Origin of the sequence: Planotetraspora thailandica (assembly GCF_016863335.1) — a bacterium.
Taxonomy (GTDB): Bacteria; Actinomycetota; Actinomycetes; order Streptosporangiales; family Streptosporangiaceae; genus Planotetraspora; species Planotetraspora thailandica.
This window is the reverse complement of sequence record NZ_BOOR01000022.1, coordinates 1-42969: the sequence shown is the minus strand read 5'-3', so window position 1 is coordinate 42969 and position 42969 is coordinate 1. Positions and strand designations below refer to the sequence as shown.

The window sequence follows — 42969 nt, the reverse complement described above, 5'->3', positions numbered from 1 at the left end:
ACCGCGTGGCGCCCGGTTCGTCCTCCGGCTTCCGCTGACAGACAGGCGTCCGTAGCCTTCGCGGACCTCCGGCCGTCCTCGAACGGCGGCTCAGGCGTGGGTCGCCTTTGGACGACAGGACTTCACCGGAAAAAGGATCACGAAGCTTACCGTGGGGCCCGGCTCAGTCCTGCTTGCCGGCGTCCGGCCCACCCCCGGGCTTCGCTCGTTTCCGGCCCGCGAGCCAGGTCGCGTACCCCGTCACCAGGGTTCCGGCGCCCACGAGAAACCCGCCGAGCGCGGTGATGAGCCCGGTGCCTCCGTCGCCGCCGCCGCCGTCGTCGCCGTGCACGTCGATCGACAGATTCGACGGCAGGATGATCTGCACGGGCGTGCCCGCCGTCTGGGTGACGGTCACCGTCGGGTGGGCGGTCGGCGCCGGTTCACCCGCGGTGGCGGAGTGCGACGGGGTGACCGACATCGTCGGCTGGCTCTGGGGCGGGCTCCCGTTATCGCCGTTGTCGCCATCGCCTTGGCCGGCGATCCAGATCGTGATCACGGCGACGATCACGGTGGCCACGGCGGCGACGCCCGCCACGGCCAGCTGACCCCGGCCGGTCCAGCCGTCCCCGGTGCTCATCGGGCCTCGGCCCACGCCGGCGCGGACACCGCGTCGTCCCGCATGTGATCATCCTCCGGTGGCCGGCGGGTGCCCGGGCAGGAGGACTCCAGGGCCGACTCGGCACGTCGAGGAACATCCGATCATCACCGCATCCGTACGGCAAACCGGACAGGGTCTCGGAGGACTCGGGGAGTCAGCATTCACCCAGCCTGAGCAGTAATGTGCCTTTTCGCCGTGATGCCTGTTGCCGGAGAAGCAGATGACCGAATCGCATGACGTGACCCCCGTGCCGCCGGGCCTGACCCACGAGCGGGTGAGCATGTTCTCCGATGCGGTCTTCGCCATCGCCATGACCCTGCTCGTCATCGAACTCCCGCGCCCGGAGAACGGCGCCGTGCCGGACGACCCCGACCGCCTCGCGATGGCCCGGGAGCTCTGGCACTTCCTCGCCCAGAACAACGGCACCTTCCTGGCGTTCATCATCGCGTTCCTGATGTTGTGGGCGACCTGGCGGCAGCACCACCGGCTCTTCGATCAGATCACGCGGATGACGAGTCCGATGGTCTCGATCCACATCCCCCTGCTCGTCCTGGTGGTGCTGCTGCCCTACCCCACCGCTCTGATCGGCGAGTCGATGCTGAACCCGCTGACCGTCACGCTCTTCGCCGGCACGGAGGCAGGCCTGCTGTTCTGCAGCGCGGCCCTGAACATCGCGGTCGTGCGCGGCGGCGTGGCCAAGCCAGGCGCGGACCTGCTCGCCCTGCGTGTCACCGCCGCGATGCTGATCGCCGTCGGCGCCTTCTGGACGCTCACGGCCGCGCTGACCTGGGTGATGGACAACGTGGCGTATCTCTGGCTGCTGACGCCCTTCATCGTCACGGGGGCCACCCGGACGGCACGCCGCATTCTGGCCAAGCCCGCTGCCTGACCACCGCGACGCGTCAGAACGCCTGCGGCCAACCGGGCGGGGAGTCCTCCCACGGCTGCTGGCGGCCGTACGGCGTGAGGTCGAGGATGTCGTGGACCCAGAGGATGCGGTCGACGCCGCGCGCGGTGGTGTTGTACGTCCGGTAGACGTCATCGCCGTCGCGGAGGAAGACGCTGAGCATGAATCCTGCGCCGGCGCCGGAGTCGTCGGCGAACGACGTTCCACGCGACGAGAAGACCGGCACCGTCCATCCCATCCGCGCCTTGTACGCCTCGATCTGGGCGAGTGGCATGTTCGACACGGTGACCCAGGTGACTCCGCGCTTGGCCAGCAGTTCCGGCCCGGCTGCCGGGATGTTGTCCGTGAACGCGGTACAGCCCGGACAGTGGTCGTCAGGCCCGTTGTCCATGAACTGGTAGACGACGAGCTGTCCCCGGCCCTCGAACAGGTCGAGCAGGGTCTTGGCCCCGGTCGGCGTGTCGAAGGTGTACGTGGTGCCGAACTTGACCATCGGAAGGCGCCGGCGCCGCGCGGCGAGCGCGTCCAGTGCCCGGGTCGCCTCCTTTTCCGCGATGAGCAACTCGTCGCGGGCCTCCTGCCACTCCTCCATCGAGACGGTCCTCGGTTTCTGCAGCCGGCCGGTGTGCTCGACAGAGACGGCGGCGGCCTTGGTCTCCGACATCAGGCATCCCTTTCCGCACGCGCCGCTGGGACGTGCGTCTCGTGTGAAGGCTTCTCCGGCACCCGGAGAAGAGGTCAGCGGTCCGGGCTCAGAAGGGCTCCGCCACTGTGGCCGGCAGGGACGGGGCGAGGCGGTCGATGGTCCGGGTCCAGCCGTCGACCACGCCGAGGGAGAACCAGTGCCGGACGGAGTCGTCGGTGAAGCCATCGGGAAAGCCGACATGGAAGGTCATCTCGGTTGTGCCGCCGAGGTCCCTCAGAGTCACCGTGACGACAGGTCCGTCGTCGGGCTTGCCCGGATCGATCGGCGGCCATCCTCCGACCGCGCCCCACGTGAAGACGATCTTCTCTGGGGGCTCGATCTCGCGGTAGACCCCACCTGTCACGTACGACCGATGCTCGTTCTCGATCATGTGTACCCGCCAGGCGCCCCCGACCCGCAGGTCGACGGTCGCCGGCTGACGCTCGCCGGGCGCTCCCGTCTGGCCGAACCACTGCAGGTGGTCCGGGTCGGTCCACGCCCGGAAGACCAGCTCACGAGGCGCGTCCAGCCGCCGGACGATGGAGAAACACCGTTTCGGTGCGCTCATGATGACTGCTCCTCGGAGTGTCGCGGCGTCGGCTCGGAACCTGCGGGCTCATCTCGCCGCTCCTCGCCCATCATGGTTTTCAGGTGCTCTTCGAGACGGTCGAAGCGGCTTTCGAAGAAGGCGCGGTACGGCGCCATCCATTCGTCGACGTCACGCAACGGGCCCGCGTCGAGCCGGCACGGCCGCCATTGAGCCTCCCGGCCCTTGACCACCAGCCCGGCCTTCTCCAGCACCTTCAGGTGCCGTGACACGGCGGGCAGGCTCATCGCGTGCGGCGCCGCCAACTCGTTCACCGTCGCCTCTCCCCGCGCGAGCTGCGCCAGGATCGACCGCCTTGTCGGATCCGCCAACGCCGCGAACGTGGCGCTCAGCCGATCATTGATCATGTAGTTGCCTAGTTCGTTAATTAACAGGTGTGTTTAATACATCAGCAAAGGCGCCGGCTTGTCAACAGCCACCCGAAGGAAGACCGCGGCGGTGCCGTAGCGCTCAGTCCCGCCGGTGTCGCGGTCTACGAGGTGATCCGGGCGGGGTGCGCCCGGGCTACACCGCGTGTCCGCCCAGCAAGTCGGCCCACAGCTCGCGGACGATGTCGGCCGCCGTGCGGGGGTCCCGGCCTTGGGGAACATCGGATCGTTGACCCCTCGCCCGCGGGACGGCATTTACGTGTCCTGCCCGCTCTCCGATGATGGGGGCAGTTTTGTGCCCTGATTCGGAAACCGCTTCCTTCGTGGGGGTGCCGGTGCTTCCGCTCTTGCTCACAGGCCTTGCCGCCGTAATGCAACGGAATGTCCACCCCGTCGACGTGCTTGTCACCATCCTCCTGGCGATCGTGGTGTTCTCTATCGCCAAGGCCGTAATCGGAGCGATGTACAGAAACCGTGCCATCCCTCTGTTCTTCCTGGACGCATGGCAGGACGGCTGGCGGTATGCCGCCGCCTCAGCCAGGCTTCGCAAGCCGATGGCCGAGGCGGCGGCCTCCAGGCGCTCCATGGTCTTCATGGGGAAGCAGATCCGAGGGCGCCTGGTCTGGATGAGCTGGCACCAGTGGACAGAGACCCACACTGTCCGCGTCCACCGCAACGACCGATGGGAGGACAAGGAGGAGACCGTGACATTCAACTCGACCGAGTTCTTCGTCGCGCTCCCGGCCGGCACCCCCGATGTGGCCGTAACCTCCCGCACCGCGCTGGGGGGTCGGCTACGGCCCGTTCGCGGCCTTGGCACCGGGGACCCCGACTTCGACCGAGCCTTTCACGTCCACCCGCAGGACGACCCCGCAGCGCTCGGGCTACTGAGCGCACCCCTGCGCCATGCCATGCTCGCCGGGACCCTCTCCACCTGGTGGAGAATCGAGGGGGCGGCCCTGGTGCTCACCTACAACTACGAAGGCGGACCGGGGCTGGCCGGACTCGACTCGGTCAACAGCACCGCGACCACCGCGAGCATGATGGCCGCGGTGCTGGACCAGGAGGGCGCATCAAGCGGTGTCCCGCCCGGCCTGCTCGACGAGTCCAGGATGCTCAGTGCGCCGGGCTACGACTCGCCCCATCCCATGCGTCCGGTGACTGCGAAACAAAGAGCCCGCCTCCAACACCTGAAACGGTTATCCGAAGCCTTCGTCGCGCTGCGGATATTTATGATCTTCGCCTGGATCGTCTGTTTCGTGCTGACCGCGTGGTTGTACCGCTGACCACCCCCGCTGGCGTCGCGTCCAATGTCCCTGGATGTACTGGTGCTCGAGCAGGGCCTGGGGGCGGCCTCTGAGCCTGTTGGCGGCATAGCCGGGAGGGACGTAGAGCTCGCCCGTGCCGGTCTCACTGAGGACGGTGACCTAGTTGGCGCGGCCAGGGCGGCCTCGGTGGTCTGGGCGGGACGCGCCCGCTTCGCAGGTGCCGCGGAGTCCTGGCGCGGCTTTCTCGGCGGGGTGGCGACGCGTTCCTCCGCGTAAGCAACTCGCGGCCGTACGGCGCGGGCGCCCGCGGGCTGCACCTGCTCGACCGGATCCGCGACTGTTCGCCGTGGTGTTGGCCGACGGCTCCCGCCAGGCGACGCCTCGGGGGTGGCCTGCGGCGAGCTGCTCGACGCCGTCGGCGAGGATGACGGCGACGCCGTGCGCGGCAGAACAGCCACCGGCCGAGCCTGGACGGTAGGGGCCGAGTGGGCGGCCGTCGACTTGGTCGGCTCAGCGTCGGCCGACGTCGGCACCCGGGCCGACCACACTTCCCTTCACTCCGGCACCATCAAAGCCTCCGAGGTCCTACGCGTACTCGCCCCCGGCGGCAAGGGCATCACGGAGATCGGCCGCCTGGACCGCAGTGCTTATCTGTCCTCGTACTTCACCGACGAGCTGCTTCGGCGGCGTATCAACACCCAGCTCAACCGGCAGGAGTCCCGCCACAACCTCGCCCGGAAGATCTTCCACGGCCAGAAAGGCGAGCTCAGACAGTCCTACAGGGAAGGTCAGGAAGATCAACTCGGCGCACTGGGACTGATGCTCAACATCGTGATTCTCTGGAACACGGTCTACATGCAGCAGATCATCGCCGAGATGCGTGATGAGGGCATTCACGTACGCGCCGAGGACATCGCCCGCCTGTCCCTGCAGGGCGAATCCGAGGCGGTTATGGGCGCCGCGGCGTTCAGCGATCAACGCCCGGTCGGCGTCGTCGAGGAAGAAGAACCGCTCCAACTCCGGCTGTGACGGGGTGCCGGTGAACTGGCCGTAGGCGGCTGCCTCGGCGTCGCTTAGGAACTCGACTGGCATAGGCCCAGAAAGTAGGGCGGCTCCGCCGTCCGATTCAGGCTGGCGATCCAGCCGTTACGGGAGGACGCTGCTTGGCGGGACTTCTCGTTCCGATGTTCGTCGACCCCCGTCCACAAGACCCTCGCAGACACCAAGGATTCTCACGTCATCGACGGGGGCGGCACCGGTGAGATGAGCTTCGGCGTACTTGCGGAAGGCCGCCACCAGGCGGCTCCGGTCGCCCGCGCGGGTCGCCAGCACGACGTGGCTCGGCTCGACGCCCTCCAGGGGCACCGTGGTGAGGTCGGGGCGCAGGCTGTGGCCGTGGAGGCCCGGTGAGATGGCCACGGCGTGCCCGGCGGCGATGAGTTCGAACTTGTCCTCCATGGCGTCCACGATCGGACCGTCGGGCGCGGAGCGCCCGCCCGGGCGTGGCTCGAGGCGCCAGAATGCGCTCCAGGCCGGGTCGGATCCCCGCACCCGGGGCAGCGGCTCGTCGGCGATGTCGTCGACGGTGACGGATTCCTTGCCGGCCAGGCGGTGGTCCAACGGCACCACCAGCACCCGGGGCTCGTCGTAGAGGACCGTCACGTGCAGGCCGTCGGTCGGGAACGGCAGCCGGGTCACCACCGCGTCCACCCGGTGATCGAGCAGGGCCGCGCGCGGCTCGTTCCAGTCCAGATAGAGGGATTGCACGGCGGCGTCCGGGTTTCTGCGGCGCAACTCGCGCACGGCCGGGGTGACGATGAGGCCCGACGTGTAGCCGACGGTGATCCGGCTGGGCTGGGCGGCGGCCCGGGCGTGGGCCGCCGCCTGGGCGGCGGACTGCAGCAGCGCCGTGGCGCGCGGCAGGAAGACCTCCCCGGCCTCGGTGAGCCCGGTGCCGTGCGGAGTGCGATCCAGCAGGCGGGCGCCCAGCTGCTGTTCGAGCCGGCGGATCTGCCGGCTCAGGGACGGCTGCGTGATGTGGAGGGCCTCGGCGGCGCGACCGAAGTGCCGGTGCTCGGCGACGACGGTGAAATACCGCACCAACCGCAGATCGAGGTCGGCCGCGGACGCTGAGTCGGACATGCCTGAAGCGTAACCCGCATCGGCATCGCTGTACTTCTGAACTGGGGTGATGCCTGAATCGTATTGCCCGATGCGAAACAGGCTTTGGACACGGGCCGCTTCCCGCTCCGACGATGGAACCACCGTCCCAGGCGCCCTCCCCCACCGCGCCGGGCAGCACCACCACTTACTTCAGAGGGATTGCGTAATGCGCGTATTCGTCACTGGCGCGACCGGGCACATCGGGTCCGCCGTCGTCCTCGAACTCCTCGAAGCCGGGCACGAGGTCGTCGGCCTGGCCCGCTCGGATCGGTCTGCCGCCGCGTTGACGACCGCCGGCGCCAAGGTGCACCGCGGCGCCCTCGACGACCTCGACAGCCTTCGCAGCGGCGCCGCCGCGGCCGACGGCGTCGTTCACCTGGCCTTCAAGCACGACTTCTCCGACTACGCCGGCGCGGTCGCAGCCGACCTGCGCGCCGTCGAGGCGATCGGGGCGGCGCTCGAGGGCTCCGGCAAGCCCTTCGTGAACACCTCGGGAACGCTGATGCTCGCGCCCGTGCTCGGACCGGGACGCCTCGCGACGGAAGAGGACGTGATCGCCCCGGGGTCGCCCCCGGTGCCCCGGATCGAGTCGGAGAACGTGGCGGTCGCGCTGGCCGGGCGCGGGGTGCGATCGTCGGTCGTCCGTCTCGCCCCGTCCGTGCACAGCTCGGCCGACAAGCACGGCTTCATCCCGCTCCTGATCGGCATCGCCCGCGACAAGGGCCTCTCGGCCTATGTGGGAGACGGCGCCACCCGCTGGCCCGCCGTGCACACGCTCGACGCGGCGCGCCTGTTCCGGCTGGCTCTGGAAACGGCGCCGGCGGGGTCGCGGTTGCACGGAGTCGCCGACGAAGGTGTGCCGTTCCGTGACATCGCCGAAGTCATCGGCCGCCATCTCAACGTGCCGGCGGGCGCCATTTCCCGCGAAGAGGCGGACGGCCAGTTCGGCTTCCTGTCCGCCCTCGTGTCGCTCGACAACCCGACCTCGAGCAGGCGGACCCGGGAACTCCTGGGATGGCGGCCACAGCACCCCGCACTGATCCCGGACCTCGAAGAAGGTCACTACTTCCGCTGAGGCGCGGATCAGCCCGAGCGCTCCTGCCGGACCCGTTCCCGTACGGCCGGCACGACCTCTTCGGCGAAACGGCGGAGCTGGGTGTCCTGGTCGCCTTCGCCCCAGAAGACGAACGTGTCCATCCCGTAGGCGACGGCGACGTCGGTCAGCTCGTCCACCCACTGCTCGGCGGGGCCGTTGAGGAAGCCCGAGGACCGCCCGTCGGTGATCGTGCCGTTGACGTTGTACAGCCTCCGGATGTCCCGCGGCGCCCGTCCGGCCGCCGTTGCGGCCTCGTCGATGCGCGCGTTGTAGGCGGGCAGGCTCTCCGGCGGCGCCCAGCTGCTGGAGGGCAGCCAGCCGTCCGCCAGCCTGCCCGTGAGGGCGAGCGCCCGGGGGCCGCGCACGCCGAGCCAGATCTCGATGGGATGCGCGGGCTCCGGACCGCTGTGAGCCCCCTTCAACCGGTAGTGCGTGCCGTCCAGGCGCAGCGACCGCTCGCCGCTCCAGATCGCACGGATCACGCCGACGGCCTCCTCCAGCGCGTCGATGGCCTCCTTCGGCGTACGGCGAGGCCCGCCGTAGGCGTCGATCGCATCCCAGAACGCGCCTGCCCCGAGCCCGAGTTCGACCCGGCCGCCGCTCAGCAGGTCGAGGCTGGCGGCCGACTTGGCCAGCACCGCAGGGGGCCGCAGCGGCAGGCTCGCCACGTCGGGGAAGACCCTGACGCGCTCGGTCGCCGCGGCGATGACGCTCAGCAGCGTCCACGTGTCGACGTATCGCCTCTGGTACGGGTGGTCCTGCACGCCGATCAGGTCGAGCCCGAGCCGGTCGGCCGCCTGGGCGGTCTTCAGCAGCGGATCACCGGCGTTCGGCACCAGGAAGTAGCCGAACTCCACATCTCTCCCGTAGTCACCCATGCCCGCGAGAACTCCGCACGACCTGCCGTTGTTCCTCGCAGCGCCGACGGGCGTGCACCGCGGTCACCGTCCAACTGGCGAACGGATTGTCGGCGAGCTCGACCGTGCCGCCCGGGTTCTGCCGGCAGTACCAGGAGCCCAAGCACACACGGGCTGGTAGTTCCACGTCACGCGTACGCCCAGTATCGAACACAGATTCGAGCATGGCGAGGGAAAGGGGGAGGCTCAGGCATGGCCGACACTCTGACCGACGTCGCTGAGAACCGGGCTCTGAACACCGGCAGAAAGCGCGAAGCGGGCAGCGCATGGTCAAGCCCTCGCCGTAGCGAGGGCCGACCTCATCGCGGCAAGCCTGTCCTTACCGTTGGAACGGGAACCTGATGCTGGATGCGATATTCGGTGGCACGGCTTGGAAAGCCTGAATGGGTATCGCGTTGAACGCGCTCGTCGCACCCGTGAGCCCGCCCGTGCGCGGGCCCGCGCTCACCGTCAACGATGTGAAATCAGTCCTGTTTTGCTGCTGCTCGAAGTTCCTCTCGTTGGGGACGAACTGGGCGGCCCTCTTCAGCGCCTTCTCCGCGTTCGGGTTGCCCTCGGCAGACGCGGCGGACTGTGCCGCAATTGCCAGGAACGCCGCTGATAGGGCAATGGTGCCCATATGCGTGATGTGTCGCATCGCTGACCTTTCTTGACGTAGTTGGCTACCTTTTCACCGGTACCCCGACTTCTGTTCCGAATACTGCGACTCGCCCATATGTGGCAGCTTTTCTGGTCCAAGATGACCATGAGTTGAGAATGCCCGATTTGTCGGGCGGCGAAGGTAAAAACCGCCACGCCGGGACCACGCAGATGAAAGGGATCTGGCATGGCCGACAACTTGACCGACACCGCTGAGAACCGGCTGCTGGACTGGCTGAACCCGGACCTCACAGCCCCAGCCCGGCCAACCGCCCCGCTGAAGTGCCGCCTGGTGACCGCGAACGGCAACGACGCGACCGCAGGCACCGAGGTCGTCAACGGCAGGTCCGCCCACGCGCCGCAGAACGTGACGTTCGCCTCCGCAGCCGCCCTGTCCGGGCACGGTGTCCTCACCGGGGCGCCGGCGGTGACCGTCGGGGTGTCAGCGCCGGACGGGCCGCCTGTCCATGATGTTGATGGCGGCGACGTACAGGCAGACCAGCCCGATCAGCGCCAGGAACCCCGCGGCGAGTGCCGGTGTGATCTCCGTGGCGTCGTGCGGCGCCCTCCGGACGTCCGCGGGGTCGGCGGGATCGTAGGCCACCTCGATCGTGTCGCCGGGCTTCCACATCGCACACATGGTGGTCCCGGTGCAGGATCCCAGAGAGATCAGCCCGACCATCTGCCTGCCGTCCGCCACATAGCCGACCCGGCCTGTGAGCGCGATGCCGGTCTGACCGTCCGGGTCGTCGTCCGGCCCGCCGCGCAGCACCTCCTGCACGGTGCCGGTGGTGACCACGGCATTACTGCCTAAATCCGACTTGGTGCCATAGAACCACAGGGAGAGAGCGAGAAGCGAAAACGCGATGAGGAGGGGCAGCAACACGTGGCGCCGGAAGTACCCGGCGGGGAACCAGGTGCTCATGTAGGAAGAACGTCGCATCCCGCCGCTGAGTTCGGCATCGACCGTGAGAGCGCCCCGAAAGGGGGCGCTCGTCCCGACCGATATTCCATCGCTTATTCCGTCGCCGCGATGGCCGGCAACACCGTGCGGTTACTGGCCGACGCGTCCGTCGATCCGCTCACGCAGGAAGTCGGCGTGGCCGTTATGGCGGGCGTACTCCTCGATCATGTGGACGAGCACCTCACGCAGGACGGCGCCCTCCTTGCCGGCGAGGTCGAGGTCGGGAGCCTCGTCGACGAACCGTTCCGCGAAGGCGACCTCGGCCCGCCAGGTGTCCCACGCCTCCGCGACGACATTCGGGTCGGGCACCGCGCCGTTGAAGTCGGCGTCGGGATCGTCCTCGGTCCGGTAATGCCGGGGCACGTCCTGACCGGCCAATCTCTTCCTGAACCAGTACTGCTCCACCCCGGCCATGTGCCGTACCAGCCCGAGCAACGACAGGTTGGACGGCTCGACCGAGCGGCGGGCGAGGGCGTCGGCGTCGAGACCGGCGCACTTCATCTCCAGCGTCAACCGCTGGTCACGCAGGTAGCCGACGAGCGTGGCACGCTCGCCCTGGAATCCGCCATCGGTGCGCGGGTCGTCGTCGGGGTGGACGAACATGTCCCACCATCCGAACGAGCGGGCGGGTTCCTCGCCGGCGCGTAGGCCGTCGTCGGGGTCGAGTGATTGCGACATGCCCCTCAACTAACGACGGGCGCGCCCGGGATCGCAACAGGTTTTCCGCCGGATGCCGATCGGACCGTCATGCCTCGCGGAGCGGCTCGTCGCAGGAGACCTGTTCAGGCAGGTCGATCCCGTGGGCTCTGAGCTGCTCGCGCGCCCCGCGGACGCATTCCTCGGCGGAGTCGGCGTCGGTCCTGACCCACCATTTGCCGTCGCCGTGACCGCCGGTCGCGTGGAAGGTCCAGGTGCGGGTGCCGCCACGCTGAGCGCCGGCACGGAGGAGCGCGTTGACGTCGCGCTCAAGCAACCATTCCAGTACGGCGATCACGTCCATCGGGGCAAGGTACAACCACGCGGCGGACGGCAGGCGGGGAAAACCGCAGATCTCACCGCGCGTCGTGCGCCGCAGACGGCTACACGGCGGCGGAGCCGACCTTGTTGACGGTCGTGTCGCCGGGATCGAGCCGTCTTCCGTCGTCGGCGTAGACCTCCAGTGCCCGCAGCCGCCGTCCATCGCGGCGGTCGACCAGCTCCGAGTGCGGCTCGCCCGTGGCGAAGAAATGCCCTTCCCCCCACTGCCGCAGCGCCACGATGACGGGGAAGAGCGCTCGGCCCTTCGGCGTCAGGACGTACTCGTGGTAGGCGCTGCCGTCGGAGGCGGCGACGGTCTCGAGCACGCCGCCGTCGATCAGGGTGCGCAGGCGCGCGGTGAGGATGTTCTTCGCCACCCCCAGGCTGCGCTGGAACTCCCCGAAACGGCGGCTCCCGTCGAAGGCGTCCCGCACGATCAGCAGGGACCACCAGTCACCGATCGCGTCGACCGATCGCGCGACAGGGCAGTCGCTGTCTTCGAAGCGCGTCCGTTTCACCATGCCGGCCTCCTTGGTTGCAACATGCCACCACCCAGGATAGCGTCCCATTCCGGTGGCAAGTTGAAACCAACAGGAGTGGCATGACGAGCACGGACGCCGGGAACGGCTACACCCTCACCCGAGGTGTCACGCTGCTCTTCGCCGTCGCCTGCGGAACGGCGGTGGCCGGCGTCTACTTCGCCCAGCCGCTCCTGGTCACGCTGGGGAGCGATTTCTCGATCACCCCGGCACTGCTCGGCTTCGTCGTGACCCTCACCCAGATCGGTTACGGCCTGGGGCTGTTCTTCCTCGTGCCGCTCGGCGACCTGGTCGACCCCAGACGTCTCGTCGTGACCCAGCTGCTCCTGCTGGCGGCCGCCCTGGTGGTCGTCGGCCTCGCCACCACCGGGGCCGTCCTGCTCGCCGGCATGGTGGCCGTCGGGCTCCTGGCCGTGGTCACCCAGACTCTGGTGGCCTTCGCCGCCTCGCTGGCCCCGGCCGCCCGGCGCGGACGCGTCGTCGGCCTGGTGACCAGCGGCGTGGTCACGGGCATCCTGCTCGCCCGCACGGTGTCGGGAATCCTCGCCGACCTCGCCGGCTGGCGCTGGGTCTACCTGTCCTCCGCGGCGGCCTGTTGCGTGCTCGCCCTCGCGCTGCGCCGGGCCCTGCCGTACGGCACGGCGAAGCCGTACGGCACGGCGGATGCGCGGGTCCAGGGATACCGGCGCCTGCTGCGCTCCACGATCGTGCTGTTCACACGGGAGCCCGTGCTTCGGCTGCGCGCCGCGTTCGCCTTGCTCATCTTCGCGGCCTTCGGCACCCTGTGGAGCTGCGTCGCCCTGCCGCTCAGCGCTCCCCCGCTGTCGCTGTCGCACACGCAGATCGGCGCGTTCGGGCTGGCAGGGGCCGCGGGGGCGCTGGCGGCGGCCTTGGCGGGACGCCTCAACGACCGGGGGCGCTCCCGGTGGACCACCGGCGCCGGCCTGGCCCTGCTCGCCGTCTCATGGCTGCCCCTGGCGTCGACCCGGCAGTCGTTGTGGGCCCTCGCCGTCGGCGTGGTCGTCCTCGACCTCGCCGTACAGACGGTCCACGTCACCAACCAGAGCCTGATCTACGCGCTGCACCCCGGCGCGGGCAGCCGGATCATCGGCGGCTACATGGTGTTCTATTCGATCGGCAGCGCCTGCGGTGCCGCCGGGTCCACCGCGATGTACGCGGCGGCGGGCTGGGGCGGAGTGTGCGCGCTGGGCGCGGCCATCAGCTGCGGGGCGCTCCTCCTGTGGGCCTGCAGCGGCGACGCGCGCCCGCGCCGCTCTCCGCGCGCCGCCGACCGGCGTGGCGCAGGGACGGATCAGCCATGCGACAAGCCCTGATCATCACGGACGAACTCGGCTAGTCTCTCGAGTGGGGATCGGCATGCTCCCGCCCATGGCGCTACTGGTGACGAGGTGGACGTGGTCGCGGAAGACTTACCGGAGACGAACGGCAGAGACAACGACGAGAACGACAGGGACAAAGGGAAGGCCGGCAGGAAGGCCAAGAAGGGCTCGTTCCTGCGCGAGTTCCCCGTCATCGTGGTCGTGGCTCTGGGCCTGGCACTGCTGATCAAGTCGTTCGTCGTGCAGGCCTTCTACATCCCGTCGGGGTCGATGGAGAACACTCTCCAGGTCAACGACCGGGTGCTGGTCAACAAGCTCGTCTATCACGTTCGCGACATCGCGCGTGGCGACGCCATCGTGTTCTCCGGCCTCGACTCCTGGGACGACCAGGAGTACACCTACGAGGAGCCGGACAACCCCGTCGCCAAGGCGTTCCACTGGCTGAGCGTCCAGGCCGGCATGGCGCCGAACGAGCGCGACTACGTCAAACGGGTCATCGGCATCCCCGGCGACACCGTGAAGTGCTGCGACTCCCAAGGGCGGGTCACCGTCAACGGCGTCCCCCTCGACGAGAAGTCCTATCTCTATCCGGGGGACGTCCCCTCCGATCGGGCATTCGAGGTCACCGTGCCCGCCGGCCGGCTCTGGGTGATGGGCGACCACCGGTCGCTGTCCCGGGACTCGCGGTACCACATGGACGACCCCGGTGGCGGAACGATCCCGATGGACAAGGTGATCGGCAGGGCCTTCGTCATCGCCTGGCCGTTCGACCACGCGAAGACGCTGTCGATCCCCGACACGTTCGCCCAGCCGAAGCTCGGCGCCGGCTCTCCCCCGTGATCGCCCAGGGCCGGAAACGGCCGGGCCGTACGGCGAATCGCTAACCTTGGCTCTCTGGCGTGAGGGGCGTTTGGACGAGGCGCTGCGGCAGAACAAGCGGGCGCTCGACATCATCGCCGAGCTCCATGGACGCCCGATTCAGCGCAGACCTGGCGAGGGTCTGCGAGCAGCACGCCAGAATCCGCGAGGTCTACGCCGGCGGGAGCTGAGGGCCGTCTTCAACGCCGCTCAGGACGGGTGCCCGTGAGGGCGGAGACCAGCCGGCGGTTGGCCTGCTGCGCCGTCATGCCCCAGTCCCACTCGTTCTTGTGCAGGCGCAGGGACACCACGCCGTGCCAGACCGACCACATCAGCAGCGCCGCCGCGAAGGGGGCGTCCGGGTCGACCCGCCGGGCGAGTTCCACGATGCGCCGCTGGAGACGGGGGCCGTGCTCGGCTCTGGTGGCGGGGAGTTCGTCACCGCTCTCGAACAGGAGCTGGTAGGCGCCCGGGTGGTCCAATGCCCAGACAATGTAGGCGTCACCGGCGGCCACCAGCGGATCGGCGTGCTCCCCCGCCGCGTCCAGCGCCGCTTCGACGGACTCGATCAGGGAGGAGTATTCCGCGTCGAGCACGGCGGAGCGCAGGTCCGCCTCGGAGGGGAAGTGCCAGTAGACCGCTGACGGCGCCACACCACAGGCCCGGGCGATCGAGCGCAGCGACGGTACGGCCACCGCCTGCGGCTGCGCCAGCATGGCCACAGCGGCGGCGATGAGCTCGGCGCGGAGGTCCCGGGCGTCCTTGGCGTCAGTGGATTTCGTCACCCAGCCATTGAACACCCGTTCATGATACCGTCGCGATGAACAGGTGTTCAGTGGAAATGGTGCGAAATGCTCACTCTCATGACAGTGATCCGCAAGCGGCCCGGAATCTCCACCGAGGAGTTTCGCCGCTTCATGGAAACGGAATACGGCCCGGTCTACGCTGGCCTGCCCCAGGTGAAGGAGTACGTGCAGTACTACCTGTCCGACCTCGCCCAGGACGGCGCAGAGGACCCCATCGACGCCATCGTCAAGATCAGCTTCGAATCCGAGGCGACGATGCGGGAAGCGCTCGCGACGGAGGAGTACCGCAGGGCACACGAACTCCGGAAGGCGTACATGCGCGACACGTCGATCGGCATCCACTCGGCCGTGCTGGAGCAGCAGGTGCAGTTGGTCTAGAACCCACAGCCGACTTGCCGTACCGGATCGCGATGCCTATCCCGTGACGGGGCGCACGGGGATGAGCGTTCCTGAGATGTGCTGGGCGGCGTCGCTGCAGAGGAAGACGGTCAGCGCCAGGATGTCCTCTGGCCGGCCGATCCGTCCACCGGGGTAGGACGCGGCGACCGTGGTGATGTACTCCTCCCCGACGGATGCCCGCATGCCTGGAGTGTCGGTCAGGCCGGGGGCGAGGGCGACGGTGCGTATCCCCTGATTCGCCAGTTCGCGATGTACAACGTTGTTCAGGATGTTCAGGCCCGCCTTGCTCGCGCCGTACGCGGCCAGGCCTTGATTCGCCTGCACCCCGATCATGCTGGAGATGTAGACGATGCGCCCGCCTCCCCCGCGGATCATGACCGGGGCCACGTGCTTGGTGAGCAGGAAGGAGCCGACCAGATTGGTGTCCAGCACGCCGCGCAGGCGGGTGACGTCGGTGTCCAGGACCGGCGAGGCCGGAGGCATCCAGCCCGCGTTGTGCACCAGTGCGTCGATGCGGCCCCACTGACGGTCAATGCGCCGTACGGCTTCCGCCACCGCGCCTTCGTCGCCGACGTCGGCGACGACCGGGAGCACCGGTCCGGCACCGGGTGACCGGCCGATCTCCTCGGCGAGCCGATCTCCCTGGTCGGCGTTCCGCGTCATGATCGCCGTACGCGCGCCTTCGGCGGCCAACCCGACGGCCAGGCTCCTACCGATTCCGCGGCCCGCGCCGGTGACCAGGACGACCTTGCCCGAAATGCTGATGTCCATCTCTCGCTTCCTCGCAGCGGATGTGATCGCGCCGCACGAGAGGTGACGGCGCGGTTCGTGCCATCAGGTTCCATCGGCGGTGGAGGCTGGTACCAGTAACAGGCTTATCGTGGTATCGCCGACTAACCTCCACGGGCCGGCCGAAGGGAGCAACCATGTCCGACCTGGAGCGACGCAGGGAGCTGGGCCGCTTCCTCCGGGACCGCCGGGCGCGGCTGACGCCGCAGGCCGTCGGGCTGCCGCCCGGAGAGCGGCGCAGGACGCCCGGATTGCGGCGGGAGGAGGTCGCCCAGCTCACGCACATCAGCACGACCTGGTACACCTGGCTCGAGCAGGGACGCGGGTCACGCCCCTCGCTCGCGGTCCTCGACGCGCTGGCCCGCGCCCTACGCCTCGGCCCGGACGAGCACGATCACCTGCTCGCCCTGTGCGGTTACACCGACACCCTGCCCGTCGAGCGGACTTCCGGCCCCCGTGTCGCCCCGGCGGTGCAGACGATGCTCGACGCCCTCAACCCCATCCCCGCGTACGTCATCAACCTGCGCTACGACGTGCTCGCATGGAACGACGCCCAGCGCGCGTTCACCGTGGACTACCCCCGCCTGCCCGCCGGGGAGCGCAACACCCTGTGGCTGCTGTTCCACCATCCGGTCATGCGGCAGCGGTTCCTCGACTGGAGCACCGACGCCGACGTCATGGTGGCCCAGTTCCGGGCGATCACCGCGCGGCAGGCCGGCCGGGCCGACCTCGTCGAACTGCTGAACCGGCTGACCTCCTCCAGCGAGGAGTTCCGCAACCGGTGGACCCGGCACGAGGTGCGCGCCGTCGCACCGCGCGTCAAACAGTGCCGCCACCCCAGCACCGGCCGCATCGACCTCGAAGCCGTCACCACGGAGATCGTCGGCGCCACCGACCTGCGGCTGGTGGCCTTCACCCCCGCCGACCCCGCCAGCGCCGCCCGGCTGCCCCTCCTGCTGAACCACCTTCGATCACCGGACCTGGTCGACGCCGGCAGCCGATCCGCCCGGTAACGGTACGGCGAGGCCTACTCTTCGTCGGGCGTCTCGAGGATCTCGGCCCACTCCTTGACGGCCTTGCGCACCTGGCCCCGCTCATAGCCGTTCCAAACGACCTCGAACGTGGTCTTCCTGACCTCGTCAGGCGAGATGGCCTTCCTGTTGACCGCATCCCACAACGCGTCCACCTGCTCGCGCTTGTAGCCCCTGACGACCGTGTCCAGCCGTACGGACTTCGTCTTGCGGCCGGTGAGTGCAGCGGATCGCGAAAGACGCGGCATACGGGCCTTGCCTTCGAGCGCGGCGATCGCGTCCTCGATGTACTCCGAGACCTGATACCGGTCGTAGCCGCGCATCGTCACGGAGAACGAGGTCTTGCGGAGCTCGTCGGCGGTCACGTCCCCGGCGGCCACCCTGCCGCGAAGCGTGTCCACCTCTTCGCGGTCGTAGCCCCGCAGAACCACGTCGAACGCATTGCCATCCATCAGCTGACCAGCCCATCTCTCTGTCGCGGCCATCTCGTCACGGCAATCGCCGCCCCCGTCATGCCTGGAGCGGCGATTTGCCGTCTCCATTGGTACATCGGCGGCCCCAACGTGAAGGACAGAACGCGCATAACACGCCGAGTACGGCAGTTGAGTGATCGGTATCGTTGCCCCACTTTGATGTTGATATGTCACCGTGGGTGGATGTCTGAGAGCGAGAGACTGCCCCGCACCGTGGAGGAGGCCGTCGCCGCCGAGCAGGCCGGGCGGCGGTTGCGATACCTGTATTTCTGGGGTCACCAGCCCACCCGCAGCGGCGATGCCGGCCCCGGTTGCCTGAGCCAGTGGTGGCAGGCCGACTTCACCGCGGACGGGCACCTGTTCCGGTCGGCCGAGCACTACATGATGGCCCACAAGGCGTGGCTGTTCGGCGACGACGAGATCGCGCGCAGGATTCTCGCCGCGAACCATCCGGGCGAGGCCAAGAAGCTCGGCCGCGAGATTCTGCGATTCGACGAGGCGACCTGGACCGCGCACCGGCACGAGATAGTGGTCCGCGGCAACATCGCCAAATTCCGTGAGCATCCTGATTTGAGGGAGTTCCTGCTCGCCACCCGGGGACGGGTCCTGGTCGAGGCCAGCCCCCGTGACCGGATCTGGGGCATCGGCCTCACCGCCTCAGACGAGCGCACCGTCTCCCCGGCTACCTGGCGGGGTCTGAACCTGCTCGGGTTCGCTCTCATGGACGCACGCGACGCCCTCGCATGAGCGTCGGGACCGCTCAGGCCGGTCATGCGTTCTTTCTCGCCCTCCGTACCCGTAGCACGACGAAGCCGCCTGCACCGGCCAGCACCGCGACGGCCAACCCGGCGGCGAGGCCCGTGACGTCGGCCGGCATGCCGCCCGCGGAAGCGGAGAAGCGCAACTGCCGGGTGGTCGCCGCCGCGGTGAACAGTGTCCGCGTGGGCATGGCCGGGGTCGCGGCCGTGAGCATGGTCCGGTAGTTCGCGTTGAGATCGACCAAGGCGCTCATGGTGACGTCGACCTCGGCCACGGGTTCGCCGCACTCGAAGCTGAACCGGGCGCCCTGGGCGAGCAACCCCTGCAGCGGCTCCAGCCGGCCCTCGCACGGCCGGCCCCTCTGGGACACGGTGATGCGGGCCAGCAGGTAGTCGTGCACCGCGGGTGAGCGCTCCAGCTTCTGCTCACCGGTCAGCTGGGTCGACACGGCGCCGGTCGCCGGGTTCTCGAAAGCGCCGACGGACGCCCCGAGCGCCACCCAGTCGTCCTCGGCCGCCATCCAGGAGATCGCCACATGCGATCCGTCGACGCTGATTCGCGCCGTAGAGGGAGGACCGAAGGGGTGCGCGGACGCGGGCGCGGCGACGGCGACCATGGCCGGCAGTGCGAAGCACACGAGCAGCACGACCGCGAGCGCACGGGTACGGATGTTCACGGGATCTCCTGTACGGCCGGCCGGGTGCCGGGACGCCACGACAGCGGCTCCGGCACCCGGCTCAGGCACTACTTCGTCACGGTGATGACCGGACTCGTGATCTTCTGGTGCCGGCTGGACAGGTAGACCTCGTAGGTCTCACCCCTGCGCGCCGAGGACGGCACGTCGACGGTGGTGATCAGACGTCCGAGCTCGTCGGCCCTGCGGAACCCGACGAGAATCGGGTCCTTGTGGTGCCCGTGGCCCTTGGTCTTCTCGTCGGCGTCCGCCTCACGCAGGTAGACGGCCACCTTCTCGGCCGGGTCGTAGCCGTACGCCGAGACCTTGAGGTGGTCGCGGGAGCGCACGCTGGTCTTGTCGACGGTGACCTGCTGACCCACGGTGTTCTCCGGGGTGCGGATCTCGTTGACGGTCTTCTCGCCCTTGCCGTTCTTGCGGATGAGGAACCCGTCGTGGTGCTCGCCGTTCGCGTAGCGGGCCTCGAACCGGATCTGGTTCTCGCTGACGTCGATGAGCTGGTACAGCTGGGTGTTCTCGCTGCTACTTGAGACCTCGGCGCCGTTGCCGGTCCAGTTCACGCCGCCGTTCAGCTCGTACATCTTGCCGCCGGACACCGAGACGACGTAGGCGACGCCGTTGTGCACCGTGGCCGACTTGCGCGCGGTCGCCAGGTTGCCCCGGCCGTACGAGTGGTCGTGGCCCTGGAGGACGAGGTCCACGCCGTACTTCTCGAGCAGCGGCCCCCACTGGTTGCGCACATTGGGGTTGTTGCGCGTGCCGGTGTTGGAGTAGACGGGGTGGTGGAAGGTCACCACGGTCCACTTGTTCTTGTTGCTCTTGAGCACCTCCTCGAGCCACTTCGTCTGGGCGGTCATGTACTCGGGGATGTCCTGAACGTTGCTGTTCAGGCCGATGAAGCGCACGCCCTGGTAGTCGAAGTAGTAGGCGGTCCGGTCGAGAGCCGGGACGTCGCCCCACGCCGGGCCGTTGTCCGGGAAGGGGAACTGCGGGCCCCAGAACGACGACAGCGAGACACCGCTGTATTCGTGGTTCCCGGGGATCGCCATGTTGTTGATCTGGCTGTCGATGAAGCCGCCGGCCTTGTACCACTGGCCCCACTGCTCCTCGCTGTTGGAGGAGTCGATGAGGTCACCCGCGTTGACGATCAGCTTGGCCTGCGGGCGCTCGGCGAACGCCTGCCGGAAGACTCGCGGCACCGCCGAGTCGATGTAGTTCTGCGCGTCGCCGTAGTAGATGAACGAGAACGGCGTGAAGCCCGCCTCCGCCGTGGTGAAGTCGGTCCACTCGCTCCAGTTGCTGCCGTCGCCGACCCGGTACGTGTACCGCGTGCCCGGCTTGAGGTCGGTGAACTCCACCGTGTGGTAGGTGGAGGCGTACCCGAGGGAGGTGTTGACCGCGGTGTTGGCCACGGCCTGAACGTTGCGGACCGCTCCGGCGGCCGGGGCGACCTCACCGAGCGCACGCGGCGCCTCGAGGATCTCCGCCTGCGCCGCCTCCGCGTCCGCCTCCGCACGCCAGGTCACCCGCTGCGAGGTCGCCGGCGTGGTCGTGGGGGTGAGCATGATTCGGTCGGGCATCGGGGACGGCTTGTGAATCTCGGCCGCCGGATACTTCGGCGGCGCCGCGGCGCCGAACGCCACCGGACCGAACGCGAATCCGCCGATGAGCAGCGCGCCGACACCGGCAGCGGCCAGTTTGACGTTGCGGGAGCCGAGCAGCCAGGCCCTTCTTGCGTCACTCACGTGAGTGTTCACTCCTGAGGTTGGGCAGTGTCCCCGCCGCAAGTCGCGACGGGCGCTCGGTATTCACCCAGGCCCCACGGGCGGCAGGTCGACCACAGCACAACCAGGAAGTGAACTTAAGATCTCCTGTGAAAAAGCTGAAAGATCACTGGGTGTTTTGACATCGCCGCTCTCCGCGCCCGCCGCCTTGCGTTGGCCCCGAGTTCGGCTGGACGCTCTACCGTGTCGCCGGTCAGGGGCTCGGCCCACGAAACGACGTTGGTGGAGCAGGTGTCGCGATTAACGGCCGCAGGCCAGGTCCGTCCGCGGTGGACGCGCCCCTGGGGCTTGCTCCTGTGCGTCGTGGCACTCGGCACGCTCTTCGTGGACCCGCCCGGCCCACGCGCGGTCAAGGACGACGCCTTCATCACAGCGGAGACGCCCGGCATCCTCAACATCGAGGGCGGGGAGTGCTTCACCGATCCGGTCGACTCGACGGGCTCGGGTCGGCCCATCGTGCTGTACCGCCCCTGCCCCGAGCACGCCGACAACCAGTCGTACGGCTTCGTGCACGCCGCGGACGGCGCCTGGGAGCGCACCCGGCTTGCCGCTTTCGCCTGGAAGAAGTGCGGCGAAGGGTTCACGCACTACTGGGCCGGTAAGGCCGCGTCCGGCCTGGACTTCTACCCGGTCATGCCGACGGAGAAGACGTGGGCGGACGGGGACCGCGACATCATGTGCGTGGTCTACAGGCCCGGCGGGGAGCTGACCGAGTCGGCGGTCCCCCTGGCGTGACCCGCGCCCTCCGGCTTTGAGGGTGGCGTGGCCTCCGGCTTTCGCGTGCCTGGTCGAGCATCTGGCGCGATCGGCTTCCCGCGGCCCTTCGCCCAGGATCCTGCCGTGAATGACACGCCATTACAGGATCCTTGAATCTTGTAAAGAGCGATTGTTGAGTAATATCTGGGCCGATCTTGATGGAGATCTGTTCCGGGTTTTCCGGGCGTTTCGCCTCATTGTCTTGCACGAGAAGGCATCTCCCCGGAAACGAAGGAAGAGCCCATGGTCAAGCGAGGCCTCGCAATCGTCGCCCTCTCCGTCGCCACTTTATTCGGATTAACACTACCCGCACAGGCGGTGACGCTGGAGCAAAAAGTCGCAACACTTTCCAGTTTCACCCAGCCCACGACGGCCAGCGCCTCCAGCTGGTCGTCCGCCTGGCAGAACCAGGCCGCCTGGGCGGAATACGCCTTCGACTGGTCGACCGACCTCTGCTCGACCAGCCCCGACCAGCCGCTCGGCTACGATTTCAGAACGCCGTGCCGGCGTCACGACTTCGGCTACCGCAACTACAAGGCGGTGAACCAGTTCCCGTCGAACAAGGCACACGTCGACGACGCGTTCTACTTCGACATGCGGCAGGTCTGCGCGAAATACTCCGGCGTCAGCAAATCCACCTGCGACGGCCTCGCCTGGACCTACTACCAGGCGGTCAAGCAATTCGGCTCCCTGAACGTCACCAAGGCGCAGATCGAGCAGGTCCGCGAAACCGCCGCACGAGCCGCCCTGAGCGCTGAGTGACGTGCGATCTGTGAAGTCCGCTTGGCCGTCAGGAACGCGATGATGACCGTCCAGGGCGACCGGCACGAGTTCGCCGGGTTCACCGACGTGTCGCTCAGGCAGACGTTTCCGGCCGCTCGGCCGTCCTGACCCAGGGCTTCAGCGAAGAGCGCCCCGCTCTCCTCCGGGAGGCGGGGTGCTCGGGCTCAGGCGCGCCGGCCCATAAGCGGCCGGGCGGCATAAATAGGAATGCGCGCGGAATAGCAACACCGGTACTGTCTCGTTTTGCACCTCCCGGTGCGCAGGCAACGGTTACTTCGCTCTGCAAAAGCGGCAACGCGGGTTCGAATCCCGTCACCGGCTTCCATGCCGGTGTCGTCCAGCGGCCCAGGACACCTAATGTCACCGTCGCCGCCTCGACCTCGGGAGGTCACAACTGAATGCACGACTCCCCGGTGCGAAGGTCCCGGCTACTTCTCTTTCTCAAAAAAAGACAATGCCGGAACCGCCTCCGACCTCGGGGAGACACAACTCCATATGCACCTCCCGGTGCGACGGCAGCAGTTACTTCATGGTGCGAACACCTTCGGGTGGCGGGTTTCGATACCCGCACACTGCCGCCAATCTTGATCTCGGGAGGAACACGACTTCAGAGCGTGCCCGGTGCGCAGGCAACGGCTACTTCGATTTTTAATCGAGAGGTCGCAGGTTCGAGTCCTGCCCGGCCGACATCATCGGCCGGTAGCTCAGTCGGCAGAGCACTTACGTTCCGTCGCCGACTTCGATCTCGGGCACCACTCTGAACGCGGGCTCCTCCCCCATGTAGGAAGGGGCCCGTTCTCATGTCGAAGTTCAACACGACCACCACGCGGCCGGCCGTCTCCAGCCCGCTCAAGACCGAGGCGACCCCCAGCGGTCGCACGCACGAGGGCGCGCCCGGCTACATCCGCGACGCCCAGAGCGAGCTCTTCCTGCTCGCCGTCGGCAACATGGTCGGCGAGGACTCCTTCTACGAGAAGGCCGGCGACCGCGACGCCCGCTTCCGCCGGCTCGTCCACCAGGTCGCCGTCGAGGACGTCGACTGGATGAGCCGCTTCCTGCCATGGCTGCGCGGCGAGGCCAACATGCGATCCGCCCCGATCGCGGCCGCGCTCGAGGCGGTCAAGGCCCGGCTCGCGGCCAGCCTGCACGGCGGGAACCGCGAGCTGGTCTCGTCCGTGCTTCAGCGCGCCGACGAGCCGGGCGAGGCGCTCGGCTACTGGACCACTCGGTACGGCCGGGCGATCCCCAAGCCGGTCAAGCGCGGCATCGCGGACGCCGTACAGCGCCTGTACACCGAGCGGTCGCTGGCCAAGTACGACAGCGACGCCCGCGGCTTCCGGTTCGGAGACGTGCTCGACCTGGTCCACCCGTCACCGGCCGACGACAAGCCCGCACAGGGCGACCTGTTCGCGCACGCGCTCGACCGGCGTCACGGCCGTGACAAGCCGATCCCGGAGTCGCTACGCATGCTGCGCCGGCGCGCCGAGCTCCTCGCTCTCCCGGTGGCCGAGCGACGCGCCGTGTTGTCCGATTCCGCACGCCTCACCGCGGCGGGCATGACGTGGGAGTCACTCGCCGGGTGGCTGCAGGGCCCGATGGACGCCCAGGCCTGGGCATCGGTCATCCCCTCCATGGGGTACATGGCGTTGCTCAGGAACCTCAGGAATTTCGACGAGGCGGGCATCGGCGACGAGCTCGCCGAGAAGATCCTGGCCAAGCTGTCCGACCCGGATGAGGTCGCGCGGTCGCGGCAGCTGCCGTTCAGGTTCTACTCGGCGTACCGCAATGCGCCGTCGCTGCGGTGGGGGCACTCGTTGGACAAGGCGCTCACGCTGGCCACGCGCAACGTGCCGTCCTTCAAGGGCCGCACGCTCGTGCTCGTGGACACGTCGGCGTCCATGTCGTCCGGGACGATCTCGGCGCGGTCGACGGTCACGCCGGTCCAGGCGGCCGCGTTGTTCGGCGTGACGCTGGCGGCCCGCGGCGACCAGGTCGACCTCGTCGGGTTCGCCGACGGAACGTTCCGGCACGAGATCCGCCCGGGTGCGTCCGTCCTCCGCGAGGTCGAGCGGTTCTGCAAGCGGATCGGCGAGGTCGGGCACGGCACGCAGATCGCCGACTCGCTGCGCCGCTCCTACAAGGGTCACGACCGGGCGGTCATCTTGTCGGACATGCAGACGATGAGCGGGTACTACGCCGGCGGCGTCACCACGGCAGTGCCGGCGGACGTACCGCTGTACGGGTTCAACCTGCAGGGCTACCGGGCGGCGGCGATGCCGACCGGCGAGGGGAACCGGCACGAGTTCGGCGGGTTCTCCGACGCATCGTTCAAGCTGATCCCGCTGCTGGAGGCGCGCCAGTCGGCCGACTGGCCCTTCTGACCCCATCCGCGAGCGCCCCGCTTCTTCTCCGGGAGGAGCGGGGCGCTCGCCTTTGTCCGCGAACATAATTTCACGTTTGACTTATATAAGCGCGGCCTGAAACTATCGGCTCCGTGCACGCATTCGACGTCCTCGGCGATCCTGTCCGGCGACGCATCCTGGAGCTGCTGGCCGGCGGCGAGCAGAGCTCCGGCGAGCTCACCGCCGTCATCCAGCGCGAGTTCCGGATCTCCCAGCCCGCCGTTTCCCAGCACCTGCGCGTACTGCGAGACAACGGGTTCGCCAGCGTACGAGCGGAGGGCACCCGGCGGCTCTACGCCGTCGAGCCGGGCCCGCTGCAGGAGGTCGACCTGTGGCTGGAGCGCTTCCGCGGCTTCTGGAGCCAGCGCATGGACGCCCTGGCGACGGAACTGGCCCGCGGCAAGCGCGAGCGCCGTATGACGAAAGAGACAAAGGACACCTGATGGACATCGTTGACGAGATCAACCAGGCACATCGCGAGCTGCTCAACGGCGAGCGCAAGGTCGTGACTCTGAGCCGGCGTTACGACGCGGAAGTCGAGGACGTGTGGGACGCCTGCACGAACGCCGAGCGGCTGAGCCGCTGGTTCCTGCCCGTCACGGGGGACCTGCGGCTGGGGGGCAAGTATCAGCTCGAGGGCAACGCAGGCGGCGAGATCCTGCAGTGCGAGCCGCCCCGGCTGCTGAAGGTCAGCTGGCTCTTCGGCGAGAACGCCGGCTTCTCCGAGGTGGAGGTGCATCTGTCGAGCGAGGACGACGGCACCCTGTTCGAGCTGCGCCACACCGCCGAGGTGCCGCCGGACATGTGGTCCGGCTACGGCCCCGGCGCCGTCGGCGTGGGCTGGGACCTCGCGCTCCTCGGCCTCACCCTGCACCTGACGTCGGGCGCACCCCGGATCGACGAGAGCACCTTCCACCTGACCGACGAGGGCCGGCGCGTGATCACGGCCAGCAGCCAGGCGTGGGGCCGGGCCTACGAGGCCGCCGGCGGCCCGCCTGACGAGGTCGCCGCCGCCGTCGCCAACACCACCGCGTTCTACGCCCCCGAACAGGAGCAGTCATGACCCAGAAGATCTCCACCTTTCTCATGTTCCAGAACGGCGACGCCGAGGAAGCCATGACGTTCTACATCTCCCTCTTCGACGACGCCAAGGTGGTGGACGTCACCCGCATCCCACCCGGGGAGCCCGGACCGGAAGGCAAGATCAGGCATGCCACGTTCACGCTGGCAGGCCAGGAGTACATGTGCATTGACAGCGACTCCGTACATGCATTCACCTTCACCCCGTCGATGTCGCTCTACGTCGGGTGCGACACCGAGGAGGAGATCGACCGCCTGTACGCGGCGCTCGCTGAGGGAGGCGGGGTGCTCATGCCGCTGAGCTCCTACGGCTTCAGCACCAAGTTCGGCTGGGTGAACGACCGTTTCGGCGTCTCCTGGCAGCTCAACCTTCCGTGACGGACGTCCCGACATCGACAGGCGCCTTCAAGGGCGACGCTTTGCCGTACCAGGGATTCAAGGCGTCGCCCTGGTCTCAGCCGGACTCACGGGCCTGCCGAGGTGCGATGTCGACGTCGCGACTCTCAAGCAAGACTCGTCCACGATGCGCTCACTTGGCGAGGAGTTGGAGACCGGCGGCGGAGGGTGAGCCGGGCTCGACGGTGTAGACGAGCAACGTCTGCTCCGCGTCAGTGGGCAGGGTGAGGAGCTGGTACGTGAGGGCGAGCTCGCCGGCGACCGGATGCTGGAAGCGCACGATCCCGGAAACGCGCTCATGCACGTCGTGGTCGTCCCAGATTCGCCGGAAGTCCTCGCTGTGGAGGCAGAGCTCCCCTGTCAGCTCGATGAGTGCGGCGTCCTCCGGATGCCGGCCGACGGAAAAACGCAGCACGGCGGTGACTTCTGAGGCCACACTGTCCCAGTCGCAGTGCAGCTCGCGGGCCCGGCCGTCGAAGAAGACGTATCTAGCGAGGTTGCGCTCGCGGGCCGACATGGTGTCGAAGCCGACCATCAGGGCCCGGAACATCAGGTTGGCGGCCAGAATGTCGGTTCCACGGCCGATCACGGCGGCGGGGATGTCAGCGCGCTCCAGAGTGTCGAGAAGCAGCTGAGTCTCCGGGTGCACACGTTGCGCAGGAAGCTTGTCGCAGCGGTTCTTGCCACAAAGAGGGCTGGCCAGATCGAACAGGTGCACGCGTTCGGTCTCGGTGAGCCGCATCGCGCGGGCGATCGCAGCGAGTATCACAGGGGAGGCGTTGAGGCTGCGCCCCTGCTCGAGGCGTGTGTAGTACTCGACGCTGACGCCGGCGAGCCGCGCGAGCTCCTCTCGTCGCAACCCCCGCACGCGCCTACGCCCTCCCTGAGCGTGGATCCCGACCTCCTCGGGATTTATGCGGGCTCGGCATGCCCGGAGGAAATCTCCCAGCTTGACGATGCGGTCCATATACCTAGTATCTGGCCATATGTCAAGTTCGACGCGTACGGGACGCATATAGCCCGAGTTGGCGAAGCGGTAGATTCGGGCGGTGGCAACGGGCCCGGACCATCCGGCGGGTGGCACAGACATTGAGGTTCAGCGACTCCAGCGCCTCTTCCGGTTCTTCGCGGCCACGCAGTGCCGTGGCCGTTCTCCGGTGTACGAGACGCTGAGCGAGGGCATCGCCGACGACGACACACTGTTGGACCTGCTCATGGCCACCCCCGGCGAGCAGCGGCGGCCCAGCCTGCTGTTCGCGGCGGTGAACCTGCTCCTGGCGTCGGATCCCGGCTCGGCACTGGCCGACTACTACCCGACCCACGGCGGCCGGCGGCCGGTCGACGGTCTGCTCGTGCCGACCTTCGCCGCGTTCTGTGCCGAACACCGCGACGAGCTCACCCGGCTCCTGCGCAGCAGGTCTACTCAGACCAACGAGATCCGCCGCTGCGTGGCTCTTCGTCTGGGTCTCGATCACGTTCACCGGCTCTGGCCGGGACCGCTCGCCCTGGTCGAGGCCGGCGCCAGCGCGGGCCTGAACCTGCTCGTGGATCGCTACCGCTATCGTGTCGGCGGCCAGGAAGCATCCTCCGCAGTCGCCTCGCCGGTGACGATCACATGCGAGGTACGGGGCAGCGCCCCCGCGGGCCAAATCCTCGGGCCGGTTACGGAGATCACGCGCCGGCTGGGTATCGACCGGCATCCGGTCGACCTGGCCGATCCCATCGCCCGAGCCTGGCTGGAGGCGTTCATCTGGCCCGAACAGGCCGGCGACCTCGCCACCCTGCGGGGCGCCATCGACCTCGCCGTCTCGGCCCCGGCCGTAACCGTCGTGCAGGGCGACGCGACCGCAGACACCGCCCGGCTGCTCGGCGAACTGCCGGGCCGTGAGCCTGTCGTGGTCTTCACCGCTACCCTGCTCAGCTACCTCGACGCCGACGCCAGGACGGCCTTCGTCGCCCAGATCGAGCAAGCTGCCGCGCGCCGCCCAGTGGCGTGGGTGTTCGCAGAAGCCCCCGGCCTCGTCGCGAGCGCCGACCAGGGCCTGGCCGCACTGACCGGCCCGCTGGCCCAGCGCAACTCCCTCTTTCTGGTCGGGGCGAGCCTGCGTGGCCCCGGACGCCGCGACGACGCCCTGCTCGCCATGGCCGACCCCTACCTGCGCTGGCTCGCCCCAGCCCGGCACGAGACCGACGACTTCCAGTGGTTGCCGGCGCACGCAAACGCCGGCTGACGCGGTGCTCATACACTCTTCGGACGTGAGCGGCTTCGCGTTCCGTATCAAAACGGTCTATCCGGACTTCGATGGCTTCGAAGGTCACCTGCTTGCGGGCCCCGTCCTGAAGCGCGATGGAAACCTCAGTATTGGGGATCTTCTGACGGTGCCCACCGCGACAGGTCATGCCATTGGGCGCTGTGCGGGATTTCCCCTGATCCGATGGGATGAACACAGACACTGGGTCGGTGTCGTCGTGGCGACCATCAGAGCCGACGCAGTCCAGGTGGGAAGCATCGCCGAATCGGTATCCGAATCTCCGAGTGGGAGTGCCGGCTGAGTCGGGAACTCGCCGACCGTCACACGACGGCCCGCCCCATGTCCTGCTTCAGCAGCTTGGCTACACCACCGGAGGAAACGTGACCGGCTACTGGTTGCCGGCGGCTGGATATTGATCTCACGGCCATCCGTCGTCGGATCACGGTGTGGTGACGGAATGCGACAGGCCTCGGGGCCGATTCCACTATGGACGTATGGGTGGTGTCAGGCGGTCGAAAGCCGCTGCCGGCTTAGGAGTGGGACTGGCCGTCGCAGGGGCGGCGGTCGGGCAGTTGTTGGGAGATGCGCGTTGGGCATGGGCGGGCGGCATCGTCGGGGCGGTGTCGGGGATCTTCGCACCAACCGTCTACGGAGTGGTCCGCGAGCGCTATGCCCGCTGGCTGATGATCAATGGTGAGCTGGCAAGCAAGATGGGACGCTTTGACACGGCTCTGTCTCTCACGGGCGAGGCGGTGGTCATCCATCGGAAGTTGGCTCGGGCCTACCCCGACCGCCACCGCCCCGACCTCGCCCGCTCCCTGCACAACCTCGGCCTGACGCTCTCAGAGCTGGGCCGGCCCGCCGACGCCCGCCCAGCCGAGCAGGAGGCAGTGACCATCCGCCGCGAGCTGGCCGAAGCTCACCCCGACACTCGCCGCCCCGACCTCGCCCACTCGCTGCACAACCTCGGCGTGACGTTCACGGAGCTGGACCAGTACGCCGAGGCGCTCCCCCCGACGCAGGAGGCAGTGGACATCTATCGGGAGCTGGCCGAAGCTCACCCCGACCGTTACCGCCCCGACCTCGCCTACTCGCTGCACAACCTCGGCGTGACGTTCTCGGGGTTGGGCCGGTACGCCGAGGCGCTCCCCCCGACGCAGGAGGCGGTGACCATCCGCCGAGAGATGGCCGAGACTTACCCCGAGCTCTACCGCCCCGACCTCGCCCACTCCCTGCACAACCTCGGCGTGACGTTCTCGGCGCTGGGCCGGTACGCCGACGCCCTCCCAGCCGAGCACGAGGCGGTGACCATCCGCCGAGAGATGGCCGAGACTTACCCCGAGCTCTACCGCCCCGACCTCGCCCGCTCGCTGCACAACCTCGGCGTGACGTTCTCCGCGCTGCGCCGGCCCGCCGAGGCGCTGCCCCCAGCGGAGGAAGCGGCGGCCGTCTACCGGGAGCTGGCCAAGGCTCACCCCGACCGTTACCGGCCCGACCTCGCCGACTCGCTGGCCAGCCTCAGCGTCCGCTTCGCGGAGCTGGGCCTGCACGCCGAGGCGCTGCCCCCAGCGCAGGAGGCAGTGGCCGTCTACCGGGAGCTGGCCAAGGCTCACCCCGACCGCTACGGCCCCCGTCTCTCCTCCCTGCTGCCCAACCTCGCCGCGAAGCTCAGGCAGTTAGGTAGCACTGATGCGGAAGCGGCATTCGACGAAGCAGCAAAGACCGCGGAAGGCTACCCGGAGACATGATGGAAAACCTTGTCAGGCGTCGGCTTCTTTGCTGATCGTCTCGTCGCCGTCGTCCCACCCGTAGGGGACAGCTGCGTCTGCCTGTGGGCTTCCGATGGATCTCGAAGCCGGCTCATCGTTACGGTCTGCTCCACCTTCAGACCTAACCGCCGTTATACGGCTTGAGTAAGGTTCTGCGAGTCGGGCTGCCCCGCGAGTGGAACGAGCCAGCAATCACACTGACGCTCCGGATCATCGGCGGATAACAGTTTTTTCGGAGAAATCCAAAAGAACACATCGGGGCCATTCCTGCAGGTCAGGTGCAATTTTAGACCGAAAGCAAGAACAATCCATTACTGCCCCAAAGAAGGTGCCTTGGACTGTATTCTTCCTCTCCGAGAGAAAGGTGCAGTCCTCGATGAATTGGCAAAACAGCGCAAGTAAGCTTTGTTCGGCGGCTGCCGTCATGCTGCTCACCGTGGCCCTGACGACCGGGTGCAACGACCAGGGGTCCACCGGCGCCTCCGGCTCGTCCGTGTCCTCCAGCCCCGTGTCAGCAGCCGAACCGGGCACCGTCCCGCCGTCGTCGGACGCTCTGGCCGCGCCGTCCAAGCCGGCGACAGCGCCCACACCATCCAAGTCGGCCAAGCCGGCCACCCCGGCCACGCCGTCCAAGCCGACGCAGTCGAGCAGCGCGGCCGGCGGTGGCACGGGCAGTACGGCGGGCAACACGGCCGGCAACACCGCGGGCAACGCGACGGGCAGCGCCGCACCCAAGGGCGGCTGGGTGCCGGTGAACCAGGCCGCGTGGAAGCAGGCCCTGGACGTCTACCGCAAGGTCGCACCCAAGAAGGTCCCCGCGGGAATCGTGCGAGTCCCCGAGTTCCACACCGACTGCTCGATGTCCAACCGGGCGGCGGACGACCCGATCGTGCTGCCCGGTCTGCCTGGCGCCTCCCACATGCACACTTTCTTCGGTCCGAAAGTGAATGCCACCACCACGCCGGCCAAGCTGCTCGCGAGCCCCACGACCTGCAACGCGCCCGGGGACCACAGCGCCTACTGGGTGCCGCAACTGCTGCGTGACGGCAAGCCGGTCCCAATGAAGAACTTCCGCGTGTACTACGGCTCCCGGCTCAAGGACCCGTCGACGGTCGTGCCGTTCCCCCCGGGTCTGGTCATGGTGACCGGCGACGCCAAGCGACAGGTGGCGACGCCGAAGGGCGCCTCCGGCCAGTTCTGGTGCGCCGGCAGCGCGGAGATCGGACGCAGCGCCGACGGCAACTGGCCGGTCTGCGCGAAGGGCGGCAATCTGATTCGTCAGGTGACGTTCGAGGACTGCTGGGACGGCAAGCACATCGACTCGCCCGACCACAAGTCGCACATGGGGCCGGCCACCAACGGCAAGTGCTCCGGCAAGTACCCGGTCGCGGTCCCCAACATCTCGCTCATGGTCGGCTACAACTCCCTCGGCGGTAACGGCCTGAAGCTGTCGTCGGGCATGGCGTCCTCGATGCACGGCGACTTCATGAACGCATGGAAGCCGGAGAAGCTCGGCGCGCTGGTGAAGGTCTGCATCAACGCAGACGCCAAGTGCGGCATCACCCCCGGCTGGGGCTGACCAATCCCCACTTCGCACGACCGTGCCGGTGGTCCCGTTTTCGGGGCCACCGGCACGGTACGTGTGCGAACGACGCCAGGACCGTACCGGCACGAAAGCGCTCAGCGCAGGATCAGGATTGACGCCGCCCCGATGACCACGTTGGCGGTCACGTGCACCACGTAAGAGATCAAGATGCCGCCGCTGCGCAGACGCATGACGCCTAGGACGAACCCCCAGAAACCCGCCATGATCATCCCGATGGCGCCGGACGGGAAGCCCGCGAAATGCGCTGCTCCGAATAGCACGGCTTGCAGCACCACCGCCGCTTTGGTGCCCCAGACCGAGGCGAGTTCGGCCAGCAGTACTCCTCGGAAGAGCAACTCCTCCCACACTGGATTGACCAGGGCGAACGCCGCGATGCCCAGAATGGCAAGCCCGAGCGGAAGCCGTTGCAACTCCCGAAGGTATTCGGCGGGCTCAGGGCGCACTATGAGTGCCCATGCCGTAAGTGCCGCTGCGCTGAGCACCACGGTGGCCAGGCCCAGCCAGGGAGCCTCAGGCGTCAACGATCCACGTACGAACCATGGCGCCGCCGGCCTCAGGGCAGCATGCCGACCGGCGAGCAACAGGCACCCCAAGGGGAGCACGCAGACCAGGATCGTGGTGACTGCGGGAGGCCATTCACCGAGAATCCCCACCGCGAAACAACAGAAGAGCGGGCCGATGAATGCTGCGGCGCGGACGGCCGCTGCCGACCGCAGGATGCAGGCGCCGACAATCAGCAAGACTGCGACCACACCGACGATCGCAGTCCGTACAGACGCCTCCGGATCGATCGGCAAGATTGCGCACGTCCCCAGAACGACGATGCACGCACCTGCGGGCATTGACCGAGCGGGGAAAGAGACCCCTCGCTCAGCGGCAGGCAAGGACGGTGCGGAGCCGTCGAGTTCCGAGGTCATCACATTGCTCCGGTCATTTGCCGGCCAGCGGTGGCAGATAGATCACCCTGCTCCATCATGCCGAAAAAGCCTCTATCTGGAGCCTCGCGGCCTGCGACAGTTAATGGCTTGCCAATGGCCCGAGAAGACCGAGATCAAGCGGGGTCGGGACTCTGTACGGCCGGTCTCTTTCTCAACCGCCATACTCGGATCTTTATGAGCTTGTATTAGAGGTGCTGTGTTGCCGGTTGGCGGCTGCGACGTGTAGGACGGCTCTTGTCCTACAGGTCCGTACGCCCGAGATGCCGGGAGCCGAATCATGGATGATCGTTTCAACGTGACCGTGAGCGCAGGATCGCTGAAGGCGACGGACGAGCACGCGGTGCATTTCCCTCATCGGTGGACGCCCGAGGGCGTGAGCGTCAGGGCGGACTTCACCGGCGGACATCTCCTCCACCTCGCGGCCGCGGGATGCGTCCTCAACGACCTTTACCGGGAGGCCGCCGCACTGGGAATCGAACTCCTGGGAGTGCGCGTTTCCGCGGCCGGCGGCTTCGATACCGAGAGCTGGCGGTCAACCGGGATCACCTACACCGTCGACGTCAGCTCCACCGCTCCAGCCGAGAGCATCGCCCACCTGATCGACATCGTGGACTCCGTCGCCGAGATCCCCCGCGCCATCCGACAGGGTGCCACCGTACAGAGGATCAGCTAATCGAACACAACCGATGAGCACTTCCTCACCGCTTCGGCGGCATGAGCGTACGTCGGTGTTTCGCCTCGAGTAACGCGGCTGGTCGGAACCCTGGCGCCGACCGGAGCATCAATCCCGCGTGACGGACTGCAGCGCCCGCTCCAGCACCTGCTGGCCGTCGGCCACGTCCTCGGACTCGCCGCCCCGCCGCAGCTCCACCTTCTCGCCGCTGTGCAGGGTCAGCCCGTACTTGACCGGGAACCTGCGCAGCCGTTCCGCCGCGACGATCTCCTCGTACGGGATGAACCGGTTGCCGTCGGTGGTGGCCAGCGCCTGCGCGTCACCGGACTCGATCCGCTGCGCCATCCGGCGCAGCGAAGTGCGCATCTTGAGCCGCGGCACCCCAGGCACCAGCAGCAGCCCGTTACTGAGGACCAGGAGGTCGGTGCGCCGCTTGGCGACCATCAGGTTGACGATCCCGGCGTAGATCTCGGCGTGGTCGGCGGTGGCCCGTTGCTGGACGTGCCGGCCCGCGGTGACGTCGACGCCACTCCGGGCCAGCTCTGCGCGGGCCTGGTCGAGGGTCGCCGGGTCCACCGCCATCTCGGCGAGGTCGGTCAGCTCCAGCGGGGCGCCGTCCACGCCGACCAGCGCGGCCGGCTCGGTCCACGAGTGCCGCCAGGAGGCGATCCGCTCGCCGCGCAACTCATCGCCGCGGGCAAGGCCGGTGACTGGCGAACGCTGACCGACCTGCTCGCCCCGATCGACCACCCCGACGACCACACGTTCTATCTCAAGATCGCCGCCGATGTCGGCGGCGCGGAGCGGTGGGTCGACGACTGGGTCGCGGCGGAACCACGTTCGCCGCTGCCGCTGCTGTTCAAGGGGGCCCACGCCATCTTCTGGGCCTGGGAGGCGCGCGGTGGCGGACGGGCGAACACGGTCAGCGAAAACGCCTTCAAGCTCTTCTTCAAACGGCTGACGCTCGCGGAGAACTGCCTCGACGACGTCACCGACCGGGATCCGGACCTGCCGGTCGTCGCCCACCTCGAGCAGTGGCTGGATCTGGGCGACGAGGGGCCGGCGTACCTGCGGTCGGCCGAGGTGCGCGCGTCGCTGCACGAGGCCGCCGACCGCTCCGTGCGCCACGCGGAGTACGTGCGCCGGCCTCGCTGGCCGAACTACCACAACGAGTTCGCCATGGCCTTCGCCCTCAGCCAGGACTGGGCCGCTGCGGCGGACCAGTTCGACCTCATCGGCGATCTGGTGACGGAGTGGCCGTGGCAGTACCTGAACGGCCGCCAGCCGGACGTCCCGTTCCTGCGCTGGCGTACCCGTACGTATCAGGAGCTGGGGCGCTGACCAGTGCGGGCGCCTCCGGTGGCTCCGGAGGCGCCCGCGCGGCGGCGTCGGCCAGGGTCCCGTTGAACCGCGCCTGGACGGAGTTGCCGTTCAGGCGCAGCCCGGTGCGTCATGCGTACATAGAACGCGTCGCGCGGACCGGCTGCGCGATGGCAGTAAGGAATCCGAGACCGTCCTGGAGCCAGAGTTGGGTGGTTGGGGCCGCGGGAGCCGACGGACTGGTAGTGCTCACGCGGGGTGCCGAGACGATGGACGACCTCTTCTCTCGATAGTCACCCGGTCATTGGCTGGGGAGATCAGGGAGGCGTCTTACCGGTTTCGTCAGTTCTGACCGATGGCCCTCACGTCACATCGGCATCCAGTTCCTCGCCAGCTGGTCCGCCACCGAGAAGTGAGTACGACAGTCCGGGCAGACGGCCCGGCCGAACAGATACGGCAAGCCGCCGGCCAGGGCCATCTGCCCGTCAGCGCGAGTTCGTTCCTGCAGGCGTTCGCCCAGACCATCCAGCTCTCCCGTTCCTACCGGAAGGAGAGCCACCCTCTCCACCTGCCGCGACGCGTAGTCATCACTGGCGGAGAAGCAGCCGCCTTCGCCGATCACGATGAACACATTGACGCCGCAGGATGGGCAGGCGACCTCGTACTCGCCTGTCAGCAGACCTTCAAGGCACCGATCCCAAACCTCGACGCCCTCGAACGACAGCAGGGATTGCAGCAGATAGACATACCTGTCCCTGATCTCACCCAGGCACTGATCAGTGAGCCGATGAAGGTCGGCAATTGAATCTGCGTACACCTTGAACACGTCGTCGCCGGTGTGGGCGCAGGCCATGATCGCTCCGGCCGCCTGAAGTACCCACACGCGATCATCCGGGGCGCAGCCCGACGCAAGCTCGGCCAGCCGGGGCAAAGCGGCATAGCTCGCCGAGAAGGCCTGGTCCAGCTGCGGACACAGATGATCCATCAGTTCCGACCAGACGCCACTCGGATCGTCCCCGAACCGGTCGAGGAGCGCCGGAACATGCTCTGCCGAACCGCAGGCGTCGCTGAGCATCGACCAATCCGTCACGTGCCGATCCAAGCAGCCCCTCCCGAGCATTGAAAACGGGCTACTTCTCCCGATAGCCACTCAGCCGGCAAAAACAAGATCAAAGGGGGTACTGGGCTCGAACCTCCGATCTTCGCGTTTGAGGACGAGGATCCGCTTTGCCATGATCGTCGTATGGTCACGCTGAGGCCGGTCATCGAAGTCTCTCCACTCGAGACCTCAAGCCTGTGGCCTGCAGCAGACCTTGTTGGTCATGTCCCTCTTTCCGATCGCCTGGCTACAGACGAAGTTGGGGCGCTCCTGCACGTGCTGGCGGTCTACAACCTCAGGCCGTCAGAAGAGTGGAGCGAAGGGGCTTCCCCTGCTGACCTCGCCGAAGAGCTTCAGAGCATGGACGGGCTCATTGCCCCTGGAGGGCTACAGGTGCATGACAGCACGACCGATCTCACGATCAGCCCATCGTGTTGCTCGGGGCTTGAGGACTGGCGGGAATGGGGTTCGCTAGTCCAAGGGGATCAGCCGTTTCTCGGCCACTCCCCGTCGCCGTGGGTGGAGATCCTGAGCGACAGGTTCCGCGTCTGGCCGGACGACAAGCCGGAGCAGCTGACGCAAGATCTCTTCATCGATATTCCGGCAAGCTCATTCCCGGGCTTGCTCCGCGTCGCCCAACGTGACCTGCTTGGTTTCATGCATGTCGCGGAAGCATGGGCCTTGCAGGTTGTTCCCGAGCACGCGTCCGCTCTGCTGGAGCGGCTCGACGAATGCTTCGATGTCCGCTCTGCATTAAGGATCTCCGCTGAATGATCGCGTCCGCAGCCGGGCCAGCCGCCGCTACCGTGATGGGAATCTTCGGCAGACGAGGCGATCGTGGCAGGCGGAGGCGTATCAGTGCTGTGCAGGCGCCCGGGGCCGCTGACAAGGTTTGCTGATGAACGAAGCCCGGGAACTGGTCGAGCTGGATGATCGCTGGCTCCTGCCCTATCGAGGCATGCAGGTGATCCAAATCCGGGTCAGTTATCAGTTGACGCTGGTCCTGGACAGCGGAGCTCAAGTCGACTCCCCTGAACACGTCCATGGCGCGGGCTGATCTCCGTGGATGTCACATTGCCCGGCGCTGCCGAAGCTCCTGAAGCCACGTGCGCACCTGCTCGTCATCGTGCAGGTATTCGCCGGTTGGCCCTGCAGGGAGATCGACGCCGGACAGGAGGTTCAGCGCCCACCACGCCAGGCCTTCCCAGACGAGACCACCCTCGGTAATCCAACGTACGGCCCACCGGTCCGCTTCGTCGCGGCTCAGCCGTCCCTCAAGGATTGCGACGAAACGCTCCTCGATCTCATCGAGACCTGGCTGTCCGGTCATGTACACGCTCCCACCTGCGAGCCGCCGTCGACTACTTCATTACAGAGAAAGCCTGCCAGCTTGGGCTTCAGTGCGCCTCGGCCTCACGCGCAGCCTCCTCATGCCGGGGCGCATACGAAGATCTTTCGCCAGCCAACTTCTGTTATGCCCTGTGGGATCCACGGGCTGTCGACCAACGCCATGCGGGTCCCGGCATGGCGGGGTACACATCGCTCGCCGAGCCCTGTCGTGACCGGGGGAAGCTTCGATGGCGGTCGTATTATGACCTGGTCGAATCGAGCCGTCTCAAGGAGTCACCGTGGCCCGCCCCCGCACCGCCGCCCGGACTGTGGACCACCCCGACCTGTCGGAGGTGGCGCTGCAGCAGGTTCTGGAGGCGCTGGTGGAACCGGTCCGGCGGATGCTGGTGTCCCAGTTGGCGCAGGCGGGCGAGGACAAGGGCTGTGGCACCTTCGACGTGCCGGTTTCGGCTTCGACCTTGACGCACCACTTCAACGTGCTGCGGGAGGCGGGGGTGATCCGGCAGTACTACGTGGGGACGACGAAGATGAACACGCTGCGCGCGGATGAGATGGAGGAGCGGTTCCCCGGTCTTCTGTCGGCTGTGGTGTCTTCCTCCGTCGCAGAGGGGGCCGGGGTGGCCTGAGGTCGCAGAGTCGCGAGGCTTCCCGACGGGCCCTTAGCGATCATCCCGGAGCCGGAGCGCCCCCGCCGGCGGCATTGTCATTACCTCTGCCACAGCGTGGAACCATGCGACCGTGGATGGACAGCCCGCATGGTCTGAGTGGCTCGCCTCCCTCGACGGTGATGTGCGAGACAAGGCGATGGTTCTTCGCGACCGGTTTGAGGCATTGGGGCACAGGACCCTGAGGAGTGGGCTGGTGCGGAAGTCAGGGATGACGTAGCACACCAGGCGAGGTTCAGGCTCTTGCGAGGTTTGTGGTCTGAGCACATTGATCCTCGACAGGATGCGGTGCAAACCTGGATCGCGAACACGCGGAGGGAACTCGCACGCGATTCGGCCGGCCCCTTCTCGGATGGGCGGAAGGCGCTGCTTCGCATGGTCGATGAGCTGGGTGTTACACCTGGAGAAGTCGGCACCCTCGCCCGGTTCGTCGCCTACGAGACGATTTTCGGGGTCTTGTATCGGCTCGATGAGCCGGATCTCGCTGAAGACGACGTGCTTGAAGTTCTTCAGGAGCAACTTCCGAGCTGGTTGCTGGTGGAAGTCGTCGGCAAAGATTTGCGGCAGACCGGGCGGGTCCTAACCGGACTAGCTGACCCCTCCGATGAGTTCGAATGCCGCGGTCAGGATCGCCAGCTTTTCTCGCTGCGTTTGCGGCCCGGGCGGGTTTGACCTGGTTGTTCACTCGTCGACGCCCAAGTTGGCTTGCTTCGAGACGAGACGTCACAGTCGAATTGGAGGGTCAGCAATGAGCGAGAAGACCGAGTGCCTTGTCGGGGGAACGTCCGGCATCGGCCTGGCCACCCGCGTGTCGGCTGCACACCCTCGGGAGGCTTTGATGGGACAGCTCGACGGCAAGACCGCCGTGGTAACCGGCGGCTCGACGGGGATCGGTCTAGCCAGCGCGCGCCGCTTCGCCGAGGAGGGGGCCCACGTCTACCTCACAGGCCGGCGACAAGAGATGCTCGACGCCGCCGCCGCCTCAATCGGACGGCAGGCGACCGGTGTCCGTGGCGACGTCGCCGTACCGGCCGACCTGGACCGCCTCTACGAGCGGATCACCGCGGACGGCCGCCGGGTTGACGTGCTGTACGCGAACGCCGCATTGGCAGCGATTGCGACGCTCGAGCAGATAACGGAGGAACACCTCGACCTCCTCCTCGGCGTGAACGTGAAGGGCACTGTCTTCACCGTCCAGAAGGCGCTGCCGCTGCTGAACAACCACGCCTCGATCATCCTCTCGGCCTCAATCTGGACGGTCGAGGGCCCCGAGGGCTTCGGCATCTATTCGGCCACGAAGGCGGCGGCGCGGTCCTTCGCCCGCACCTGGGCCAACGAGCTAAAAGGCCGGGGCATCCGGGTCAACGCCATCAGCCCGGGGACTATCGACACGCCCGGACTCAACGAAAACATCGACGTCAGCACCAAGCAGGGCAGACAAATGAAGGAATACCTGGTCTCCCGGATCCCGCTCGGCCGGATCGGCCAGCCGGAGGACGTCGCGGACGCGGTCCTCTTCCTCGCTTCCGACCAGAGCCGTTTCGTCACCGGTACAGAACTCTTCGTGGACGGCGGCGCCGTCCAGATCTGACGGTCACGCGGCCCTGTGGGTCCTCCGCTCGGCTCCGGGACGCTCGGAGCTCGGCCGCTCGCTGCAGCTGTGGCGACGGCGACGGCCCGGAATCCTGCGCGCCGCTGGGACCGGCCCCCAGGCCGCATGCCCGGCGTGCGCCGCACGCCCGGAGCCGTGCCACCGGTGCGTGACCCCTACCCCCACGGCCACATGAGCCAAAGGCACCGCGAGCCGAGTCGACACGCGGAAGTCGAAGATCAGAGGTCGCAGCTGTCGCCCGCGCGGCCATTTAAATCATGTCGCCGAGGGCGAGGGGGTGCCGACACCTCGGCCCGTGTCGCGTCCCTGCGCATCATCCGATCATGTGAACACTCGGCCAATATGCGATTGCACCCCGGGATGCCGCAACATTTGCACCATAAGATCCACCGGTGCGCATTTTGTCCAGTTTATTCACTGTGGCGATCATGCTCGTAGTCAGCTACCCGGTCGGCCCGCATCCGTCGACGCTCTTCGCCGTCCTGTGCTGCTTACTGGCCGGCGTATTCATCCACGTGTACGTACACGAACTCGGCCACCTTTGTGCGGCGTTGTTGGTTCGTTTCCGAGTCATCGAGGTGTCGATCCGGGCCGGCCGGAACCGGAGCGGTGTTCGCATCGCCGGTGTCAAGGTGCGGCTCGGTCTGTTCGGCCGTGTCGACCAAGTGAGGGTGGTGACGCCACCCGACGGCCGTGCGGTGCCGGCACGCTGGATCGCGTTTTCCTTCGCCGGACCCGCAAGCAACCTTGCCTTGGCGGCAGCCACGTACCTGGTCTTCCACGGCCATGCCGAGCGCCTCCTGAGCGATGATCCGGCGCTGGCACACAGCTACCTTGTCGCCGCGATCGCCCCCGGTGCCATGCTCGGACTGGCCAACCTGATTCCGTTCCGGGTGCGAGATGGGCAACCCAGCGACGGGGGGTGGATCTTCGCGTGGATCTTCCGTCCTGGCCGCAGCAGGGCGCAAGTGACAAGGCGAATCCGGCTCACGGACGGTGTCAGCACTCCTACAGATCTTGACGAACTGCGGGCCCGTGTCGACGCGGGCGGCCCTGACGCGATCCTGGCTTCGGGAGCGCTGCTGGCTCAAAGCATCCGCGCGCGGCAGCTGGCCGTCGACGCGGACCGCCTGCTTGTCGTGGCCCGGAATCCGTCGACCGACCCGAATCTTGCGAGCCTCATCGCCAGCGCGATCGCAGAAACACGGGCCATCGAGCTCATGAACGACACCATCCGGTTCCGCCAGTGGGACTTCGACCAGGCGCGGGTCAAGCCGATCGTCGAGGTGGCCGAGCTCGGCTATGCCCGCGACCCCGAGAGAGCCGAGGCCCGGATGAGTCTGGCGCTCGCCCGGGTGTTGTCGAAGCGGCCGGCCGAAGCGAGGGACCTGTTGATCCGCCTCAACACGACCACGGTGGACTCCCGCGTGCAGGTGCAGGCACTCGCGGCTAGGGCGATCGCCGAACTGCAGCTCGGAGACCTGGCCCAAGCCCGCCGCGTGGTCAACTCCGCCGGCCGCATCGACCCGAAAGTCGGACTGCTCCCGCTGGCCAGGACCCTCGTAGAACGAGCCGAGCAACGGGCTGCGGCCTCAGCCGGCGGGACGCCATCAGCACCCGAACCTCGCACTGACGTTGCAACTTCCGGTACGGCCACAGAATCGACGGCGTGACACGGCGCCCCATACAGAGCCGTGTGGACCAGCGCAGGCACAAGCATGCCGGTCAGGTGCCGACGTAGGCCGCGAGGTGCTCGCCTGTGAGGGTGGAGCGGGCGGCAACAAGGTCGGCGGGTGCACCCTCGAAGACGATCCGCCCCGCCGTCATGGCCGGCGCCGGGGCCGAGGTCGATGATCCAGTCGGCGTGCACCATGATCGCCTGGTGGTGCTCGATGACGATGACCGACTTGTAATTGGCTCTCGAGCGAGACCACCTCTGGCGGCTAACAAGTACGGCAGCACCACAACCTTGCACAGCACCGCCGAAGCAGACCGCAAGATCGCCAATGCCACGGACGAGGCGACGTCGTACGTGGCTTGGGTGCTTAGGCGCGTTTTTAAAAGCGACCGGAAAAAATGCCCGCCAGTCTAGATGGCATGTTTACTGTGCCTTTCTTTGGGACCGGGTGTGGCCTGACTTCGAGGTGTCCATTTGTCGCCTATATCCGTATTTGCACAGCTCCGCCTTGGCCGCAGATCCGAAGAAGGGGACTTGTCGGAATTCAGTCGCGGTGATAGAAAAGTGCTCGTCTCTGTCGGCATGGTACGAGACGCGCGGGGGTTTTTGGGTTAATCATTCCCAACTCTCGTGGAAATGACTAGAAATCGGGGGGAACCATGAATCGACTGGCTAAGGCAGCTGCGGCCGTCACGCTCACCGCTGGTATCGCGTGTTTGTTCGCCGCGCCGGCCCAGGCGCACGACCACGAGGACGGGAAGGCGAAGGCGGCCAACTGGATCACGAACACCAGCAAGAACACGAACAACAACAACTCCAGCGCCAGCGCCAGCGCCACGAACACCAACAAGATCAATAACAAGTCCGAGGCCGAGGCCGAGAACAAGATCAAGAACGAGGCCGAGGTCGAGAAGCGCAAGGACGACAAGCGCCACGAGCCTTGCGACGACTAGGCTGACCGCGACTGTTGACTCGGAGGCCGACGCAGCTACGAACACCATCCCGGCGGCTACCGCGGGCCGCTCTTTCGGTGGCTTGTGCTTCGGCTCCTAGCGCAGAGTACTGATCGACTGCAGGGCACAACACGAAACCGGCCGGCGTCCAGGGGGACGCCGGCCGGTTCTCTATGTCATGGGTTGGCGCCTGCAGGGCTACGAGATCAGGTCACGCACGCAGGGATGGCGGGCGATCTGGACCGGAGACGGGCCGTCGGCCAGGGCAGATCGATCAGTTGCTCGGCCAGGCAAGGTGTGCGTCGACGTCGGCGGGAAGCGCGTGTTCGCCCTTTCACTTCCATCCAGGCCCGTGGCGGGCCGCCGTTCTGCGAGCAGCACAACCCGGACGCCATCTGACTGTCGGATCTGCGGCCGGCCTTCGCACACCGCTTGCCCTTTGAGTTCCTTTCTAAACGTCCCTCATATGGCTCAGGGCCTGACTCGCGCGCGTCTCTAAAAGCGACCGAAAAACTAATCGCCCTGCCTGGGCGGCATGTTTGCCGTGCTTTTCTCCCAGGCTCGGTGTGGCCTGACCGCGGTATGGCATGTTGCCGCCTATATCCGGATTTTCCCGGTCCCAGCCTTGGTCGCAGACCCGAAGAAGCGGACATTCCTCCGTGTCATTGAGGTGATAGAAATGTGCTCGTCCTTGTCGGCACGGTCGCCGACACACGGGAATCATTTGGGTTCACCATTCCCAGCTCTCGTGAAAAGGAAAAGGAACCGGGGGAATTATGAATCGAATGGCTAAGGTAGCCGCGATCGCGTTTACCGTCGGCATCGCGGGTATGTTCGCCGCGCCAGCCCAGGCCGACGACAAGCCGGCTCAGGCTGCCATCACCGCGATCAGCA

Annotated in this window: 48 protein-coding genes, 2 tRNA genes and 3 pseudogenes; 30 read left to right on the top strand and 23 right to left on the bottom strand. The window is 67.5% G+C overall.

Features of this window, described 5'->3' with window-relative positions:
• Positions 1-163: 163 nt before the first annotated feature.
• A complete protein-coding gene (locus Pth03_RS16605) occupies positions 164-619 on the bottom strand; it encodes a hypothetical protein (RefSeq protein WP_203945179.1) in 456 nt (151 codons plus the stop codon).
• 241 nt (positions 620-860) lie between these two features.
• Here Pth03_RS16605 and Pth03_RS16600 point away from each other — a divergent pair, with 241 nt between their 5' ends.
• Complete coding sequence (locus tag Pth03_RS16600) at positions 861-1529, top strand: TMEM175 family protein (protein ID WP_203945178.1); 669 nt, start codon at positions 861-863, stop codon at positions 1527-1529.
• Between the two features lie 13 nt (positions 1530-1542).
• Here Pth03_RS16600 and Pth03_RS16595 read toward each other — a convergent pair whose 3' ends face one another.
• From Pth03_RS16595 to Pth03_RS16585, 3 genes are all read right to left on the bottom strand, one after another.
• Positions 1543-2211: a DUF899 domain-containing protein gene (locus tag Pth03_RS16595; protein WP_203945177.1), complete on the bottom strand. Its 669-nt coding sequence runs from the start codon at positions 2209-2211 to the stop codon at positions 1543-1545.
• A gap of 88 nt (positions 2212-2299) precedes the next feature.
• A complete protein-coding gene (locus tag Pth03_RS16590; protein WP_203945176.1) occupies positions 2300-2800 on the bottom strand; it encodes an SRPBCC family protein in 501 nt (166 codons plus the stop codon).
• Positions 2797-3186, bottom strand: coding sequence for an ArsR/SmtB family transcription factor (locus Pth03_RS16585; protein WP_203945175.1), 390 nt, complete (start codon positions 3184-3186; stop codon positions 2797-2799). The genes Pth03_RS16590 and Pth03_RS16585 overlap by 4 nt, the downstream gene beginning before the upstream one ends.
• Positions 3187-3605: 419 nt before the next feature.
• Here Pth03_RS16585 and Pth03_RS16580 point away from each other — a divergent pair, with 419 nt between their 5' ends.
• Both Pth03_RS16580 and Pth03_RS41520 read left to right on the top strand, forming a co-directional pair.
• Entirely contained in the window at positions 3606-4493 is an 888-nt protein-coding gene (locus Pth03_RS16580; RefSeq protein ID WP_203945174.1) for a hypothetical protein, read from the top strand.
• Between the two features lie 369 nt (positions 4494-4862).
• Positions 4863-5402: pseudogene (locus Pth03_RS41520) on the top strand (Tn3 family transposase); the annotation flags it as partial.
• Here Pth03_RS41520 and Pth03_RS41515 read toward each other — a convergent pair.
• Both Pth03_RS41515 and Pth03_RS16570 read right to left on the bottom strand, forming a co-directional pair.
• A pseudogene (locus tag Pth03_RS41515) lies at positions 5403-5567 on the bottom strand (DUF4158 domain-containing protein); the annotation flags it as partial.
• A gap of 54 nt (positions 5568-5621) precedes the next feature.
• Positions 5622-6617, bottom strand: a complete 996-nt coding sequence (locus Pth03_RS16570) for a LysR family transcriptional regulator (RefSeq protein ID WP_203945172.1) — start codon at positions 6615-6617, stop codon at positions 5622-5624.
• A gap of 187 nt (positions 6618-6804) precedes the next feature.
• On the opposite strand from Pth03_RS16570, the gene Pth03_RS16565 reads away from it, so the two are divergent.
• Positions 6805-7713: an SDR family oxidoreductase gene (locus Pth03_RS16565; RefSeq protein WP_203945171.1), complete on the top strand. Its 909-nt coding sequence runs from the start codon at positions 6805-6807 to the stop codon at positions 7711-7713.
• 8 nt (positions 7714-7721) lie between these two features.
• Here the strand turns inward: Pth03_RS16565 and Pth03_RS16560 are convergent, their stop codons facing one another.
• The 6 genes from Pth03_RS16560 to Pth03_RS16535 all read right to left on the bottom strand — a co-directional run bounded on the left by Pth03_RS16560 (position 7722) and on the right by Pth03_RS16535 (position 11792).
• Entirely contained in the window at positions 7722-8612 is an 891-nt protein-coding gene (locus Pth03_RS16560; RefSeq protein ID WP_203945170.1) for an LLM class flavin-dependent oxidoreductase, read from the bottom strand.
• Positions 8613-8970: 358 nt separating this feature from the next.
• The gene (locus tag Pth03_RS16555; RefSeq protein WP_203945169.1) at positions 8971-9288 is read right to left on the bottom strand and encodes a hypothetical protein; all 318 of its coding nucleotides are present in this window, start codon (positions 9286-9288) and stop codon (positions 8971-8973) included.
• Between the two features lie 444 nt (positions 9289-9732).
• Positions 9733-10215: a DUF3592 domain-containing protein gene (locus Pth03_RS16550; protein ID WP_203945168.1), complete on the bottom strand. Its 483-nt coding sequence runs from the start codon at positions 10213-10215 to the stop codon at positions 9733-9735.
• A 129-nt stretch (positions 10216-10344) separates the two neighbouring features.
• Positions 10345-10857, bottom strand: coding sequence for a DinB family protein (locus Pth03_RS16545; protein ID WP_203945184.1), 513 nt, complete (start codon positions 10855-10857; stop codon positions 10345-10347).
• A gap of 142 nt (positions 10858-10999) precedes the next feature.
• Complete coding sequence (locus Pth03_RS16540; RefSeq protein WP_203945167.1) at positions 11000-11254, bottom strand: hypothetical protein; 255 nt, start codon at positions 11252-11254, stop codon at positions 11000-11002.
• A 79-nt stretch (positions 11255-11333) separates the two neighbouring features.
• Complete coding sequence (locus Pth03_RS16535) at positions 11334-11792, bottom strand: winged helix-turn-helix transcriptional regulator (protein ID WP_203945166.1); 459 nt, start codon at positions 11790-11792, stop codon at positions 11334-11336.
• Positions 11793-11872: 80 nt separating this feature from the next.
• Between Pth03_RS16535 and Pth03_RS16530 the strand changes: the two genes are divergently transcribed.
• The gene (locus tag Pth03_RS16530) at positions 11873-13144 is read left to right on the top strand and encodes an MFS transporter (protein WP_203945165.1); all 1272 of its coding nucleotides are present in this window, start codon (positions 11873-11875) and stop codon (positions 13142-13144) included.
• A 75-nt stretch (positions 13145-13219) separates the two neighbouring features.
• The gene (gene lepB / locus Pth03_RS16525) at positions 13220-13990 is read left to right on the top strand and encodes a signal peptidase I (RefSeq protein ID WP_308442358.1); all 771 of its coding nucleotides are present in this window, start codon (positions 13220-13222) and stop codon (positions 13988-13990) included.
• Positions 13991-14208: 218 nt separating this feature from the next.
• On the opposite strand, the gene Pth03_RS16520 is transcribed toward lepB, so the two are convergent.
• Positions 14209-14793, bottom strand: coding sequence for a TetR/AcrR family transcriptional regulator (locus Pth03_RS16520; protein ID WP_203945164.1), 585 nt, complete (start codon positions 14791-14793; stop codon positions 14209-14211).
• 78 nt (positions 14794-14871) lie between these two features.
• Between Pth03_RS16520 and Pth03_RS16515 the strand changes: the two genes are divergently transcribed.
• Positions 14872-15192, top strand: coding sequence for an EthD domain-containing protein (locus tag Pth03_RS16515; RefSeq protein ID WP_203945163.1), 321 nt, complete (start codon positions 14872-14874; stop codon positions 15190-15192).
• Positions 15193-15228: 36 nt separating this feature from the next.
• On the opposite strand, the gene Pth03_RS16510 is transcribed toward Pth03_RS16515, so the two are convergent.
• A complete protein-coding gene (locus tag Pth03_RS16510; protein ID WP_203945162.1) occupies positions 15229-15984 on the bottom strand; it encodes an SDR family NAD(P)-dependent oxidoreductase in 756 nt (251 codons plus the stop codon).
• 155 nt (positions 15985-16139) lie between these two features.
• On the opposite strand from Pth03_RS16510, the gene Pth03_RS16505 reads away from it, so the two are divergent.
• Positions 16140-17015, top strand: coding sequence for a helix-turn-helix transcriptional regulator (locus Pth03_RS16505; protein ID WP_203945161.1), 876 nt, complete (start codon positions 16140-16142; stop codon positions 17013-17015).
• A gap of 14 nt (positions 17016-17029) precedes the next feature.
• Here the strand turns inward: Pth03_RS16505 and Pth03_RS16500 are convergent, their stop codons facing one another.
• A complete protein-coding gene (locus Pth03_RS16500; protein WP_203945160.1) occupies positions 17030-17485 on the bottom strand; it encodes a DivIVA domain-containing protein in 456 nt (151 codons plus the stop codon).
• A 204-nt stretch (positions 17486-17689) separates the two neighbouring features.
• Here Pth03_RS16500 and ybiA point away from each other — a divergent pair, with 204 nt between their 5' ends.
• Positions 17690-18253: a riboflavin biosynthesis intermediates N-glycosidase gene (gene ybiA / locus Pth03_RS16495; protein WP_203945159.1), complete on the top strand. Its 564-nt coding sequence runs from the start codon at positions 17690-17692 to the stop codon at positions 18251-18253.
• A gap of 22 nt (positions 18254-18275) precedes the next feature.
• On the opposite strand, the gene Pth03_RS16490 is transcribed toward ybiA, so the two are convergent.
• Both Pth03_RS16490 and Pth03_RS16485 read right to left on the bottom strand, forming a co-directional pair.
• Positions 18276-18941 carry a hypothetical protein gene (locus Pth03_RS16490; RefSeq protein ID WP_203945158.1) on the bottom strand — a complete coding sequence of 222 codons (666 nt, stop codon included), beginning with the start codon at positions 18939-18941 and terminating at the stop codon, positions 18276-18278.
• A gap of 68 nt (positions 18942-19009) precedes the next feature.
• Entirely contained in the window at positions 19010-20704 is a 1695-nt protein-coding gene (locus Pth03_RS16485) for a purple acid phosphatase family protein (protein ID WP_203945157.1), read from the bottom strand.
• A gap of 270 nt (positions 20705-20974) precedes the next feature.
• Here Pth03_RS16485 and Pth03_RS16480 point away from each other — a divergent pair, with 270 nt between their 5' ends.
• The 8 genes from Pth03_RS16480 (at position 20975) to Pth03_RS16445 (ending at position 26142) form a co-directional block, all read left to right on the top strand.
• Positions 20975-21478 carry a hypothetical protein gene (locus tag Pth03_RS16480; RefSeq protein ID WP_203945156.1) on the top strand — a complete coding sequence of 168 codons (504 nt, stop codon included), beginning with the start codon at positions 20975-20977 and terminating at the stop codon, positions 21476-21478.
• Positions 21479-21742: 264 nt separating this feature from the next.
• Positions 21743-22261, top strand: a complete 519-nt coding sequence (locus Pth03_RS16475) for a phospholipase (RefSeq protein WP_203945155.1) — start codon at positions 21743-21745, stop codon at positions 22259-22261.
• Between the two features lie 273 nt (positions 22262-22534).
• Positions 22535-22603, top strand: a tRNA-Cys gene (locus Pth03_RS16470).
• A gap of 292 nt (positions 22604-22895) precedes the next feature.
• A tRNA-OTHER gene (locus Pth03_RS16465) sits at positions 22896-22969 on the top strand.
• 113 nt (positions 22970-23082) lie between these two features.
• A complete protein-coding gene (locus Pth03_RS16460; RefSeq protein WP_203945154.1) occupies positions 23083-24663 on the top strand; it encodes a TROVE domain-containing protein in 1581 nt (526 codons plus the stop codon).
• Positions 24664-24776: 113 nt separating this feature from the next.
• Positions 24777-25127, top strand: a complete 351-nt coding sequence (locus Pth03_RS16455; protein WP_203945153.1) for an ArsR/SmtB family transcription factor — start codon at positions 24777-24779, stop codon at positions 25125-25127.
• Positions 25127-25747, top strand: coding sequence for an SRPBCC family protein (locus Pth03_RS16450; RefSeq protein WP_239119091.1), 621 nt, complete (start codon positions 25127-25129; stop codon positions 25745-25747). The genes Pth03_RS16455 and Pth03_RS16450 overlap by 1 nt, the downstream gene beginning before the upstream one ends.
• Positions 25744-26142 carry a VOC family protein gene (locus tag Pth03_RS16445; protein ID WP_203945152.1) on the top strand — a complete coding sequence of 133 codons (399 nt, stop codon included), beginning with the start codon at positions 25744-25746 and terminating at the stop codon, positions 26140-26142. The genes Pth03_RS16450 and Pth03_RS16445 overlap by 4 nt, the downstream gene beginning before the upstream one ends.
• A 151-nt stretch (positions 26143-26293) precedes the next feature.
• On the opposite strand, the gene Pth03_RS16440 is transcribed toward Pth03_RS16445, so the two are convergent.
• A complete protein-coding gene (locus Pth03_RS16440; protein WP_203945151.1) occupies positions 26294-27127 on the bottom strand; it encodes a helix-turn-helix domain-containing protein in 834 nt (277 codons plus the stop codon).
• A gap of 82 nt (positions 27128-27209) precedes the next feature.
• Between Pth03_RS16440 and Pth03_RS16435 the strand changes: the two genes are divergently transcribed.
• The 4 genes from Pth03_RS16435 (at position 27210) to Pth03_RS42115 (ending at position 31760) form a co-directional block, all read left to right on the top strand.
• The gene (locus Pth03_RS16435; protein WP_203945150.1) at positions 27210-28391 is read left to right on the top strand and encodes a DUF2332 domain-containing protein; all 1182 of its coding nucleotides are present in this window, start codon (positions 27210-27212) and stop codon (positions 28389-28391) included.
• A 25-nt stretch (positions 28392-28416) separates the two neighbouring features.
• Entirely contained in the window at positions 28417-28713 is a 297-nt protein-coding gene (locus tag Pth03_RS16430) for a hypothetical protein (protein ID WP_203945149.1), read from the top strand.
• Positions 28714-28906: 193 nt separating this feature from the next.
• Complete coding sequence (locus Pth03_RS16425; RefSeq protein WP_203945148.1) at positions 28907-30160, top strand: tetratricopeptide repeat protein; 1254 nt, start codon at positions 28907-28909, stop codon at positions 30158-30160.
• Positions 30161-30605: 445 nt separating this feature from the next.
• A complete protein-coding gene (locus tag Pth03_RS42115) occupies positions 30606-31760 on the top strand; it encodes a DUF1996 domain-containing protein (RefSeq protein WP_203945147.1) in 1155 nt (384 codons plus the stop codon).
• Between the two features lie 101 nt (positions 31761-31861).
• Here Pth03_RS42115 and Pth03_RS16415 read toward each other — a convergent pair whose 3' ends face one another.
• Entirely contained in the window at positions 31862-32584 is a 723-nt protein-coding gene (locus Pth03_RS16415; RefSeq protein ID WP_203945146.1) for a CPBP family intramembrane glutamic endopeptidase, read from the bottom strand.
• A 418-nt stretch (positions 32585-33002) separates the two neighbouring features.
• Here Pth03_RS16415 and Pth03_RS16410 point away from each other — a divergent pair, with 418 nt between their 5' ends.
• Positions 33003-33398, top strand: a complete 396-nt coding sequence (locus tag Pth03_RS16410) for an OsmC family protein (RefSeq protein WP_203945145.1) — start codon at positions 33003-33005, stop codon at positions 33396-33398.
• A 108-nt stretch (positions 33399-33506) separates the two neighbouring features.
• Here Pth03_RS16410 and Pth03_RS16405 read toward each other — a convergent pair whose 3' ends face one another.
• On the bottom strand, positions 33507-34082 hold the full coding sequence (locus tag Pth03_RS16405; protein WP_203945144.1) for a hypothetical protein: 576 nt from the start codon (positions 34080-34082) through the stop codon (positions 33507-33509).
• Here Pth03_RS16405 and Pth03_RS16400 point away from each other — a divergent pair.
• Positions 34050-34739 (top strand): hypothetical protein, encoded by a 690-nt coding sequence (locus tag Pth03_RS16400; protein ID WP_203945143.1) that lies wholly within the window; start codon positions 34050-34052, stop codon positions 34737-34739. The genes Pth03_RS16405 and Pth03_RS16400 overlap by 33 nt on opposite strands.
• A gap of 346 nt (positions 34740-35085) precedes the next feature.
• Here Pth03_RS16400 and Pth03_RS16395 read toward each other — a convergent pair whose 3' ends face one another.
• Positions 35086-35793, bottom strand: a complete 708-nt coding sequence (locus tag Pth03_RS16395) for a hypothetical protein (RefSeq protein ID WP_203945142.1) — start codon at positions 35791-35793, stop codon at positions 35086-35088.
• Positions 35794-35961: 168 nt separating this feature from the next.
• On the opposite strand from Pth03_RS16395, the gene Pth03_RS16390 reads away from it, so the two are divergent.
• Both Pth03_RS16390 and Pth03_RS16385 read left to right on the top strand, forming a co-directional pair.
• Positions 35962-36591, top strand: a complete 630-nt coding sequence (locus Pth03_RS16390) for a hypothetical protein (protein WP_203945141.1) — start codon at positions 35962-35964, stop codon at positions 36589-36591.
• Between the two features lie 124 nt (positions 36592-36715).
• Complete coding sequence (locus Pth03_RS16385; RefSeq protein ID WP_203945140.1) at positions 36716-36874, top strand: hypothetical protein; 159 nt, start codon at positions 36716-36718, stop codon at positions 36872-36874.
• 12 nt (positions 36875-36886) lie between these two features.
• Here the strand turns inward: Pth03_RS16385 and Pth03_RS16380 are convergent, their stop codons facing one another.
• The gene (locus Pth03_RS16380) at positions 36887-37147 is read right to left on the bottom strand and encodes a YxzC family protein (RefSeq protein WP_203945139.1); all 261 of its coding nucleotides are present in this window, start codon (positions 37145-37147) and stop codon (positions 36887-36889) included.
• 298 nt (positions 37148-37445) lie between these two features.
• Here Pth03_RS16380 and Pth03_RS16375 point away from each other — a divergent pair, with 298 nt between their 5' ends.
• The 4 genes from Pth03_RS16375 to Pth03_RS16360 all read left to right on the top strand — a co-directional run bounded on the left by Pth03_RS16375 (position 37446) and on the right by Pth03_RS16360 (position 41117).
• Entirely contained in the window at positions 37446-37793 is a 348-nt protein-coding gene (locus Pth03_RS16375; protein ID WP_239119090.1) for an ArsR/SmtB family transcription factor, read from the top strand.
• Between the two features lie 414 nt (positions 37794-38207).
• Positions 38208-38504: a hypothetical protein gene (locus Pth03_RS16370; RefSeq protein ID WP_203945138.1), complete on the top strand. Its 297-nt coding sequence runs from the start codon at positions 38208-38210 to the stop codon at positions 38502-38504.
• A 76-nt stretch (positions 38505-38580) separates the two neighbouring features.
• Complete coding sequence (locus Pth03_RS16365; protein ID WP_308442357.1) at positions 38581-39423, top strand: SDR family NAD(P)-dependent oxidoreductase; 843 nt, start codon at positions 38581-38583, stop codon at positions 39421-39423.
• 449 nt (positions 39424-39872) lie between these two features.
• A complete protein-coding gene (locus tag Pth03_RS16360; protein ID WP_373318548.1) occupies positions 39873-41117 on the top strand; it encodes a site-2 protease family protein in 1245 nt (414 codons plus the stop codon).
• Between the two features lie 52 nt (positions 41118-41169).
• Here Pth03_RS16360 and Pth03_RS16355 read toward each other — a convergent pair.
• Positions 41170-41353: pseudogene (locus Pth03_RS16355) on the bottom strand (ATP-binding cassette domain-containing protein); the annotation flags it as partial.
• Positions 41354-41781: 428 nt separating this feature from the next.
• Here Pth03_RS16355 and Pth03_RS16350 point away from each other — a divergent pair.
• Positions 41782-42075: a hypothetical protein gene (locus Pth03_RS16350; protein ID WP_203945136.1), complete on the top strand. Its 294-nt coding sequence runs from the start codon at positions 41782-41784 to the stop codon at positions 42073-42075.
• The last annotated feature ends 894 nt before the right edge of the window (positions 42076-42969 follow it).

Coding starts and splice junctions, on each gene's coding strand:
- Pth03_RS16555 (WP_203945169.1), bottom strand. CDS start 9,288: ATGCGACACATCACGCATATGGGCACCATTGCCCTATCAGCGGCGTTC.
- Pth03_RS16390 (WP_203945141.1), top strand. CDS start 35,962: ATGGTCACGCTGAGGCCGGTCATCGAAGTCTCTCCACTCGAGACCTCA.
- Pth03_RS16565 (WP_203945171.1), top strand. CDS start 6,805: ATGCGCGTATTCGTCACTGGCGCGACCGGGCACATCGGGTCCGCCGTC.
- Pth03_RS16445 (WP_203945152.1), top strand. CDS start 25,744: ATGACCCAGAAGATCTCCACCTTTCTCATGTTCCAGAACGGCGACGCC.
- Pth03_RS16535 (WP_203945166.1), bottom strand. CDS start 11,792: ATGGTGAAACGGACGCGCTTCGAAGACAGCGACTGCCCTGTCGCGCGA.
- Pth03_RS16595 (WP_203945177.1), bottom strand. CDS start 2,211: ATGTCGGAGACCAAGGCCGCCGCCGTCTCTGTCGAGCACACCGGCCGG.
- Pth03_RS16530 (WP_203945165.1), top strand. CDS start 11,873: ATGACGAGCACGGACGCCGGGAACGGCTACACCCTCACCCGAGGTGTC.
- Pth03_RS16410 (WP_203945145.1), top strand. CDS start 33,003: ATGGATGATCGTTTCAACGTGACCGTGAGCGCAGGATCGCTGAAGGCG.
- Pth03_RS16560 (WP_203945170.1), bottom strand. CDS start 8,612: ATGGGTGACTACGGGAGAGATGTGGAGTTCGGCTACTTCCTGGTGCCG.
- Pth03_RS42115 (WP_203945147.1), top strand. CDS start 30,606: ATGCTGCTCACCGTGGCCCTGACGACCGGGTGCAACGACCAGGGGTCC.
- Pth03_RS16540 (WP_203945167.1), bottom strand. CDS start 11,254: ATGGACGTGATCGCCGTACTGGAATGGTTGCTTGAGCGCGACGTCAAC.
- Pth03_RS16370 (WP_203945138.1), top strand. CDS start 38,208: ATGGTCGATGAGCTGGGTGTTACACCTGGAGAAGTCGGCACCCTCGCC.
- Pth03_RS16605 (WP_203945179.1), bottom strand. CDS start 619: ATGAGCACCGGGGACGGCTGGACCGGCCGGGGTCAGCTGGCCGTGGCG.
- Pth03_RS16380 (WP_203945139.1), bottom strand. CDS start 37,147: ATGACCGGACAGCCAGGTCTCGATGAGATCGAGGAGCGTTTCGTCGCA.
- Pth03_RS16425 (WP_203945148.1), top strand. CDS start 28,907: ATGGGTGGTGTCAGGCGGTCGAAAGCCGCTGCCGGCTTAGGAGTGGGA.
- Pth03_RS16385 (WP_203945140.1), top strand. CDS start 36,716: ATGAACGAAGCCCGGGAACTGGTCGAGCTGGATGATCGCTGGCTCCTG.
- Pth03_RS16500 (WP_203945160.1), bottom strand. CDS start 17,485: ATGGATGGCAATGCGTTCGACGTGGTTCTGCGGGGCTACGACCGCGAA.
- Pth03_RS16395 (WP_203945142.1), bottom strand. CDS start 35,793: ATGCTCAGCGACGCCTGCGGTTCGGCAGAGCATGTTCCGGCGCTCCTC.
- Pth03_RS16505 (WP_203945161.1), top strand. CDS start 16,140: ATGTCCGACCTGGAGCGACGCAGGGAGCTGGGCCGCTTCCTCCGGGAC.
- Pth03_RS16585 (WP_203945175.1), bottom strand. CDS start 3,186: ATGATCAATGATCGGCTGAGCGCCACGTTCGCGGCGTTGGCGGATCCG.
- Pth03_RS16570 (WP_203945172.1), bottom strand. CDS start 6,617: ATGTCCGACTCAGCGTCCGCGGCCGACCTCGATCTGCGGTTGGTGCGG.
- Pth03_RS16450 (WP_239119091.1), top strand. CDS start 25,127: ATGGACATCGTTGACGAGATCAACCAGGCACATCGCGAGCTGCTCAAC.
- Pth03_RS16350 (WP_203945136.1), top strand. CDS start 41,782: ATGAATCGACTGGCTAAGGCAGCTGCGGCCGTCACGCTCACCGCTGGT.
- Pth03_RS16590 (WP_203945176.1), bottom strand. CDS start 2,800: ATGAGCGCACCGAAACGGTGTTTCTCCATCGTCCGGCGGCTGGACGCG.
- Pth03_RS16600 (WP_203945178.1), top strand. CDS start 861: ATGACCGAATCGCATGACGTGACCCCCGTGCCGCCGGGCCTGACCCAC.
- Pth03_RS16550 (WP_203945168.1), bottom strand. CDS start 10,215: ATGAGCACCTGGTTCCCCGCCGGGTACTTCCGGCGCCACGTGTTGCTG.
- Pth03_RS16515 (WP_203945163.1), top strand. CDS start 14,872: ATGACAGTGATCCGCAAGCGGCCCGGAATCTCCACCGAGGAGTTTCGC.
- Pth03_RS16545 (WP_203945184.1), bottom strand. CDS start 10,857: ATGTTCGTCCACCCCGACGACGACCCGCGCACCGATGGCGGATTCCAG.
- Pth03_RS16475 (WP_203945155.1), top strand. CDS start 21,743: ATGGTCAAGCGAGGCCTCGCAATCGTCGCCCTCTCCGTCGCCACTTTA.
- Pth03_RS16510 (WP_203945162.1), bottom strand. CDS start 15,984: ATGGACATCAGCATTTCGGGCAAGGTCGTCCTGGTCACCGGCGCGGGC.
- Pth03_RS16360 (WP_373318548.1), top strand. CDS start 39,873: ATGCTCGTAGTCAGCTACCCGGTCGGCCCGCATCCGTCGACGCTCTTC.
- Pth03_RS16365 (WP_308442357.1), top strand. CDS start 38,581: ATGAGCGAGAAGACCGAGTGCCTTGTCGGGGGAACGTCCGGCATCGGC.
- ybiA (WP_203945159.1), top strand. CDS start 17,690: ATGTCTGAGAGCGAGAGACTGCCCCGCACCGTGGAGGAGGCCGTCGCC.
- Pth03_RS16440 (WP_203945151.1), bottom strand. CDS start 27,127: ATGGACCGCATCGTCAAGCTGGGAGATTTCCTCCGGGCATGCCGAGCC.
- Pth03_RS16460 (WP_203945154.1), top strand. CDS start 23,083: ATGTCGAAGTTCAACACGACCACCACGCGGCCGGCCGTCTCCAGCCCG.